This window comes from Aeromonas sp. FL131 (genome assembly GCF_049860615.1).
Classification (GTDB): Bacteria; Pseudomonadota; Gammaproteobacteria; order Enterobacterales; family Aeromonadaceae; genus Aeromonas; species Aeromonas hydrophila.
This window is the reverse complement of sequence record NZ_CP187595.1, coordinates 3630001-3685104: the sequence shown is the minus strand read 5'-3', so window position 1 is coordinate 3685104 and position 55104 is coordinate 3630001. Positions and strand designations below refer to the sequence as shown.

Annotated in this window: 52 protein-coding genes and 1 pseudogene (1 of these 53 only partly in view); 32 read left to right on the top strand and 21 right to left on the bottom strand. The window is 63.1% G+C overall.

Annotation, left to right across the window (positions count from 1 at the left end; genetic code table 11):
• The 4 genes from ACPW75_RS17035 to ACPW75_RS17020 all read left to right on the top strand — a co-directional run.
• Positions 1 to 366: the 3' portion of a Crp/Fnr family transcriptional regulator gene (locus tag ACPW75_RS17035; RefSeq protein WP_077095907.1), read on the top strand. Its footprint begins 201 nt before the window's first position; the window shows 366 of its 567 coding nt (coding positions 202–567); its start codon lies beyond the left edge, outside the window; its stop codon occupies positions 364 to 366.
• 57 nt (positions 367 to 423) lie between these two features.
• Positions 424 to 873 (top strand): GNAT family N-acetyltransferase, encoded by a 450-nt coding sequence (locus ACPW75_RS17030; protein ID WP_041217473.1) that lies wholly within the window; start codon positions 424 to 426, stop codon positions 871 to 873.
• Positions 874 to 1091: 218 nt separating this feature from the next.
• The gene (locus ACPW75_RS17025) at positions 1092 to 1952 is read left to right on the top strand and encodes a DMT family transporter (protein WP_041217472.1); all 861 of its coding nucleotides are present in this window, start codon (positions 1092 to 1094) and stop codon (positions 1950 to 1952) included.
• A 120-nt stretch (positions 1953 to 2072) separates the two neighbouring features.
• Complete coding sequence (locus ACPW75_RS17020) at positions 2073 to 2909, top strand: DMT family transporter (RefSeq protein ID WP_041217471.1); 837 nt, start codon at positions 2073 to 2075, stop codon at positions 2907 to 2909.
• A 33-nt stretch (positions 2910 to 2942) separates the two neighbouring features.
• Here the strand turns inward: ACPW75_RS17020 and ACPW75_RS17015 are convergent, their stop codons facing one another.
• Positions 2943 to 3833 carry a hypothetical protein gene (locus tag ACPW75_RS17015; protein WP_179101377.1) on the bottom strand — a complete coding sequence of 297 codons (891 nt, stop codon included), beginning with the start codon at positions 3831 to 3833 and terminating at the stop codon, positions 2943 to 2945.
• Between the two features lie 65 nt (positions 3834 to 3898).
• Positions 3899 to 5122 carry an Nramp family divalent metal transporter gene (locus tag ACPW75_RS17010; RefSeq protein ID WP_179101378.1) on the bottom strand — a complete coding sequence of 408 codons (1224 nt, stop codon included), beginning with the start codon at positions 5120 to 5122 and terminating at the stop codon, positions 3899 to 3901.
• Positions 5123 to 5359: 237 nt separating this feature from the next.
• Here ACPW75_RS17010 and rpsF point away from each other — a divergent pair, with 237 nt between their 5' ends.
• The 4 genes from rpsF to ACPW75_RS16990 all read left to right on the top strand — a co-directional run bounded on the left by rpsF (position 5360) and on the right by ACPW75_RS16990 (position 7348).
• Entirely contained in the window at positions 5360 to 5746 is a 387-nt protein-coding gene (gene rpsF, locus ACPW75_RS17005) for a 30S ribosomal protein S6 (protein WP_005308887.1), read from the top strand.
• 30 nt (positions 5747 to 5776) lie between these two features.
• Positions 5777 to 6007 (top strand): 30S ribosomal protein S18, encoded by a 231-nt coding sequence (gene rpsR, locus ACPW75_RS17000; protein ID WP_005308890.1) that lies wholly within the window; start codon positions 5777 to 5779, stop codon positions 6005 to 6007.
• Between the two features lie 52 nt (positions 6008 to 6059).
• Positions 6060 to 6506, top strand: a complete 447-nt coding sequence (gene rplI, locus ACPW75_RS16995; RefSeq protein WP_011704669.1) for a 50S ribosomal protein L9 — start codon at positions 6060 to 6062, stop codon at positions 6504 to 6506.
• A gap of 101 nt (positions 6507 to 6607) precedes the next feature.
• The gene (locus tag ACPW75_RS16990; protein ID WP_077095909.1) at positions 6608 to 7348 is read left to right on the top strand and encodes a ferredoxin--NADP reductase; all 741 of its coding nucleotides are present in this window, start codon (positions 6608 to 6610) and stop codon (positions 7346 to 7348) included.
• Between the two features lie 52 nt (positions 7349 to 7400).
• Here ACPW75_RS16990 and ACPW75_RS16985 read toward each other — a convergent pair whose 3' ends face one another.
• Complete coding sequence (locus ACPW75_RS16985; protein WP_077095910.1) at positions 7401 to 7736, bottom strand: hypothetical protein; 336 nt, start codon at positions 7734 to 7736, stop codon at positions 7401 to 7403.
• 302 nt (positions 7737 to 8038) lie between these two features.
• Between ACPW75_RS16985 and ACPW75_RS16980 the strand changes: the two genes are divergently transcribed.
• Positions 8039 to 9037 (top strand): Preprotein translocase subunit SecY, encoded by a 999-nt coding sequence (locus tag ACPW75_RS16980; RefSeq protein ID WP_065479583.1) that lies wholly within the window; start codon positions 8039 to 8041, stop codon positions 9035 to 9037.
• A 49-nt stretch (positions 9038 to 9086) separates the two neighbouring features.
• Here the strand turns inward: ACPW75_RS16980 and ACPW75_RS16975 are convergent, their stop codons facing one another.
• On the bottom strand, positions 9087 to 9254 hold the full coding sequence (locus tag ACPW75_RS16975) for a hypothetical protein (RefSeq protein WP_005308905.1): 168 nt from the start codon (positions 9252 to 9254) through the stop codon (positions 9087 to 9089).
• A 56-nt stretch (positions 9255 to 9310) separates the two neighbouring features.
• Between ACPW75_RS16975 and ACPW75_RS16970 the strand changes: the two genes are divergently transcribed.
• From ACPW75_RS16970 to ACPW75_RS16950, 5 genes are all read left to right on the top strand, one after another.
• The gene (locus ACPW75_RS16970; protein WP_179101379.1) at positions 9311 to 10276 is read left to right on the top strand and encodes an NADP-dependent oxidoreductase; all 966 of its coding nucleotides are present in this window, start codon (positions 9311 to 9313) and stop codon (positions 10274 to 10276) included.
• On the top strand, positions 10273 to 10710 hold the full coding sequence (locus ACPW75_RS16965; protein WP_029304641.1) for a YqaA family protein: 438 nt from the start codon (positions 10273 to 10275) through the stop codon (positions 10708 to 10710). The genes ACPW75_RS16970 and ACPW75_RS16965 overlap by 4 nt, the downstream gene beginning before the upstream one ends.
• Positions 10711 to 10729: 19 nt before the next feature.
• Positions 10730 to 13543, top strand: a complete 2814-nt coding sequence (locus tag ACPW75_RS16960; RefSeq protein WP_077095912.1) for a M16 family metallopeptidase — start codon at positions 10730 to 10732, stop codon at positions 13541 to 13543.
• A gap of 60 nt (positions 13544 to 13603) precedes the next feature.
• Complete coding sequence (gshA, locus tag ACPW75_RS16955) at positions 13604 to 15202, top strand: glutamate--cysteine ligase (protein ID WP_029301984.1); 1599 nt, start codon at positions 13604 to 13606, stop codon at positions 15200 to 15202.
• Between the two features lie 254 nt (positions 15203 to 15456).
• Complete coding sequence (locus ACPW75_RS16950) at positions 15457 to 16671, top strand: aldose 1-epimerase family protein (protein ID WP_077095913.1); 1215 nt, start codon at positions 15457 to 15459, stop codon at positions 16669 to 16671.
• Positions 16672 to 16753: 82 nt separating this feature from the next.
• Here the strand turns inward: ACPW75_RS16950 and ACPW75_RS16945 are convergent, their stop codons facing one another.
• The gene (locus tag ACPW75_RS16945; protein ID WP_077095914.1) at positions 16754 to 18544 is read right to left on the bottom strand and encodes an AMP-dependent synthetase/ligase; all 1791 of its coding nucleotides are present in this window, start codon (positions 18542 to 18544) and stop codon (positions 16754 to 16756) included.
• A 185-nt stretch (positions 18545 to 18729) separates the two neighbouring features.
• On the opposite strand from ACPW75_RS16945, the pseudogene ACPW75_RS16940 reads away from it, so the two are divergent.
• Positions 18730 to 19275: pseudogene (locus tag ACPW75_RS16940) on the top strand (hypothetical protein).
• A gap of 37 nt (positions 19276 to 19312) precedes the next feature.
• On the opposite strand, the gene rimI reads toward ACPW75_RS16940, so the two are convergent.
• Positions 19313 to 19762 (bottom strand): ribosomal protein S18-alanine N-acetyltransferase, encoded by a 450-nt coding sequence (gene rimI / locus ACPW75_RS16935; protein WP_029301988.1) that lies wholly within the window; start codon positions 19760 to 19762, stop codon positions 19313 to 19315.
• 50 nt (positions 19763 to 19812) lie between these two features.
• A complete protein-coding gene (locus ACPW75_RS16930; protein ID WP_077095915.1) occupies positions 19813 to 20292 on the bottom strand; it encodes a DNA polymerase III subunit psi in 480 nt (159 codons plus the stop codon).
• 238 nt (positions 20293 to 20530) lie between these two features.
• On the opposite strand from ACPW75_RS16930, the gene ACPW75_RS16925 reads away from it, so the two are divergent.
• Positions 20531 to 22138: an ATPase RavA domain-containing protein gene (locus ACPW75_RS16925; RefSeq protein ID WP_179101380.1), complete on the top strand. Its 1608-nt coding sequence runs from the start codon at positions 20531 to 20533 to the stop codon at positions 22136 to 22138.
• Between the two features lie 52 nt (positions 22139 to 22190).
• Positions 22191 to 23645, top strand: a complete 1455-nt coding sequence (gene viaA, locus ACPW75_RS16920; RefSeq protein WP_077095917.1) for an ATPase RavA stimulator ViaA — start codon at positions 22191 to 22193, stop codon at positions 23643 to 23645.
• 9 nt (positions 23646 to 23654) lie between these two features.
• Here the strand turns inward: viaA and ACPW75_RS16915 are convergent, their stop codons facing one another.
• Positions 23655 to 24659, bottom strand: coding sequence for a sensor domain-containing diguanylate cyclase (locus tag ACPW75_RS16915; protein ID WP_043127922.1), 1005 nt, complete (start codon positions 24657 to 24659; stop codon positions 23655 to 23657).
• 223 nt (positions 24660 to 24882) lie between these two features.
• Between ACPW75_RS16915 and ACPW75_RS16910 the strand changes: the two genes are divergently transcribed.
• From ACPW75_RS16910 to ACPW75_RS16900, 3 genes are all read left to right on the top strand, one after another.
• Positions 24883 to 26745 (top strand): GGDEF domain-containing protein, encoded by a 1863-nt coding sequence (locus ACPW75_RS16910; protein WP_077095918.1) that lies wholly within the window; start codon positions 24883 to 24885, stop codon positions 26743 to 26745.
• A gap of 254 nt (positions 26746 to 26999) precedes the next feature.
• Positions 27000 to 28589, top strand: a complete 1590-nt coding sequence (gene prfC / locus ACPW75_RS16905; protein WP_085946238.1) for a peptide chain release factor 3 — start codon at positions 27000 to 27002, stop codon at positions 28587 to 28589.
• Positions 28590 to 28757: 168 nt separating this feature from the next.
• Entirely contained in the window at positions 28758 to 29096 is a 339-nt protein-coding gene (locus ACPW75_RS16900) for a nuclear transport factor 2 family protein (RefSeq protein ID WP_045790638.1), read from the top strand.
• A gap of 66 nt (positions 29097 to 29162) precedes the next feature.
• Here the strand turns inward: ACPW75_RS16900 and ACPW75_RS16895 are convergent, their stop codons facing one another.
• The gene (locus ACPW75_RS16895) at positions 29163 to 29657 is read right to left on the bottom strand and encodes a MarR family winged helix-turn-helix transcriptional regulator (protein WP_135320598.1); all 495 of its coding nucleotides are present in this window, start codon (positions 29655 to 29657) and stop codon (positions 29163 to 29165) included.
• Between the two features lie 62 nt (positions 29658 to 29719).
• On the opposite strand from ACPW75_RS16895, the gene ACPW75_RS16890 reads away from it, so the two are divergent.
• Positions 29720 to 30178, top strand: a complete 459-nt coding sequence (locus ACPW75_RS16890) for a carboxymuconolactone decarboxylase family protein (RefSeq protein ID WP_011704690.1) — start codon at positions 29720 to 29722, stop codon at positions 30176 to 30178.
• 57 nt (positions 30179 to 30235) lie between these two features.
• On the opposite strand, the gene ACPW75_RS16885 is transcribed toward ACPW75_RS16890, so the two are convergent.
• Together ACPW75_RS16885 and ACPW75_RS16880 are read right to left on the bottom strand one after the other, a co-directional pair.
• Positions 30236 to 31174, bottom strand: coding sequence for a bifunctional helix-turn-helix transcriptional regulator/GNAT family N-acetyltransferase (locus ACPW75_RS16885; protein ID WP_077097973.1), 939 nt, complete (start codon positions 31172 to 31174; stop codon positions 30236 to 30238).
• Between the two features lie 207 nt (positions 31175 to 31381).
• Positions 31382 to 32419: an alkene reductase gene (locus ACPW75_RS16880; RefSeq protein ID WP_179101522.1), complete on the bottom strand. Its 1038-nt coding sequence runs from the start codon at positions 32417 to 32419 to the stop codon at positions 31382 to 31384.
• 188 nt (positions 32420 to 32607) lie between these two features.
• On the opposite strand from ACPW75_RS16880, the gene ACPW75_RS16875 reads away from it, so the two are divergent.
• A complete protein-coding gene (locus tag ACPW75_RS16875) occupies positions 32608 to 33174 on the top strand; it encodes a TetR/AcrR family transcriptional regulator (RefSeq protein WP_024944533.1) in 567 nt (188 codons plus the stop codon).
• A gap of 196 nt (positions 33175 to 33370) precedes the next feature.
• On the opposite strand, the gene ACPW75_RS16870 is transcribed toward ACPW75_RS16875, so the two are convergent.
• Positions 33371 to 33706: an endonuclease domain-containing protein gene (locus ACPW75_RS16870; RefSeq protein ID WP_044799187.1), complete on the bottom strand. Its 336-nt coding sequence runs from the start codon at positions 33704 to 33706 to the stop codon at positions 33371 to 33373.
• A gap of 324 nt (positions 33707 to 34030) precedes the next feature.
• Positions 34031 to 34984: a LysR family transcriptional regulator gene (locus tag ACPW75_RS16865; protein WP_425904331.1), complete on the bottom strand. Its 954-nt coding sequence runs from the start codon at positions 34982 to 34984 to the stop codon at positions 34031 to 34033.
• 154 nt (positions 34985 to 35138) lie between these two features.
• On the opposite strand from ACPW75_RS16865, the gene aguA reads away from it, so the two are divergent.
• Both aguA and ACPW75_RS16855 read left to right on the top strand, forming a co-directional pair.
• Positions 35139 to 36236 carry an agmatine deiminase gene (aguA, locus tag ACPW75_RS16860; protein WP_077097967.1) on the top strand — a complete coding sequence of 366 codons (1098 nt, stop codon included), beginning with the start codon at positions 35139 to 35141 and terminating at the stop codon, positions 36234 to 36236.
• A 126-nt stretch (positions 36237 to 36362) separates the two neighbouring features.
• Complete coding sequence (locus ACPW75_RS16855; RefSeq protein WP_077097966.1) at positions 36363 to 38066, top strand: amidase; 1704 nt, start codon at positions 36363 to 36365, stop codon at positions 38064 to 38066.
• 104 nt (positions 38067 to 38170) lie between these two features.
• Here the strand turns inward: ACPW75_RS16855 and ACPW75_RS16850 are convergent, their stop codons facing one another.
• The 3 genes from ACPW75_RS16850 to ACPW75_RS16840 all read right to left on the bottom strand — a co-directional run bounded on the left by ACPW75_RS16850 (position 38171) and on the right by ACPW75_RS16840 (position 40154).
• Positions 38171 to 38563, bottom strand: coding sequence for a hypothetical protein (locus ACPW75_RS16850; RefSeq protein ID WP_425904330.1), 393 nt, complete (start codon positions 38561 to 38563; stop codon positions 38171 to 38173).
• A 65-nt stretch (positions 38564 to 38628) separates the two neighbouring features.
• On the bottom strand, positions 38629 to 39579 hold the full coding sequence (locus ACPW75_RS16845) for an IS1595-like element ISAeca5 family transposase (protein WP_279962591.1): 951 nt from the start codon (positions 39577 to 39579) through the stop codon (positions 38629 to 38631).
• Positions 39580 to 39635: 56 nt separating this feature from the next.
• Positions 39636 to 40154 carry a DUF2971 domain-containing protein gene (locus tag ACPW75_RS16840; RefSeq protein WP_425904329.1) on the bottom strand — a complete coding sequence of 173 codons (519 nt, stop codon included), beginning with the start codon at positions 40152 to 40154 and terminating at the stop codon, positions 39636 to 39638.
• A 629-nt stretch (positions 40155 to 40783) separates the two neighbouring features.
• On the opposite strand from ACPW75_RS16840, the gene ACPW75_RS16835 reads away from it, so the two are divergent.
• Positions 40784 to 41545, top strand: a complete 762-nt coding sequence (locus ACPW75_RS16835; RefSeq protein ID WP_077097962.1) for a CphA family subclass B2 metallo-beta-lactamase — start codon at positions 40784 to 40786, stop codon at positions 41543 to 41545.
• A 163-nt stretch (positions 41546 to 41708) separates the two neighbouring features.
• The gene (locus ACPW75_RS16830; protein ID WP_077097960.1) at positions 41709 to 43001 is read left to right on the top strand and encodes a lipopolysaccharide biosynthesis protein; all 1293 of its coding nucleotides are present in this window, start codon (positions 41709 to 41711) and stop codon (positions 42999 to 43001) included.
• Between the two features lie 64 nt (positions 43002 to 43065).
• Here ACPW75_RS16830 and ACPW75_RS16825 read toward each other — a convergent pair whose 3' ends face one another.
• Both ACPW75_RS16825 and ACPW75_RS16820 read right to left on the bottom strand, forming a co-directional pair.
• On the bottom strand, positions 43066 to 44316 hold the full coding sequence (locus ACPW75_RS16825) for a DEAD/DEAH box helicase (RefSeq protein ID WP_077097958.1): 1251 nt from the start codon (positions 44314 to 44316) through the stop codon (positions 43066 to 43068).
• A 102-nt stretch (positions 44317 to 44418) separates the two neighbouring features.
• Positions 44419 to 45288 (bottom strand): LysR family transcriptional regulator, encoded by an 870-nt coding sequence (locus ACPW75_RS16820; protein WP_077097956.1) that lies wholly within the window; start codon positions 45286 to 45288, stop codon positions 44419 to 44421.
• A 219-nt stretch (positions 45289 to 45507) separates the two neighbouring features.
• Between ACPW75_RS16820 and ACPW75_RS16815 the strand changes: the two genes are divergently transcribed.
• A complete protein-coding gene (locus ACPW75_RS16815) occupies positions 45508 to 46740 on the top strand; it encodes an MFS transporter (RefSeq protein WP_190283852.1) in 1233 nt (410 codons plus the stop codon).
• A gap of 6 nt (positions 46741 to 46746) precedes the next feature.
• Here the strand turns inward: ACPW75_RS16815 and ACPW75_RS16810 are convergent, their stop codons facing one another.
• Positions 46747 to 47202: a hypothetical protein gene (locus tag ACPW75_RS16810; protein WP_103828945.1), complete on the bottom strand. Its 456-nt coding sequence runs from the start codon at positions 47200 to 47202 to the stop codon at positions 46747 to 46749.
• A 171-nt stretch (positions 47203 to 47373) separates the two neighbouring features.
• Between ACPW75_RS16810 and ACPW75_RS16805 the strand changes: the two genes are divergently transcribed.
• Both ACPW75_RS16805 and ACPW75_RS16800 read left to right on the top strand, forming a co-directional pair.
• The gene (locus ACPW75_RS16805) at positions 47374 to 48282 is read left to right on the top strand and encodes an SAM hydrolase/SAM-dependent halogenase family protein (protein ID WP_042051314.1); all 909 of its coding nucleotides are present in this window, start codon (positions 47374 to 47376) and stop codon (positions 48280 to 48282) included.
• A 193-nt stretch (positions 48283 to 48475) separates the two neighbouring features.
• The gene (locus ACPW75_RS16800) at positions 48476 to 51526 is read left to right on the top strand and encodes a cytochrome c peroxidase (RefSeq protein ID WP_077098267.1); all 3051 of its coding nucleotides are present in this window, start codon (positions 48476 to 48478) and stop codon (positions 51524 to 51526) included.
• Between the two features lie 68 nt (positions 51527 to 51594).
• Here the strand turns inward: ACPW75_RS16800 and ACPW75_RS16795 are convergent, their stop codons facing one another.
• Both ACPW75_RS16795 and ACPW75_RS16790 read right to left on the bottom strand, forming a co-directional pair.
• Complete coding sequence (locus ACPW75_RS16795; protein ID WP_077098265.1) at positions 51595 to 51888, bottom strand: hypothetical protein; 294 nt, start codon at positions 51886 to 51888, stop codon at positions 51595 to 51597.
• A 145-nt stretch (positions 51889 to 52033) separates the two neighbouring features.
• The gene (locus ACPW75_RS16790) at positions 52034 to 52594 is read right to left on the bottom strand and encodes a carbonic anhydrase (RefSeq protein WP_005309014.1); all 561 of its coding nucleotides are present in this window, start codon (positions 52592 to 52594) and stop codon (positions 52034 to 52036) included.
• 230 nt (positions 52595 to 52824) lie between these two features.
• Between ACPW75_RS16790 and ACPW75_RS16785 the strand changes: the two genes are divergently transcribed.
• From ACPW75_RS16785 to ACPW75_RS16775, 3 genes are all read left to right on the top strand, one after another.
• Positions 52825 to 53472: a ribonuclease T2 family protein gene (locus tag ACPW75_RS16785; RefSeq protein ID WP_162518031.1), complete on the top strand. Its 648-nt coding sequence runs from the start codon at positions 52825 to 52827 to the stop codon at positions 53470 to 53472.
• A gap of 68 nt (positions 53473 to 53540) precedes the next feature.
• Positions 53541 to 53825: a Pathogenicity locus gene (locus tag ACPW75_RS16780; protein WP_077098263.1), complete on the top strand. Its 285-nt coding sequence runs from the start codon at positions 53541 to 53543 to the stop codon at positions 53823 to 53825.
• On the top strand, positions 53822 to 54883 hold the full coding sequence (locus ACPW75_RS16775) for an NAD(P)H-dependent flavin oxidoreductase (RefSeq protein WP_077098261.1): 1062 nt from the start codon (positions 53822 to 53824) through the stop codon (positions 54881 to 54883). Before ACPW75_RS16780 ends, ACPW75_RS16775 begins: the two co-directional genes overlap by 4 nt.
• The last annotated feature ends 221 nt before the right edge of the window (positions 54884 to 55104 follow it).

Genomic DNA, 55104 nt, shown 5'->3' with positions numbered 1-55104 from the left:
GAGTTCTACTGGGAGGGTGACGAGTTCCTCGACTTCCACCACCTGCTCAGCGGCGAGCCGGCCCGCTACAGCGTGGAGGCGCTGGAGCCCTGTCGGCTCTTGCTGTTCAATCTGGCCGATCTGCGCACGCTCTCCTGCTGGCCCGCCTGGTATCAGCATCTGCTGGCGGTGCAGCTGCGCATCAAGGAGGAGAAGGAGCTGCTGCTCTTGACCGAGAGTCCGCAGGCACGCTATCAGCACTTTCTGCGCAGCTTCCCCGCGCTGGAGGCCAGGGTGCCCGATCACCAGATCGCCGCCTACCTCGGCATCACCCCCATCAGCCTGAGCCGCATTCGCAAACGGCTGAAGGATCTTAACAAAGGTTAATGCCGACCCGTGTGTGGCTGGCTATGCTGCCCTTCTCATCATGAGCAAGGAACCCCCATGAACTGGTCTCTCAAATCTTTCGAACAACTCGACGTCAACGAACTCTATGAACTGCTCACCCTGAGATCCCGGGTCTTCGTGGTGGAGCAGACCTGCGTTTTCCTCGATATGGACGGCGTCGACAAGCGCCCCGACGTGCTGCACCTGCTCGGCTGGCAGGATGGGGCACTGGTGGCTTATGCCAGGCTGATGGCACCTGGTGTGGCCAAGGCGCAGCAGGTGGTGATCGGTCGGGTGGTGACGGCGCCCGAGGCGAGAGGTGATGGCCTGGGTCACCGGCTGATGCAGCAGGCGCTGCAGGAGTGTGCCCGGCTGTGGCCCGGGGTCAGCATTTATCTCGGGGCCCAGGCACACCTGCAAGGTTTCTATGGTCGTCACGGCTTCACTGCCGTGGGTGAACCCTATCTGGAAGATGACATTCCCCACATCGGCATGAGCTCCTCTTAATACCTTTTAAGCATAACAATGAAATTATTATGTCTTGAGGTAGTAAAGAAAACGGGTGCTCGGCGCCATGTTAGTGGGTACCCTCTGAGTGATTAATCGGCAACAGTTGATGGATAGGTTTTAAAAATGGTCTTTTACCCCATTAATTCAGAACAAGATTCAGCGATTGAGCCGTTGAGCCATTTTATTAGCGTTCGCCACTCGAGCGGCTGTCGCTGATGGAGTTGTTGCGCAAGCGGTTCGCACTGGACCTGCAAACCTTCGCCATCATCACCCTGGTGCTGGGCAATCTGGCCCAGGCCTTCTCCGATGTGCTGGTCAAGCTGATCGGCCCCGGCTTCAGTCCCTTCCAATATATGTTCCTGCGCCAGCTGCTGACCCTGCTGGTGCTGCTGCCCTTCATGCTGCGGGTTCCGCGCTCGGCCTGGGGACTGGGTGCCTGGAAGTGGCACCTGCTGCGCGGCCACCTCTGCCTGCTCGGCGGGGGCGGCATGATGCTGGCCCTGACCCAGCTGCCGCTGGCCACGGCCAACGCCATCTTCTACGTCTCCCCGTTGCTGACGCTGCCGCTGGCGGCCTGGCTGCTCAAGGAGAAGATCAATTCCCGCGTCTGGTTGCTGGGAGGCATGGGGCTGCTCGGCGTGGTGTTCGTGCTGCGGCCGGGGGATTTCCATCTGGCCGGGCTGGGCGCCCTGGTTACTGCCTTCACCCTGGCGCTGTTCAACATTACGGGTCGCAAGTTGCCAGCCGGGATCTCGGTGGTGGCGACCCTGTTCTGGGCCAACCTGCTGGCTCTGCCGCTGACCGCCGGGCTGGCGGTACATCAATGGCAGCCGGTGGACTGGCAACTGCTGGTGCTGATCGGCGGCAGCGGCATCATGCAACTGCTCTATCATGCCAGCTGCTTCTACGCCTATCGCCAGGTTGAGGCCAACCGCATCGCGGCGACCGAGTATTCTGGCCTGATGTTCGTGGTGCTGCTGGGGGTCTGGCTGTTTGGCGAGATCCCGGCGTGGAACCTCTGGGTCGGGGTGAGTTTTATCCTGCTGGCCATTCACTGGCAGCGCCGAGTGCGCTGATGACATCCCCATCGGCAGCAGGCCGATGGGTGAGAAAAACAGGCATCTTATGAGGCCGCTCTCTGTCATGGCCGGGCAAACCGGCTATGCTGGGCGGCCTGTTGCTATCGGAACCCTGTCGTGACCCCTACCATCTTTGCTGCCATCCTGTTGGCCGCCCTGCTGCACGCGCTCTGGAATGCGCTGGCCAAGCGCCAGGCCGAGGGGCGCGTCAGCGTCTTGCTGGTTTCCCTCTGCTCCGGCCTGTTTGCCGCTCCCTTGCTGCCCTTGGTGGGCTGGCCTGTGGCGGCCGAATATCCCTGGCTGGCGCTCTCTATTCTGCTGCACTGCGGCTACTGTCTTTTTCTCGGTCGAGCCTACCGGCTGGGTGAGTTCGGCCAGGTCTATCCGCTGGCCCGGGGCAGTGCCCCTCTGGTGACCCTGCTGTTCGGGGCCCTGCTGCTGGGTGAAGTGCCGGGGATGGTGGCGGTGACGGGGGCCGTGGTGCTGGTGAGCGGCGTGCTGCTGATGGCGTGGCGCGGCGGTCTGCGGCTGGCGCCGGCCGCGCTGCAGGCGGTGCTCATCACGGCACTGTTTACCGCCTCCTACACCTTGTCCGATGGGGCGGGAGCCCGTTCGGCCGGTGAGCCGATACGTTACACCCTCTGGCTGTTCGCCCTCACCGCGTTGATGATGCCGCTGCTGATGCGCTGGCAGAGTCGCACCGCCTGGCGCGAGCTGGGGCCTGCGGCGTGGCGCAGCGGCGCCATCGGGGGCGCCCTGTCGTTGTTGGCCTACGGTATCGTCATCTGGGCCATGACCAAGGCGCCCATCGGCCTGGTGGCGGCCTTGCGCGAGAGCAGCGTGCTGTTTGCGGTGCTGCTCTCCTGGGGCTGGCTGGGGGAGACGCTGGGGCGGGTCCGGTTGCTGGCCGCCCTGGTGATCCTGGGCGGGATCCTGCTGATCCGTCTCGGCTAGGGGTAGGCGGATTAAGGCATCCGGGCCGGCCGGTCAGGGAGTGACCCGGGTCGTGAGGGTGAACCCCTCCTCACAGGAGGCCAGTTGCACCTGTACCAGCCCCAGTTCGGCCAGGCTGCCCACGTGGGTGCCGCCACAGGGGATGGTGACCTCCCGACCTTCCAGCGAGCAGTGCCAGTAACGGGAGTCGATGATCGCCTCGCCGGCCCGGCTGCGGCGGATCTCGCCACCGGCCGCCAGCCAGTCTGCCAACTGCTTGTTGATCATCTCTTCTATCTGCGCCAGGTCTGCCAGCAGTGCCTCGCTGTTGACTCCCTTCTTGCGCAGGCTCTTGCCGATCCGGTACTGCTCGCGCGAACCCATGGGCTCGACCCGCGAGGTCTGGATGGCGAGGCGATCGAAGTCCGGCTGATCCAGCGCGTCCTGCTCGTTGACCTCCTTGCGCCAGTAAGGCATCAGCGCCCGGTTGAGCGCCAGTGCCGCCAGATGACAGCCGCTGTGGCCCAGGCTCAGGGCGTGGCGGGCCTCGGCATCCACCCGCAGTGTCACCTGGCTGCCAACAGCCAGCACACAGTGGCCAGCCAGCGGGTGCACCACCACGAAGCGCCACCCTTCTGCGCCCCGCTTGACCGGGATCGCCTGGTCGACGAACAGCTCCCCATCCGGACTGATGGCCCCCATGCGGCAGGGGCCGACGGTCGCGTCACCGCCCTCCCAATGCACGGTACCCACGTCACCCGGCTGATCGGGCCAGAGGTGGCTCTGGGGATGAAAAGGGGTGAGGTCGGTGACCAGCAGGCTGGTGTCGCCGCTCTGGCAGCAGGTGACGCTGGCCTGCTCCTGATAGTGGCCCAGCACGAAGCTGGCTCGGGTATGTGGCATGGATGGCTCCCGCAAATCGAAGAGGAAGAGAGCCGCCAGCATACGCCAAAGCGCAAGCCGGCTCATTAACCTCGGTTAACGAGCCGGCCTTGGGAGGGGATGGCGGGCTAGATCATGGCGACCAGCAGGTAGGCGTTGAGCCCGATCACCAGGGCGACGATGAGGCGGCCGACTGCCTGGGTCACCGGGTGGTTGCGATATTGCCCCATCAGGGCGCGATCGCCGGTCAATATCAGCAGCGGAATGAGCGCCAGCGCGATGCCGAAGCTCAGCACCACCTGGCTCAGCACCAGGATTTCGGTGGTGTTGAGGCCCATGGCGATCACCACGAAGGCGGGGGCCATGGTGATGGCGCGGCGCAGCCAGAGCGGGATGGTGAAGCGCACGAAGCCCTGCATCACCACTTGGCCGGCCAGCGTGCCCACCACGGTAGAGCTGATACCGGAGGCGACCAGCGAGAGGCCGAACAGGGTGGCGGCCGCCTGCCCCAGCAGCGGGGTCAGGGTCTGGTAGGCCGACTCCAGCTCCGCTACCTGCTGGTTGCCGGAGCTGTGGAAGGCGGCCGCCGCCATGGCCATCATGGCCAGGTTGACGAAGCCGGCGATGGTCATGGCGATGGCCACGTCGACTCGGGTGGTGTGCAGCCGCTGGGGGACCGAGCCCTGATCCTGGGTGTGCTGGGTCAATGCCGAGTGCAGGTAGATGACGTGGGGCATCACGGTGGCACCGAGCACGCCGGCCGCCAGATAGACGGCGTCGCTGTTGGGCAGGCCGGGGAAAAGGGCGCCCTCCAGCAGGCTCGGCAGATGGGGGCGGGAGAACACCAGCTCGACGATGTAGGCCGCCGCCACGAACAGCAGCAGGCCGCCCACCACAAACTCCAGCGGTTTCTGGCCGCGGGACTGCAGCATCAGAATGCCCCAGGTGACCACGGCGGTGATGCCGGCCCCTTCCAGCAGGGTGACCCCGAACAGCAGCTTGAAGCCCACGGCCGCCCCGATGAATTCGGCCAGATCAGTGGCCATGGCGATGATCTCCGCCTGTACCCAGTAAGCCCAGACTGCTGGCTTGGGCAGCCGGTCGCGAATGTGTTCCGCCAGGTTCTTGCCGGTGACGATGCCGAGTTTGGCCGAGAGGGTCTGCACCAGCATGGCCATCAGGTTGGCCCACACCACTACCCACAGCAGCTGGTAGCCGAAGGTGGAACCTGCCTGAATGTTGGTGGCGAAGTTGCCCGGATCTATGTAGCCGATGGCGGCGATAAAGGCCGGCCCGAGCAGGGTCAGTTTGAATTTGCGGGCCGGGATGGCCGTGGTCAGCGCGGGTTGCATGGTATCAGCCTCCATAAGTGCATGGAGATAGAATAGATCTAAATGATAATTATTATCAATTGAAGTTTTGTATTGTTCTCATAGATAAAAACATCGGTGGCGGCTGGTTGCAGTGAGGGATGGGATTTTGTACAATACGCCGCCCTAGAAAAGCAGCGTCTAAACACCATTATGTTCCTTGCCTCCGAGGTCTGGCTGCACCTGGGCGGAGGCTGAATTAATCCGTAAGGAGCTAAAATGCGTCATTACGAAATCGTCTTCATGGTTCATCCGGACCAGAGCGAGCAAGTACCTGGCATGATCGAGCGTTACACCGGCGCCATCACCACCTCCGGTGGTACCATTCATCGCCTGGAAGATTGGGGCCGTCGTCAGCTGGCTTACCCGATCGACAAACTGCACAAAGCCCACTACGTTCTGATGAACGTAGAAGCAGAGCAAGCCGTTATCGATGAGCTGGAAACCAACTTCCGCTTCAACGATGCCGTTATCCGCAACATGATCATGCGCACCAAGCACGCCGTAACTGAAGTTTCTCCGATGGCCAAGGCCAAGGAAGAGCGCTTCACCCGTCGTGACGACGAGCGCCGTGAAGAAGCTACTGAAGCTGCTTCCGAAGAGTAATTCTGGATCACTGACTAGAGGATAAAGGCCATGGCACGTTATTTCCGTCGTCGTAAGTTCTGCCGCTTCACCGCCGAGAACGTTACCGAGATCGACTACAAAGATATCGTTACTCTGAAAAACTACATCACTGAATCTGGCAAGATCGTACCGAGCCGTATCACCGGTACCCGCGCCAAGTATCAGCGTCAGCTGGCACGCGCCATCAAGCGTGCTCGTTACCTGGCTCTGCTGCCGTACACCGATCTGCACAACAAGTAAGAATCGGTCCGGCGCTTAAGCCTAACTCAACGAAATTTATAGAGGAAAGGTAATGCAAGTTATCCTGCTCGACAAAATCGCCAAACTGGGCGGTCTGGGTGACCAAGTTTCCGTGAAAGCTGGTTATGCCCGTAACTACCTGATCCCGCAAGGCAAAGCTGTTATGGCTACCAAGGCCAACATCGAGACCTTCGATGCTCGCCGTGCTGAGCTGGAAGCCAAACTGGCTGCCGGTAAAGCTGCCGCTGAAGAGCGCGCTGCCAAGCTGGGTGAACTGGCTGCCGTTGTTATCGCCTCCAAGTCTGGCGACGAAGGCAAGCTGTTCGGTTCCATCGGTACCCGTGACGTGGCTGAAGCCATCACTGCTGCCGGCGTAGCCGTTGCCAAGAGCGAAGTCCGCATGGGCAACGTTCTGCGTAACACCGGTGACTACGAAGTTGTTGTTCAGCTGCACGCTGACGTCAAAGCAACCGTACAGATCCAGGTTGTTGCCCTGTAATAGCGATTCGCTTTTGCAGAAAAAACCCGCGCACTTGCGCGGGTTTTTTATTTTCAGGCCCAGGGTTAGAGTAAGGATCCGTTCTTCTGGAGGAGATCCCTATGGCCTGGGTCGAAGGTCGCGTCCTTGAGCGTATCGAGTGGACACCCACCCTGTTCTCCCTGCGTGTGGCGGCCGAGCTGGCCCCCTACAAGGCGGGGCAATTCACCAAACTGGCTCTCGAGCAGGGCGATCGCCGCGTCCAGCGGGCCTACTCCTTCGTCAATCCCCCGTCAGCCCCCTATCACGAGTTCTATTTCGTCGAGATCCCCGATGGGGAACTGACTCCGTCCCTCGGCTCCCTGCAAGCGGGCGACAGCCTGCTGGTGCAATCCCTAGCGACAGGTTTTCTGACCCTGGACGAGGTACCGGCCGGGCGCGATCTCTGGCTGCTCTCCACTGGCACCGCCATCGGCCCCTTCCTCTCCATGCTGGCCGACGGGGAAGCCTTCGCCCGTTTCGAGAATCTGGTGCTGGTGCACGGGGTGCGCAAGGGGGAAGAGCTGAGCTACCGGGAGCTTATCGCGGGTTTTGCCGCCCGCCACGGCGAGCGTTTTCGCTATGTGCCCTTCGTCAGCCGGGAGGAATGGCCCGAGGCGATGGCAGGGCGGATCCCGGCAGCCATCGCCGACGGCCGGCTGCAGGCGCGGGTCGGGCTGGAATTTGCTCCCGAGCTGAGTCAGGTGCTGATCTGCGGCAACCCGGCCATGGTGAAGGAGACCCAGCAGACCCTGCTGTCATTGGGGCTGACCAAGAACCTGCGGCGGGCGCCCGGCAACATCAGTGCGGAGAACTACTGGTAGAGAAATGGACACAGGGGCCTCGGCCCCTGTGTCAGGGTGACGGGGATGAGGATCAATTCTTCTTGCCGTTGCCGTTGCCGTTGCCGTTGCCGTTGCCTTTCTGCTTGTTGTGGCCCTGGCCCGGGTTGTTGCCGCTGTGGATGCTGCGGTTGTAGTGGTCCCGGTACTTGCCGTCCATCTTGTCGCAGTTGAGCTGGATGCGGCTGTCGCCGATGCCGAGATCCAGGCAGTTGCTCTGCCACCAGTCGTACTCTTTCTGATCCCAGTTGATGTCCAGCTTGATGTCGTCGGTGGAGAGTTTGACGCCATCGTTGTTCTTGGAGGGGGGCGCCGCCATGGCCACGCCTTGGACGAGCAGCAGGGAGAGCAGCAGGATGGATTTGTGCATGATGACCTCAAGTGCGGAAGGATTGGTCTCAGTGTAGAAGCTGGCGCCTTAACCGGGCCGGAACCGGGCACGACATCAGTTGGCGGGCATGTCATGCCGACTTGCCGCGGGCGGGCAGGCGATCAGGCTAGCGGGGTTTGCCGCGGCGGACAACGGGGAGGCGCCGACAATTTGCCCAATCTGGTCGCAGCCTGTCCGTTTGTGAAGGTATCTGAGTCAATTCAAATGATTAGCCTTCATTCTGTGGCTCGGCTGACTATAATCGGCAGCCAACTTTTCCTGCATATCGCACCCCCTTCATCATGACTACACAGGCTTCTACCGTGCTGCGCTACCCCAAGGGGTGGTTCGCCTTGACCACGGTGTACAGTTTTACCGGGCTGGCCATTCTGGCCTCCATCGTCTTCTCCCTGCTGCTGTTTCTCTCCATCGACGAGAACCCTCTGATGAAGTGGCTGTTCGGCGGCCTGGCCATCATCTTCGAGCTGGGCAAGTTCTACGTCTGGTACGAGTACGGCGAGTGCAAGGCGCGGCGGGAGCTGAGCGGGGCCTTCTGGTCGCTGCTGTTTTACAGCGTGCTGGCCGCCATCTCCATCGGTGGCAGCATCGGCGGCATCAACAGCGCCACCAACACTATCCTCAACCAACAGGCGCGCCATGAACGGGAGATCGCCCGCTTCGACGAGCAGATCGCCAGCATAGAGCGACAGATCCAGCTCAACGAGGAGGCGGCCCGCAAGTACATCGAGATGGCGCGTATCTCCAGCGGCGTCAGCGGGCTGCAGCAGGCCAACACCAAGCTCAGGCTGCGCCAGGACGAGCTGCGTCAGGAGCGCGACGCCAAGCCCATCAACGAGCAATCCTCCATGCTGGGGCTGATGAGCAGCCTGGCGGACGGGGTGGGGATGAGTATCAGCCAGGTGCAGTTTCTGCTGGTCTGCTTCCTCTCCGTGCTGCTCGACGTGTTCGGCGCCTTCTTCGTCAGCTTGATCGGCGAGGAGAACCGCTTTCGCCGCAGCTGGCTGTGGCAGCAGGCCAGGGAGCAGACCCTGGCCCGCCAGGCTGAGGTGGCGGCCATGGTGCCCGCCGTGATGGCCAGACCGGAGCCCGAGCCGGAAGTGGTGGCTCAGGTGCGCAGCGCGCTGGAGAGCGGCGAGCTCAAGTGCAGCAAGCGGCGGGTCGCAGAGGCGCTGTCGCTGTCGCTGGAGGAGGTGGATCGGGTGTTCCAGCATCTGCTGGCCCAGGGGGTGCTGGGGCAGGGCAGCAACCGCCACTACCATCTCAGCTCGCAGGGGAGTTGATCATCAGGCCACCGCAGGGTGGCCTTTTTATTGCCGCGCGGGGGCTGTGCTAGTGGGTCAGCACCATCATCAGGCTGAGGAAGGCGGCCAGCCCGCCGCCGATGCCGATGATCCAGTAAAAGCCCTTGGCCCCCTGTTTGAGCGGGATGCGGAAGTAGAGCAGAAACGCCCACCACCCCAGGGCCAGCAACAGAGGAATAAGAAACATTCGAGCCATGGTGTCCTCGCTGTTATTCTGTTGACCCTTGATCAATCAACAGGATGGATTGTGCAATGACGCAGCTACAGATTACCGCATTCGGCGACCCCTCGGTACTTCGGCTCAACCCTTCCCTAGACAAGGTGCCAGCCGACGGCGAAGTGCGGGTGCGCATCTGTTTTGCGGGGGTCAACCCCATCGATGCCAAGACCCGGGCCGGCCTCGGCTGGGCGGCGGCCCAGAACAAGGACAAGCTGCCCTGGACGCCGGGTTATGACGTGGCCGGGGTGGTGGAGAAGATAGGCCCCGGCGTCACCGCGCTGGCCGAGGGGGATCGAGTGTGCGGCCTGGTGGGCTTTCCCCTCGCGGCCGGCGGCTACGGCGAGTCCGTGGTGGCACGCGAGGAGGAGCTGGTCAGGCTGGAGCAGATTGGCCTCAGGCAAGGGGCGGCGCTGCCGCTGGCGGGCCTCACCGCTTGGCAGGGGCTGTTTGAACACGGCGCCCTCAAGGCAGGGCAGCGGGTGCTGATCCTGGCCGGTGCCGGCGGTGTCGGCCACCTGGCGGTGCAGTTTGCCAGCGCCTATGGCGCCGAGGTAGTGGCGACGGCGAGTCGCGACAACCACAGCTTCCTGCACGGGCTGGGGGCCAGTGGGATGGTGGATTACCATGACGCAGACTGGGTAGCCCAAGTGGGCCAGGTCGATCTGGTGCTGGATCTGGTGGGTGGCGAGAGCGGCAAGGCGGCGCTCGCCTGCGTCAAGCCGGGTGGCCGGCTGGTGACGGTGCCCACCATCAGTGCCCAGCAGATCAAGGATGCCGCGGCCGGCAGCGCCATCGAGGTGCTCGGCATGCTGGTACACCCCGACCGCCAGCAGCTGAGCCAGATGCTGACCCTGCTGCGTCAGGGTGAGGTTCAGGTCACGGTCGCCGGGGAGTATACCCTGGCCGAGGGGGCGCTGGCCCATCAGGCCATCGAGCAGGGCCACGTGCGTGGCAAGCTGTTGCTGCGCATGCCCGCCGCGGACGACCTGGCCGGATGAATGGCATCACCGAACTGGGGCTCGGCTGGCTGTTTCTGAGCGCCTTCACCTCCGCCACCCTGCTGCCCGGCAGCTCGGAAGTGCTGCTGGGGGCCATGGCGACCAAGGGGGAGTGGAGCATGGCCAGCCTGCTGCTGTGGGCGACGCTGGGCAATACCCTCGGCTCCATGACCACCTGGTGGCTCGGCTGGCTCGCCACCTTCAAGAAAAAACCGGAAGATTTTCAAGGCCGTGGGGAACAAAAAGCCCTCGGCTGGCTCAAACAACATGGCCACTGGTGTCTGCTGCTGGCCTGGACGCCGGTGATCGGCGATGGTCTCTGTCTGCTGGCCGGCTGGCTGCGCCTCTCCTTCTGGCGCTCTCTCATTCTCATCGGGCTCGGCAAATTGTTGCGTTATGCCTTGGTCTTTCTGCTGGCCAGGCAGATCTTCTAGCTTCACTCACGAGGTAACCGTGAACAAACTCATTCCATTAAGCATGCTTCTGGGCTTCTCCCTGCCCGTGCTGGCGGCACCCACCCTGGTGTCGGAACAGGTCAAGGAAGAGGGCAAACTCGGCATTCCCTATCAGATGTACAAGCTGGACAACGGCCTGACCGTCATTCTGGCGCCCGACAAATCCGATCCCCTGGTGCACCTGGACGTCACCTACCACGTGGGCTCGGCCCGCGAGCAGGTGGGCAAGTCCGGTTTCGCCCACTTCTTCGAGCACATGATGTTCCAGGGCTCCAAGCATGTGGGGGATCAGGAGCACATGCGGATCATCAACGAAGCTGGCGGTGACATGAACGGCACCACCAACAAGGACCGCACCAACTACTACGAGACCGTGCCGGCCAACCAGCTGGAGAAGGTGCTGTGGCTGGAGGCCGACCGCATGGGCTTCTTGCTCGACGCGGTGAGCCAGAAGAAGTTCGAGATCCAGCGCGCCACCGTCAAGAACGAGCGGGCCCAGCGCATCGACAATCAGCCCTACGGTCTGGTGAGCGAGAAGGTGGGGGAGGCGCTCTACCCGCGCACCCACCCCTACTCCTGGCAGCCCATCGGCTACGTGGAGGATCTCGACCGGGTCGACGTCAACGACCTCAAGCAGTTTTTCCTGCGCTGGTATGGCCCCAACAATGCCACCCTGACCCTGGGCGGCGACTTCGATACCAAGCAGGCGCTGGCCTGGATTGAGCAGTATTTCGGCTCCATCCCGCGTGGCCCGGACGTGGCCGAGCCGACCCCCCAGCCCGTCACCCTGCCCGAGACCCGTTATGTGACGCTTGAGGACAAGGTGCATCTGCCGCTGCTCTACATCAGCTACCCGACCGTGTCGCTCGGCGATCCGCAGGAGCCGGCGCTCGACATGTTTGCCGATGTGCTGGGCGGCAGCGCCAGCTCCATGCTCTACCAGTCGCTGGTCAAGAGCGGCAAGGCGATTGATGCGGGCGCCTCCCACTACTGCGAGGAGCTGGCCTGTACTCTGACCGTCTACGCCTATCCCAACCCGGCGGTGGACGGCAGCCTGAAGACCCTCAAGAGCGAGGTGGACAAGGTGATCGGCGAGTTCGCCGGTCGCGGCCTCAAGCCTGAGGATCTGGAGAAGGCGATCAACAGCTATCGCGCCTCGGCCATCTGGGGTCTGGACAGCGTCTCCGGCAAGGTGAGCCAGCTCGCCATGGGCCAGGTGTTCGCCCAGGATCCCAACTATGTCTTCAAGAGCCTGGATGCCATCGGCAAGGTGACCCCGGAGCAGGTCAAGACCGCCTACGACAAGTTCATCCTGAACAAGCCGGCGGTGGTGCTGAGCGTGGTGCCCAAGGGCAAGAGCGACTGGCAGGCCGCCAAACCGAACTTCACCCCGGCCAAGCGCGAGCTGCCGGACTATGCCAAGCATGATCAGGTGCTGGCCGAGCGACCGGTGAAAGACGATTTTGATCGCAGCGTGCAGCCCAAGGCGGCCGATGCGGTGAGCGTCAAGGTGCCCGCCATCTGGCACGGCAAGCTCGACAAGGGGATCGAGATCATCGGCACCCAGAGCGACGAAATTCCCGCCGTTTCCATCATGGTCGCCCTGCCGGGTGGCATGCGGGCCGAGGGCAAGGGCGAACTGGGGCTGGCCAGCCTCACCGCCAGCATGATGGGGCAGGGCTCGGTGCGTTTGACCGAGGCCCAGCTCAGCGACGAGCTGCAAAAGCTCGGCTCCAGCGTCAGCGTCTCCAGCGCCCAGTACAACAACCTGGTCACCATCAGCAGCCTGACCGACAAGCTGCCGCAGACCCTGGCGCTGGTACGCGAGGTGTTCGAGCGGCCCGGCATGCGCGAAGCCGACTTCGAGCGGGTCAAGGCGCAGATGCTGCAAGGGATGAAGCAGAGCGAGCAGCAGCCGGAGTGGCTGGCCGGTCAGGCATTCCGCGAACTGGTCTACGGCAAGCAGAACCGCCTCGGTCAACCGGGTGACGGCGTGCTGGCCGATGTCGAGAAGCTGACCCTGGCGGACGTGAAGCGCTTCTATCAGAACTACTACAACCCGACCAACGCCAAGGTGGTGGTGGTGGGTGACGTGACCCAGGCCCAGGTGGAGGATCAACTCGCCTTCCTGACCCAGTGGAAGGGGGCCGAGCCCTCTCTGGGCAGCCTCAAGCCGGCGGGTGAGCAGGCAAAGCCGGGCATCTATCTGGTGGACAAGCCGGGGGCGCCCCAGTCGGTGATCCGTATCGGCCGCCGCGCCATGCCGTTCGATACCACGGGTGACTACTTCACCGCCGGGCTGATGAACTTCAACCTGGGCGGCAACTTCAACAGCCGCATCAATCTCAACCTGCGCGAAGACAAGGGCTACACCTATGGTGCCAGCTCGGGCTTCTCCGCCAACCGCGAGGCGGGTACCTTCGCCACCGGTGCCAATGTGCGGGCCGATGCGACTGCGGATGCCATCCGCCAGTTCCTCAAGGAGATGGACAACTACCGCAAGAACGGCCCGACTCCGGTGGAGCTCGCCTACATGCGCAGCGCCGTCTCCCAGCAGGATGCCCTCTCCTACGAGACCTTGGGCCAGAAGGCGGGCTTCCTGCTGCAGATGATCATGTACGACCTGAAGCCGGACTATGTGCAGGCCCAGAACAACCTGATCAAGACGGTGTCGGCCGAGACGCTCAAGGCCAGTGCGGCACGCTGGCTTGACCCGGCCGAGATGGTGATTGTGGTGGTGGGGGACAAGCAAAAGCTTGAAAAACCCTTGAAGGAGCTTCATCTTCCCATCTATCCGCTGCAGCTGCCCTGAGGGCGCTACATAATAAAGAGCGCCGCCCCCCTGTGGGGCGGCCACACATGAGCCGTGAATATGACTACGACAAGCTTGTCACTCACCGAGTTGTTGACCGCCCTGGGTTCGCCGGAACGGCTGACCGCCCTCAAGGGGATCCGGCGCGGGATCGAACGTGAATGTCTGCGCATCACCCCGGAAGGAACCCTGGCCCAGACCGATCACCCCCGCAGTCTGGGCTCGGCGCTGACCCATGCCAACATCACCACCGACTACTCGGAGAGCCTGCTGGAGTTCATCACGCCGGCCACCGACTCCATCGACAGCCTGATGGAACAGCTTGGCGACATCCACCGTCACACCATCCACCATCTCGGTGATGAACGGATCTGGCCGCTGTCCATGCCCTGCTTCGTCGGCGACGAGGAGAACATCCGGCTGGCCCAGTACGGCAGCTCCAACATCGGCCGGATGAAGACCCTCTACCGGCAGGGGCTGAAGAACCGCTACGGCAGCCTGATGCAGGTGATCGCCGGGGTGCACTTCAACTTCTCCATGCCGGACAGCTTCTGGTGCGAGTGGCAGGAGCTGGTGTGCGAGGGGTGCTGCAGCCAGCGCTTCATCTCCGACAAGTACATGGGGCTGATCCGCAACGTCTACCGCTTCGGCTGGCTGGTGCCCTATCTGTTCGGCGCCTCGCCAGCCATCTGCGACTCCTTCCTGAAGGGGCGCAAGAGCAATCTGCCGTTCCAGAAGACCGGCAAGGGCACCCTCTATCTGCCTTATGCCACCGCGCTGCGGCTGTCGGATCTGGGCTACACCAACAGCGCCCAGGCGGGGCTCAAGATCAGTCACGACAGCCTGCCGGCCTATGTCAGCAGCCTGCGTCGTGCCATCAACACCCATGATCCCGACTTCGCCAAGATCGGCGTCAAGGTGAACGGCGAGTACCGTCAGCTCAACGACAACGTGCTGCAGCTGGAGAACGAGCTGTACGCTCCGATCCGGCCCAAGCGCACCCCGCGCAGCGGCGAGAAGCCGTCGGACGCGCTGGAGCAGCGCGGCATCGAATACATCGAGCTGCGCACCGTGGATGTGAACCCCTTCACCCCGTACGGCATCGAGGTTGATCAGATCCGCTTCTTCGACCTGTTCCTGGTCTGGTGCCTGCTGCGCCCGTCCCCGGTGCTGGGCGACGAGGAGATTGCCCGCAATCGCCGCAACCAGACCAAGGTGGTGCTGGAGGGGCGTCGTCCCGGCCTCGAGCTGGAAGACGAGCAGGGTCATGCCATCGGCCTGAAGGAGTACGGTCTCAAGCTGTTCGACGAGCTGGCCGAGGTCGCCGCGCTGCTGGATCGCTGCTGCGGTCGCAACCGCTACCGCGAGACCCTGGCGATGCACCGCGAGAAGCTGCTCAACCCCGAGCTCACCTACTCAGCCCGCCTGCTCAAGCAGTTGCTGGAGAGCGGCCAGGACAATGGCTGCTTCGGCGACGAGCTGGCCAACCGCTACCGGGAAGAGATGCTGGCCGGTGAGCTGCAGTACTGGGACGAGGCCTACTTTGCCGGCGAGGCCCGCGACTCGCTGGCCAAGCAGCGGGAACGCGAGCGCAGCGACAGCCTGTCGTTCGACGACTTCCTGGCCGATTACTTCGGGACCAGCAAGACCCCGGCCTGACGGGATCCACTTCTGCTGCAAGCCGCTCTTCGGAGCGGCTTTTTTATTCTCGCTCTCCAGTGGGCGGTTGGCCGTCACGGGCCCGAAAATAACTGTGAGTCAGCCTTCACTTCAGCAGCGCGATGGGCGGTTTTATTGTCAATCGGCTCACATTTTCCTCTTTTGCAGCTTGAGTCTGATGGGCTTGCCGCCTAATTTCTCGATAACTGAAACGATTCAGCTTTCACAAAAACAAGAGACACGAGGATAAATCCATGTTGAAGAGACTTTCCATTGCCGTACTGTTCGCGCTGGGCGCCAGCTCGAGCCAGGCTGCCGAATTCCTGCTGACCGACTCCCAGCAGGGGCTGGATGTGGGGGACTGGAAAATCACCAGCGACAAGCTGGGGATCAAGAGTCCGGCACCGTTCAGCATCGAGAAGAAACGGCTGCATGGCGGGCGTCAGGAGGGGGTAGACCTGCTGATTGTCGACAACGGGGTGATGAAGATAACCCTGATCCCGACCCGTGGCATGGGGATCAAGGAGGTCAGAGCCGCCGACTTGCGTCTCGGCTGGGATTCGCCGGTCAAGGAGGTGGTCAATCCGGCCTTCATCGATCTGGAGAGCCGCGCCGGGCTCGGCTGGCTCGATGGCTTCAACGAGATGCTGGTGCGCTGTGGCTACGAGTGGACCGGTCACCCGGGAGTAGATGACGACGGCCGCCTCAAGAGTCTGCATGGCCGGGTGCAGAACATTCCGGCCTCCGTGGTCAGCGTGACCATAGACGAGGAGCCACCCTACGCCATTCACGTGCTGGGCCGGGTGGACGAGCGCACCTTCAAGATGAGCGAGCTGGTCACCTGGACCCAGCTCAGCATCGTGCCCGGTCAGGCGGAGTTTGCCCTGCAAGACAAGCTGACCAACCACGCCGACTACGAGAACGAGTACCAGATCATCTACCACGGCAACTTCGGGGCCCCCATCCTGGAGGAGGGCGCGCGCGTCAGCTCCCCGGTGAAGCAGATCTCCCCGTTCAACGACTACGCCAAGGGGGGGCTGAAGAGCTGGCAAACCTATCTGGGGCCGACCAAGGGCTTCGATGAGATGGTGTTCAATCTGGTGCCCTACAGCGACGCCGAGGGCAACACCCTGGCGGTGCTGAACAACCGGGCAGGCAGTGCCGGGGTGGCGGTGGGCTACAACACCAGGCAGTTGCCGGTGCTGACCCTGTGGAAGAACACCGACACCCGGGCTCAGGGCTATGTGACCGGCATCGAACCCGGCACCAGCTATGCCTACAGCACCAAGTACCAGCGCCCGCTGGGGCTGGTCCCCAAAATCCAGCCGGGAGAGACCAAGACCTTCGATCTGACCTACCGCCTGCTGCAGAACGCCGACGAGGTGAAACAGGCTCTGGCCAGAGTGGAGCAGATCCAGGCTGGTCGCCCTACCGAACTGCGCGAGCAACCCTTGGTCAAGCTGCCGTAAGTGACGGACAAACAGCAAAAAGCCGCTCTTGAAGCGGCTTTTTTATTTCCTTGAACCCGAGCGGTATCAGACGTGGTTGTACTCAGACATGGTTATACATGGCCTCGATCTCGCTCTGGTACTTGGACTCGATGATCTTGCGGCGCAGCTTCATGGTGGGAGTCAGTTCGCCCAGCTCCATGGAGAAGGCGCTCGGCAGCAGGGTGAACTTCTTCACCTGCTCGAACTTGGCCAGCTCTTTTTGCAGATCCTGGATGCGTGCCTCGAAGAACTCCACCACCTTGGAGTGGCGCAGCAGTTCGGTCTTGCACTGGTACTGCAGGTTGATGGAGCGGGCGTACTCTTCCAGCGACTCGAAGCAGGGCACGATCAGCGCCGACACGAAGTGGCGGGCATCGGCGACGATGGCGATCTGCTCGATGAAGCGATCCTTGCCGATGGTGCCTTCCACCAGTTGCGGGGCCACGTACTTGCCGTTGGAGGTCTTCATCAGCTCCTTGAGGCGCTCGGTGAAGTAGATGTTGCCTTCGCTGTCGAGTTCGCCAGCATCACCGGTACGCAGGAAACCATCCTCGGTCATCACCTCGGCGGTCGCTTCCGGCTTGTTGTAGTAGCCGCGCATCACGGTGGGGGAGCGCACCAGCAACTCGTTGTTCTCACCCAGTTTCACCTCGATGCCGCAGAGCGCCGTGCCGATGGAGCCCAGCTTGAACTGGCTGTCTTCGTAGCAGCAGACGGTGGCGGTGGTCTCAGTCATGCCGTAGCCGTACTTGAGGTTGAGCCCCATGGCCTGGAAGAAGAAGTTAACCTCGTCGGCGAGGCGGGCGCCGGCCACCGGCAAGAAGCGGGTACGGCCGCCGAAGCGGGCGCGCAGCTTGCGAAACACCAGTCGCTCGGCGAGCCAGAGCTGGCCGTAGAGCAGCGGCGAGGCGGTCTTGCCCGCCTGGCGGGTAGCGACCATCTGCTTGCCCACTTTGGTGGCCCAGCCGAACAGGGCCTGGCGCAGACGCGGCGCCTGGGCCACCCTGGCCTGGATCATGGCGTAGGCCTTCTCGTAGAGACGTGGCACGGCGCACATCACGGTCGGCTGCACCTCGCCGATGACATCCATCACCTTCTGCGGATCGCGGATGTAGACGTTCTCGGCGCCGCAATAGAGCACGTAGTAGCTCCAGGCCCGCTCGAACACGTGGCTGAGCGGCAGCATGCAGAGCGACACATCCTGCTCGTTCAGATCGAGGCGGCTGTTGTGCATCTCGAAGCAGGCGGCGATGTTGGCGAAATCGAGCATCACCCCTTTGGGCTCGCCGGTGGTGCCGGAGGTGTAGATCAGGGTCAGCAGGTCATCCATGCGGTACTGGCTCTCGCGCTCGCGCAGCACCTGCTCGCTGGGCTGGTGGTTGCCGGAGACCAGGAACGTCTGGAAGTGGCTTGCCTGCGGGCAGCCGCGCAGGTTGACGCTGCCGTCGAGGGCGACCAGCTGGCGGATCTCGCCGCTTTCAATCAGTTGCAGCGCCTGGTCGTACTGAGGCTGTTCGCCGACGAACAGCACCTTGATGCCGGCATCTTTGACGATGTAGCGCAGCTGATCGAGCGTGCTGGTGGGGTAGATGGGGACGCTGACGCCGCGGGCGGCCAGGATGCCGAGATCGGCCTGGGTCCACTCCGGCATGTTGCGGGCATAGATGCCGACCATCTCGGTGGGCTGGTGGCCGGCGCGGATCAGCGCCTGGGCACAGTAGTCCATGGCCTGTCCCAGAGTACGCCAGCCGATGGCACGCCACTGGCCATCCTGTTGTACGCGCAGAGCGGCCTTGTTGCCAAGCCGGGCGATACGCTCCCGCATCAGTCGAACCAGGTGGTGTTTCGGCATCAGTCAGACATCCTCAAGTAACAGTTGTACGCCCTAAGGGGCACTGAAAATCGCGCTGGAGTTTAAACTCTAAGATTACAGCTTACAAGTGTTCGCCATTTGTCTTGGATCACAAAGTCGTCAATTAGGGTGAGCTTGAGGCATGATGGGGTCTGACATGCGGAGCCATTCAGGGAGGGTGAACAATGAGTGTCGGCATCAAGGGGGTGGTGACCGGGGTATTGCTGTTATTGGCGGGGGCCGGCGGCCTCTGGTTTACGCTGGGAGGCACGGGGAGCTAGGAGGACAACCCCTGGCTGAGCGGCGCCGAGGGCTACGCGCAGGCGCAGCAGCTGGCCTTGCAAAAGGGCTATCCGCTGCTCTACGTGATCGAGCGCGCCAAATGCCGGCGCTGCAAGCTGCTGGATACTACCCTGTGGCAGTCAGCGGAGATGGCGCCGGTGCTGGCCCGGCTGGTCAAGGTGCGCCTCAACCCGGATGCGGGGGATGGCAGCGAGCACATTCTGCGCCGCTTCCCGCAGGTGGCAACGCCGCCAGGCATCTATGTGCAGCAGCCGGGCGAGCCGCTCAAGCCCATCAAGATAGTGGTGGATATCCAGCAGATCTGGATGCCCGGGGTGACTTGGCAGCGCGGCTTCTTCATGCCGCTCTCTGCCGCCGGGTTCGAGGCGGTGCTGCACACCACTCAGAGCCTGCAGGATCCGGCCCTCGACAACGCACCGCTGCTGTAGTGCTGCAGATGTAGTGCCGCAGATGTAGCGCGGCGGCTTAGCCGAAGTCGAACAGGCGGGACATCAGCACGGCATCTTCCCGATCCTGGCCGGTGCCGTAGTAGTCGGCGCGCCGGCAGTACTCGGCAAACCCTTCGCTTTCGTAGAGGCTGATGGCGGTGCTGTTGCCGGCCCGCACCTCGAGGAACCAGGCCTCGGCCTTGTTGGCCTTGCTGCGGGTGAGGTACTCCTTGAGCAGCACCCGCCCCAGCCCCTTGCCCTGAAAGTCGGGGTGCACGCAGATGTTCATCAGCGAGCTGTCGCCCGCCACCAGATCCGAGATGTAGAAACCGGCCGGCTGGCCGTCGACCAGCAGCAGGCCGTTGAGGTAGCGCGGCCCGAAGCAGGAGAGCAGGTTGGCCTGGCTCCAGGGCTCCTTGTGGGCAGCCTGTTCGATGGGGTAGATGAGCTCGAAGTCGGTCTCGAGCAGGGGACGAAATTGCACCATGATGGCTCCGGGTCGGGGCGGCTGAACGAAGAGAGGGTGGGGCGCGGCGCTCAGCCGAGGCGCCCCTTGAGCTGCTGCCACAGCGCCCGTTTCTGGGCCGGGCTGGGCGCGAGCGGACAGATCAGGGCCTCTGGCCAGGCGGGATCGGCCGCCTCCAGCCAGAGCAGGGGCGGAGTGTGGCCAACGGGCAGGCTGCTCAACAGGTTGACCTCGTCGCTGCCGATGCCGAGCAGCTGGCAGAGATCCGCCAGCAGGCCGGGGGCGGGCAGCCGGCTCGCCAGGATCCAGAGCTTGCCGCTTGGTGGCTCGCTCGGCACGGCCGAGGCGGGGGCTGCCTCCTGCTCACTTGCCGGGATCTCATTGGCCGGCGCGGGCGCAATCTGATGGCCCGCCAGCAGGGCTGGCCGGCGCAGTTGCCAGCTTGGGATGCCCATCCGGGCCAGCAGGTGTTGCCGCAGGCGATCGGATGCCTGGTCAGGTTGCTTGGGGGCGGGCTCCCGCGCTGTGGTCAGCTGCACTGGATCTTGCATGGACGATGACTCAGTCTTGATCTGCATTGATGAAAAAAGCTCTGCGCAGGGTACACTCGAACGCGTTTTGCTGCATCTTTTGCGGTATGTTTTAGCCAGGTGAGGCGGCCCGGCGCTCGGCAACCGGCCGGAGCGAGCCACAGGCGGCCTCCCGACAATCCAACAAGCAGGACAGGGAACCTTCGATCGCGTCGCGGGTGTGCCGGTTCCAGACAACCCCAGTATCGGAAGTGTGCCTATGCCACCTTTAGCATCACAGAATCTTCGTCTCGCCCCCATTCACGAGCGCCTGCCACGCCTGCTGTCGGCCCTCGGCGAGGGGCTCTACGAGCGCCAGGATGCCCTGCGGCTCGGCCTGCTGGCGGCCCTGTGCGGCGAGAGCGTGTTTCTGCTGGGCCCGCCCGGCATCGCCAAGAGCCTGATCGCGCGGCGCCTCAAGCTGGCCTTCTTCGATGCCCGCCACTTCGAATACCTGATGACCCGCTTCAGCACGCCGGAGGAGGTGTTCGGCCCCCTCTCCATTCAGGCGCTGAAGGAGGATGGCAAGTATCTGCGGCTCACCGCCGGCTACCTGCCTGAGGCCGAGGTGGTGTTCCTCGACGAGATCTGGAAGGCAGGCCCCGCCATCCTCAACACCCTGCTGACCGCCATCAACGAGCGGCAGTTTCGCAACGGCGACAGCCAGCACCCCATCCCCATGCGGCTGCTGGTGACCGCCTCCAACGAGCTGCCGGCCCCCGACAGCGGGCTGGAGGCGCTCTACGACCGCATGCTGGTGCGGATCTGGATGGACCGGGTGCAGGAGAAGGCCAACTTCCAGGCCATGCTGGCCAGCGACGGCCAATCCCACCAGAATCTGCCGCCCTCGGTGCAGATCCACGGCGAGGAGTACCTGGAGTGGCAGGAGCAGATCGACCGGATCCGGTTGCCGGACGACTGCTTCGAGCTCATCTATCAACTGCGCCAGCAGCTCGACAGCCAGCTGGCCCACAGCTGCTACGTGTCGGATCGGCGCTGGAAGAAGGCCGTCAGGCTCATCAAGGCGAGCGCCTTTTTCAACGGCCGCGACGAGGTGGCCCCGCTCGATCTGCTGCTGTTCAAGGATTGCCTCTGGCATGACGAGGCCTCGCGCACCGCCCTGCTGGAGATGATGACCGAGTTCTCCCGTCTCTACGGCTATCAGCAGCTGGCCATGACCCGTCAACTGATGGGGCTGCGGGAGCAGTTCAAGCTGCTCAAACAGAGCGTGGCCCAGCGCCTGTGCTGCAAGGCCAGAAAGCGCCAGCAGTGGTTCGGGCGCCGCGCCCGCGGCATCCAGATCCCGCTGGCCAACGCCCGCCCGTTCGGCAAACTGGCGCACTTCCACCTGCTCACCCCGGCGGCGCTGGATGGCGACGATCCGGAGCGGCTGGTTGAGACGCTGGTGTTCGACCGCACCCTGCTCTCCCACTGGCATCCCACCGGCGAGGCACTGGTGGGCTGGCCGCTCGGCAACCCCAAGGAGGGCCACTACGAGCTGGTGCTGGACGACGAACTGCGGCTGCACGTGCTGGACTTGCAGCGCCAGCAAATCCCCCTGGTGCTGGTGGAGCGCAACCCCATCCCCGAGGTGGTGATCGCCCCCTGGCAGGCCGCCCTGACCGGGCTGCTGGCAGAGGCTGGCGTGCTGGCGCAGGAGCTCAAGCGCCAGCGCAACCTGTTCGAGCGCCATCAGCAGCACCTCTTCATCGGCCGCCACTGGCTGCAGCAGGTGGAGGACAGCTTCTTCGTGCTGAACCGGGATCTGGACCAGCTGCGCACCGACCTCAGCCACTGGCACGACCGGCTGCCGCAGCTGGACGCCTGAACCATGGCGAGCGCGAAAGGGACTGTGGTGAGCCCGGTCGGCGGAGGTCGCCATGCTTGAGATCGGCATGATGGATCTGGGGCTGCTTATCGGCGAGGGGGAGCTGGCGGGCGAGATGGCACTGCTGTTGGCCTCTACCCCCAAGATCTCCGAGTTCATCAAGCGTTCTCCGCTGCAGGGCAAATTGTTGAAAAAGCGCATCCGCCGCTGGAGCGAACAGCTGGGGGAGGAGATGCGCCACAAGCCGGTGCCGGTGGCGCTGGAGCAGGAGTATCGCCTCTATCAGGCCCACAAGGGGTTGCCGCTGGCCGAGCTGATGGGACGCTTGCCGGCCCTGCTGGATGGGCTGGAGCAGTACAGTCCCTTCGCTGGCGAGGCGCGGAGCCTGGTGCGCCAGCTGATGGCCCACCCCACCGACAGCCAGCGCCAGCTGCTGATCGAGAAGTGGCGCACCAGCCTGGTGGGCAGTCTGCTGCAGTTGCAGCAGCAGATCGCCGAGGCGGAGCGGGAGAAGCAGCGCCAGGAGATCGAAGATCAGCTGCTGGCGAGCCGCACTCTGGCCGATGCGCTGGACCCCAACCAGATCTCCGCCGGCGGGCTGTGGGACCTGGCGCAGGGCAGTTGGCACAAGCGCAGCCTGGTGCTGGTCAAGCAGTACGCCCGCATGTTGCAGCGCGAGCCGCTGCTGGCGGAGATCGCCAACCTGCTGGGGCGCAGCCAGCAGGACAACCGGGCCAACGACTCGCCGGTGCCGCCGGTGCAGGTGCACGAGCTGGAAGAGGTGCAGACCGACGACGTGCCGGACGATCTGGTGGGCATTCACCCCGCCAGCGATCTGATGCGACTGTTGCCGAGCGAGGCGGTGATGCTGGCGCTGCCTGAGCTGGAACTGGAGTTCTACCGCCGCTATCTGGAGCGGCGCCTGCTCAGCTACCAGTCGCGCGGCACCCTGCCGCGCCAGCGCATCATGCTGCGCACCCCGGAACTCGGTGGGCGGCAGTTGCAGCAGCGGGGGCCCTTCATCGTCTGCATCGACACTTCGGGCTCCATGGGGGGATACCCGGAGGAGTGCGCCAAGGCGCTGTTTCTGGCGCTGCTCAAGGTGGCGATGGACGAGAAGCGGGGCTGCTACCTGATGCTCTTCTCCACCGAGGTGGCGACCCTGGAGATCACCGCCGACACCGGGCTCGACAAGGCGGAGCGCTTCCTCTCCATGAGTTTTCACGGTGGCACCGATCTGGTGCCCTGCCTCGAGAAGGCCCTGATCAAGCTGGATGACCCCGCCTTTGCCAAGGCGGACGTGCTGGTGGTCTCCGACTTCATCGCCCAGAGCCTGCCCCACAGCCTGCTGGAGCGGATGAACCGCCAGCGCAAGCAGCAGACCCGCTTTCACGCGGTGGCCATGTCCCGCCACGCCAAGCCGGCGCTGCTGCGGGTGTTCGACAACAGCTGGCTGCTCGATTGCGGCCTGCGCGGGCGCCTGCTGCGGCGCTGGCAGCGCAGCTGAGCCGGGCCGTCAGCAGCGAGGCTGGTGGCCGAGCCCCCGTTCGTTGACCTGCTCCTGATCCAGCAGCGGCTGGCCGCTTGGCTGGGAGACGTAGAAGCCCCGCTTGCCGCTGCGCTTGACCCGATACATGGCCTGATCGGCGCGAGCCAGCGCCGTGCTGAAATCATCCTGCGGCCGGATCGCCGCAATCCCCATGCTCAATCCCACCGAGGCGTCGCCGTTGGGCAGCTCGAACGGGGTGGAGATGGCGTTGATGCACTGGCGGGCCAGGTGGCTGGTACGGGGATCGTCGCTGGTCCAGGGCAGCAGCAGCACGAATTCGTCGCCGCCGAGCCGGCCTATCTTCACCCCCTCCTCGCAGCAGTCGCGCAGCCGGCGAGTGAGGGCGATCAGCAGCTCGTCGCCGGCGCGATGGCCCAGGTTGTCGTTGACCTGCTTGAAGTCGTCGAGATCGATGAAGCAGATCGCCTGGTACTCCTGCGGGAACTGGCGCTGCAACGCGGTGCGGTTGAGCAGGCCGGTGAGGGGATCCCGGTGGGCCAGCTGGGCCAGCTGCTGCTCGTACTCTTTCTCGTGGGTGATGTCGATGTGGGTACCCATCACCCGGATGGGGTTGCCCTGTGCGTCCCGCTCCACCACCCGGCCCCGATCCAGCACCCAGGTGGTCTTGCCATCCTTGGCGATCATCCGGTGCATCACCTGATAAAACGGGCTCTTGCCGCTCAGGTGATCGAAGAAAGCCTGTAGCACCCGCTCCCTGTCTTCCGGATGCAGGTGCTCGCGCCAGACGTCGAAGTGGGCCGACAGCTCCTTGGGCTGGTAGCCGAGCATGGCGCCCCAGCGGCGGTTGAAGATGATGAGCTTGCCGGTGGGCACATGGTTCTGCCAGATGCACAGGCCGGTGCCGTCCATGGCGGCTTCCAGCTTCTCCCGCGCATCCTCGGCGACCCGCTTGAGCCGTTCGTTCTCCTGCAGCAGCTTGTCGTAGGCCGCCTGCAGCTCCTGGTATGTCATCAACCCGCGCTTCCCTGTAGTGGATGGCGCTTATAGTCGATGCTGATTTTCCATCTGTAAAGAGGCACGAGGGGTCAGTGTGAGAGCCCGCCAGATCTGGCTGATTTTCTCTCTTTCTCCCTGGTGGCTGTGTGCTTGAACAAGGCAGGATATGATGGTCATAGTGAACACACCTGCCTAGCTGCACCACCAGAGGGGAAACCGAACCGGCATGAAACGCATCATGACCCTGATCCTGCTGACGGGATTGTGCACGCCCCTCGCCTGGGCGGCCCGGGCGCCGCTGACCGAACCCCAGCTCTCCCGCGAGCTGCAACTGCTGGAAGAGGGCTTCCAGCCCGACCGCATATTCCGGCTGCGCATCGCCGCGCTGGTGGCGAGCAAGGATGAATATCCCCTCGACGTGCAGGGGCGCATCGTGCGCCTGCAGTGCTGGGCCATGCCCGCCGAGTGGGACAGCGAGTATCGCGCCGTGGTGGCCTTTGCCGATCAGCAGCTGGCTATCGCCCGGGCCCGCAAGGACAGGATCACCGAAACCGGCCTGCTCACCTGTCGCGGCTTTCACCAGCAGCTGCTCGGCAACATGGACCAGGCCAAGGCCGACTATCAGCAGGCGCTGGTACTGGCCCGCCGACTCGGCGATCGGCTGCAGGAGGCCGACATCCTCAGCTTTCGCGGCGACATGTACGCCTATCAGGGGGAGCTGGCGGAGGGGCTGATGGAGCTTATCGAGGCGCACAAGCGCTTCGAGTCGCTCGGGCAGGATGGCAAGGCGCGGGAGGTGCTGGCCCAGATCGCCAACGCCTACCGGCGGATGGGGCTCTACGAGCGGGCCGAGGGCTATTTCAAGGAGCTGGAGCACGACTACGGCACCCTGGGGGATCAGGAGCGGCTGGTGGACATCCGCTCCCAGCAGGGGCTGCTCTATGCCGAGATGGGGGAGTATGAACGGGCCCTGCCGTTGATGATCCAGGCCGAGCAGCTCTACCGCTCCCAGCAGAAGGAGGGGCTGCTGGCCTGGATCCAGATCGAGATCGCCACCATCCTGCTCAACCAGAACAAGGTGGTTGAGGCGGTGAGCAAGCTGCAGCAGGCGGATGCCATCCTGCGCGGTGGCGAGAGCTCCGACAGCGTGACTTTGGGCCACTGGCAACTGGTGATGGGCATGGCGGAGGCGGCGCAGAGCAACCCGACCAAGGCGCTCTACTACCTGGCCCAGGCCGAGCCCATCTTCGTCAAGGAGAAGAACCAGCGCTTCCTGGCACGGGTCTACGAGGTGCGGGCCCGGATCCTGGAGCAGCAGGGGCAGATCAACGGGGCACTGGCCAGCCTCAAAAAGTACGTCGAGACCAAGCACTCTCTGGAGCGGGTACTCAGGGAGCAGCGTTCGTTGCAGATGCGCTTCGAGTTCGATCTGGCCCGCAAGGAGCTGGAGAACCAGGCCCTCAAGACCAAGCAGCTGCTGCAGGAGGCCAAGCTCAAGCAATTGCAGGAGCGGCGCCATTGGCAATATGCAGTGGTCATTCTGTTGCTGCTGGTGATGGGCATGCTGGCGCTGCATCAGTTCAACCGCTCCCGCAAGATGCGCCGGCTCGCCATGACCGACGACCTGACCGGGCTGCACAACCGCCGCCAGATCCAGGCCAAGGGGCAGGCCTGGTTCAAGCAGGCGCGAGAGCATGGCAAGACCTTGTCGGTGCTGCAGCTCGACATCGATCACTTCAAGCAGGTCAACGACACCCTGGGCCACCACATGGGGGACAAGGTGCTGGCCGAGGTGGCCAGCTGCGTCGCCGCCCAACTGCGCTCCCTCGATCGGGTCGGGCGCAACGGTGGTGAGGAGTTTCTGGTGCTGCTGCCCGACACCAGCCTCGACGAGGCGGTCGAGGTGGCGGAGCGGATCCGCCATCGGGTCGCCCAGCTGCGCATCGACGGGATGCCGGAGGGGCAGCCGGTGCACGTCAGCATCGGCTGTGCCCAGTACAGCCCCCTCGACGAGAGCTTCGGCGATCTGGTGCAGCGGGCCGACGAGGCCATGTACCGGGCCAAGCAGGCGGGCCGCAACCAGGTGATGCGGGCCGAGTAGGGCGCGCAGGCCACCCTGCTCGTCTGCAAAGCCGGGCTGGGTATTTTTCACTCGCGCGGGTATAATGTCGCGCAATTTTGCTTTGGCTCAGGTGAGAAGACCCATGTAACGCAACCCTCTTCCTCTCTCCACCGGTTGGTCTGATGCCAGCTTGGTGTGGCTCGTTGCGTATCCATGCCGGACCGTGAGTCAATGCGGCACTCCGGAATTATCCCACGGTGGCTTAAGGCCACCGCCCAATAGAAGAACGTTGAATTATGTCAGCTGAATTTCTGAGTGAAGTCTCCAAGAGACGCACTTTTGCGATCATCTCGCACCCGGATGCGGGTAAAACCACCATCACCGAAAAAGTCCTGCTGTTCGGACAGGCCATTCAGCGCGCCGGTACCGTCAAGGGCCGTGGCTCAGGCCAGCACGCCAAATCCGACTGGATGGAGATGGAGAAGCAGCGTGGTATCTCCATCACCACCTCGGTGATGCAGTTCCCCTATGCCGATTGTCTGGTCAACCTGCTCGACACCCCGGGTCACGAGGACTTCTCCGAAGATACCTACCGTACCCTGACGGCGGTCGACTGCTGCCTGATGGTCATTGACGCCGCCAAGGGTGTTGAAGACCGGACCCGCAAGCTGATGGAAGTGACCCGGCTGCGTGACACCCCCATCCTCACCTTCATGAACAAGCTGGACCGTGAAGTGCGCGATCCGATGGAGGTAATGGACGAGGTGGAGCGCGAGCTCAACATCATGTGTGCCCCCATCACCTGGCCCATCGGCTGCGGCAAATCCTTCAAGGGGGTGTACCACCTCTACAAGGACGAGACCTATCTGTATCAGAGCGGTCAGGGCCACACCATCCAGGAGAAGCGGGTGGTCAAGGGGTTGAACAACCCGGAGCTGGACGCGGCCATCGGCGAAGATCTGGCGGCCCAATTGCGCGGCGAGCTGGAGCTGGTGCAGGGCGCCTCCCCCGAGTTCGATCACGATGCCTTCATCGCCGGCGAGATGACCCCGGTCTTCTTCGGTACTGCGCTCGGCAACTTCGGTGTCGACCACATGCTGGACGGCCTGACCGACTGGGCACCGTCGCCCATGCCGCGCAAGGCCGAGAGCCGTGAAGTGGCCGCCACCGAGGAGAAGTTCTCCGGCTTCGTGTTCAAGATCCAGGCGAACATGGATCCGAAACACCGCGACCGCATCGCCTTTATGCGCATCGTGTCAGGTACTTACAGCAAGGGCATGAAGATGCGCCACGTGCGCATCGGCAAGGACGTGAACATCTCCGACGCCGTGACCTTCATGGCCGGTGACCGTGAGCAGGCGGAAGACGCCTTTGCCGGCGACATCATCGGTCTGCACAACCACGGCACCATCCAGATCGGCGACACCTTCACCCAGGGTGAAGATCTCAAGTTCACCGGCATCCCGAACTTTGCGCCGGAACTGTTCCGCCGCATCCGCCTGCGCGACCCGCTCAAGCAGAAACAGCTACTCAAGGGGCTGGTGCAGCTCTCCGAAGAGGGCGCCGTGCAGGTGTTCCGCCCGCTCATCAGCAACGATCTCATCGTGGGTGCGGTCGGTGTGCTGCAGTTCGACGTAGTGGTATCGCGCCTCAAGAGCGAATACAACGTTGAAGCGCTGTACGAGGCGGTCAACGTCTCCACCGCCCGCTGGGTGGAAGGGACCGACGTCAAGAAGTTCGAGGAGTTCAAGCGCAAGAACGAGGTCAACCTGGCCCTCGATGGCGGTGACAACCTCACCTACATCGCGCCGACCATGGTCAACCTGCGCCTGGCCCAGGAGCGTCACCCGGACGTCCAGTTCCGCCAGACCCGCGAGCACTGACAAGTGCTTGCCCGCTAGGCAGACAAGATAAAAAAAGACCCCGCCCAGGCGGGGTCTTTTTTTGCATGGCGATCAAGGTGCAAATGGGGGCTGAGCTGCCGTCATCCGTCGACAAGGGGGGCGATGCCCCCTATAAAGGAGGCTGTTACATGATTCAGGGAGTGATGCATGTCGGTCGAACTGCCCGTCGAGGCACAATTTAACGCTTACAACGCCCACGATCTCGAGGCCTTCCTGGCCTGCTTCGCCGAGGCGTTCAAGGGATACCGGATGCCGACGGAGAGCCCGAGCACAGTGGGCAAGGGGGCGCTCAGAGCCTTCTATGCCGAGCATCGTTTCAACAACCCGGCCCTGCGGGCAGAGCTGCTGTCGAGAACCGTCATCGGCAACAAGGTGTTTGATCACGAGTTGATCTATGGCCTCTCCCCCGAGCCGCTGGAGAGCATGGCGGTCTTCGAAGTAGAGGCGGGCCTTATCAAGACGGCCTGGTTCTACTTCCCCACCTGAAAGGCGCCCAGCGCCCCTGTCTGCCTTGGCCTGACTGCAAACACCGCCCGCTAACACCGGCTGGCGTCAGGCCTCGCCCTCCATGCCGCTGGCGAGGCTCGCCAGCCAGCGTTTGACCAGTAGCAACTCCTCCTCGGCCAGCGGGGCGGCCAGCTCCTGCTCCAGCCGGGCGACCCTGGCCTTGGCCTCGGCCAGCAGCGCGGCGCCCGCCGGGCTCAGGCTGAGCTGCTGGATGCGGCCATGCTGGAGGTGAGGAGTGCGGGCCAGCAGGCCGCTGCGCTCCAGGCTGGTCACCATGGGGCTCACCGTCTGGGGGGTGAGCAGGGTGAGGCGGGCGAGCTCGGCGTTGGAGCTGCCGGGATAGGCATCCAGCATGGTGAGCAGGGCAAACTGGGGCGCCGTGATGGGCAGGTCCGCCAGCGCCCGCTCCATGCGCAGGCGCTGGGCGGCCGCGGCCTGGCGCAGCAGATAGCCGAGGTGGCCCGCTTCGCCGCGCTTGCCCTCGCCGGGGGCGGGCAGGGGGATGGGCAGCTCTGTACTCAAGGGGGGCTTGTTTATCATGTCAGGGTGCTGATATGTTGTTCGTGCCCTGATATTAAATCATGCCCAAGGAGAACACCAGAATGAGCACCCGCATCGATTACCCCGACTTTCGCCAGCTGCTGCCGGCGGCTCACGACGCCCTGATCGCCGCCGGCAAGGCGGTGGACGAGGCTGGCCTCGACAAGAGCCTGAGCGAGCTGGTGAAGCTGCGTGCCTCCCAGCTCAATGGCTGCAGCTTCTGCCTGCAATATCACCTGAACATCGCCCGTCGCAGCGGGGTGGGGCAGGCCAAGCTGGATCAGCTGGCGGCCTGGCGCGATGCCACCGTGTTCAGCGCCCCGGAGCGGGCGGCTCTGGCCTGGACCGAGAGCCTGACCCGGCTGCCGCCGGACGGTGTACCCGACGCCCTCTATGGCGAGCTGCGCGAGCACTTCAGCGAGGCCCAGATAGTGCAGCTGTCGGTGACGGTGGCCACCATCAACAGCTGGAACCGGCTCGGGGTGGCGCTGCGTTTCGTGCCGCCCGCCGCCCAGCTCTGAGCGGCAGCCAAACAAAAGGGCGGCATCGCTGCCGCCCTTTTGTCCTTAGCTGATCACTCAGGCCGGTCGTTGGCCATCCTCGGCGCCAAGCGCCAGCACCATGCAGATCTCGCAGGCATCGTGGCCGGTGCAGCCAAGCGGGCCCGGCAGGTGCTCGAAGCCCAGGGATTCGTAGAGCGCGGTGGCCTCGCGCAGCACGGCGGTGGTCTCCAGGTAGCAGCGCTGATAACCGAGCGCGCGCGCCTCGTCCAGCGCCTGCAGCATCAGCCGGCGTCCCAGCCCCAGCCCGCGCAGGGAGGGCATGAAGTACATCTTCTGCAGCTCGCAGACTTGCCCCTCTTCCCCCGCCAGCGGCGCTATGCCACCCCCGCCAAGAATGGTGCCGTCCGGCCCCTCGATCACCCAGTAGCGGCTCTGCGCGCCCTGATAGGTCTCATGCAGCCGATCCAGATTGGGGTCGGCCACCCCGTAACCCTTGTCGGCGGTGAGGCCGTATTCGGCGGAGACGGCACGGATCACGGCGGCGATATGGGGGTTGTCGGCGGCTGTGATGGGACGGATGCGGTAACCCTGCTGGCGACGGGCGCGGGAGAGGGCGCTGCGATAGAGGCGCAGACCGGTCCACAGCTGCTCGCGCTCGGCGAGGGTGAGCTGGGCCAGGGTCTCCTCCATGGCGCTGTCCATCTCCTGATGCAGATCCAGCAGCTGGGCCTGGCCGGCGATGGTGAGGCGCGCCTCCTTGCTGCGACCATCGGACGGATGGGGGTGCCAGCTGATGAGCTCGCGCTCGGCCAGGCGGGCCAGCGGGCGGCTGGCGTTGGACTTGTCGATGCGCAGCCGTTCGGCCAGTTGCTGGTTGGTGGCGGGACCGCTCTCCAGCTCGATCAGCAGATGGGCTTCGAGCGGGCTGAGCGCCAGTTCGCCGCACTGCTGGGAGAGCATGCCGAGTTCGCGTACCAGATCGCGCGACAGGGCGCGCAGGGGGCGGGGATCCATATCAGGGCTTCCTATTTGGTTGTCATAAACAACCAATATAGCCAACTAGTTGTTACTAGCAACTTTTTTTATTGCGCTGGCGAGGGATCGTGAAATCGGCGGGCATAACGAGCGGACACAAAAAAGGGCCCGGGAGGGGGCCCAAACATTGGAAACCCGCGCGAGGGCGCGGATCCCATCCTTGGTCAGGCAAGGTGCCGGCGAGCGTTAGACCAGCTCGGCCAGCATGGTGTCGGCATAGGGAACCAGGGCGTCGCCCTGTTTCACTTTGGCGAGGTAGTCCGGGTTGGCGATAAGCGGGCGACCGATGGCGACGAGGTCGAAGCGGTCGGCCTTGATGGCCTCGGCTGCGGTCTCGGCGCTGTAGTTGCCCACCCCCACCAGATGACCCTCGTAGCGGGCGCGCAGGTAGTCGGAGGCGCGGCCGTCCAGGTAGTCGAAGGTGAGGCTGTCATCGAAGATGCCCAGATGCACATAGGCCAGGTTGCGCTGGTTCAGCTCGGCCAGCAGGTGGTCGAACACGGCGCGATCCCGCGCATCCCCTTCGAGGTGCACGTAGGCGCCGGGAGAGAGGCGCAGGCCCACCCGATCCCCGCCGATGCGGGCATTGATGGCATCCACCACCTCCAGCGCGAAGCGGCTCATATTTTCCGGACTGCCACCGTAGTTGTCGGTGCGCAGGTTGCTGGCGTGGTGCAAGAACTGATCGATGAGGTAGCCGTTGGCACCGTGGATCTCCACCCCGTCAAAGCCTGCTTCGATGGCGTTGGCGGCGGCCTGGGCGTAATCCTCGACCAGCTGGGCGATTTCGCTCTCGGTCAGGGCGCGCGGCACCTGATAGACCAGCTCGCGCATGCGGGGCACAGTGCCCTCGTGGGCGACGGCGGAGGGGGCCAGCACTTCGGCGTGGTGGAAGAAGGGGTGGGATAGACGACCCACGTGCCACAGCTGGGCGAAGATCTTGCCGCCGTTGGCATGCACGGCGCCGGTCACTTTCTTCCAGCCGGCTATCTGCTCGGCGCTGTAGATCCCCGGGGTATTGGGGTAGCCCTGCCCGTCCGGCCGGATAATGGTGGCTTCGGAGATGATGAGGCCGATGTCGGCGCGGCGCGCGTAATAGGCGGCCATCTGCTCGGTGGGCACCAGGCCCGGGCCTGCCATGCAGCGGGTGAGGGGAGCCATCATGAAACGGTTGGCGAGGGTGAGGGTGTCGTTGAGGCGATAGGGCTGAAACAGGGTCTTCATGATCGTCTGTCCTGAGGGAGTGATTCTTGAACGTGCATTCAAGACGTTTTTTGTTTTGTGTGCAAGTCTTTTTTGAACGAGCATTCAACATGGGTTGGTGTTGCCGGCCCGCTGGGGTAAACTTGCCGCCCTCTTATTTCCCCTCGCCGGCCCCTGGTCGGTGAATCCGCTTTTTCAACGGAGAAACCATGCGCAGCGCCGAGTTCAACCGGGACGACGTCTTGCGAAATGCCATGGAGGCATTTCGGGCCAAGGGTTACGCCAAGACCACCATGCAGGAGCTGGTGGCGGCGACCGGGTTGCATCCGGGCAGTCTCTACGCGGCGTTTGGCAACAAGCGCGGCCTGCTGCTGGCGGCAGTCGATCACTATGTACAGGAGAAGAGCGCCCTGCGGCGCAGTTTCTTCGCCGCCGCTAGCCCGCTGGCGGGGGTGCAGGCCTATCTCGAGCAGGTGGTGAACGACGCCCTCTGCGGCACCTGTCTGGTGACCCGCACCCTGATGGAGCTGGCGGAGCAGGACGAAGAGCTGCACCTGAAGCTCAAGGCCATCTATGGCGAGCTGGATGCCGATCTGGCGGCGGTGCTGAGCCTGGCCCTCGAGCGCGGCGAGCTGGCGGCCGGGCGCGATATCCCGACCCTGACCGCCTTCCTGCTCATCAACATCCAGGGCCTGGTCACCTTTGCCCAGTGCCGCCCCGATCCCGCCCTGCTGGGCGGCGTGGTCACCCAGTTGATGACGGCCCTGCGGGCGTAATGCGCCGCCCAGAAACAACCATGGCTCCCGCGGGAGCCATGGTTGTTTCTGGGGATGTCACACGCCGCCAAGTTGTTTGCTCCCTTCTCCCCTTGCGGGAGCCATGGTTGTTTCTGGGGATGCCACACGCCGCCGGGTTGTTTGCTCCCTTCTCCCCTTGCGGGAGAAGGGTTGGGGATGAGGGGGAGGGCTCTGCTCAGTGCAATGAGAGCAAAAGAAGTTCCAGTACGGCCTCCATCCGGTTCAACACATCGTTATTCCACACCCTGATCACCCGAAAGCCCTGCTGATTGAGGTAGGCCGTTCTTGCGCCATCATATTGCCGCCCTGCCGGTTCGTTGTGCTGTGACCCGTCTACCTCGATGATCAGCCTCTGCTCAAGAGAGATGAAATCGACAATGTAGGGCCCGATGGGCATCTGGCGACGGAATTTCACCCCGGCCAGACGGCGGTCGCGCAATTGCAGCCACAGCTTCTGTTCGGCAAGGGTGGCTTCTCGCCTCATTCGCTTGGCAAACGGATGGGTTCTCATGGTGCCTATCCAGAGCTATTTGACCCTATTAGATATAGCCATTCCCCGGTCTGGTGACTGAGTGGGTGGCGTCCCCTCACCCTGCCCCTCTCCCAGAGGGAGAGGGGACAGATCGAGTGACAGTTGTCATTTTGTTGGTCATCTCGGGGCCATCGTGGCGTGATGTGACAATGAGCTGATGAATCGATAGGTCGATGTGCTGGTGGGATGTATTTCGCCCCGGCAGACAGGTTGTCAGCCATGTTGCCAGTGGCGCAGGCTCAGCTCCCTTCTCCCCTTGTGGGAGAAGGGTTGGGGATGAGGGGGCGGTCACATCCAGCCGGGTTACTCCGGATTCACCAGCTCCTTCATCAAATCCTTCAGCCACACCAGCGCGGGTTGCTGTGCATGCACCGGATGCCAGACGCAGTTGAGGTGATAATCCGGCACATCTTCGGGCAGCGGCAGGCTTTTCAGCGGCCAGTGGCTGGCGAGCAGCTCGGCCACCATGCTGGGCAGCACCAGCAGGTGATCGCTCTGGCTGACGATGGCGGCGGCGGACATATAGCTCTGGCTGTTGACCGAGATGGTGCGACTGAAGCCCAGCGTCTTCAGATAGCGATCCAGGCTCGCCTCCGAGGTGCCAAGGGGCGAGTGGAACACATGGGGCATCTCGATCAGTTGCGCTAAGCTGACGCGCTCGGCCTGCAGCGTTGGGTCATCCCCACTCTCTGCGAGTGCCGGGGCGGCCATCGGCAGATCGGCGCGCACCAGCCCGGCCAGCGGCTCGGTGAGCCAGGTCTCCTTGCCGAGATACCCCGGCACCTGCATGTATTCGTCAAAGCCCAGCACCAGGTCTATCTCGCCGCTCGCCAGCTCGGCTTCGGGCAGGGTGTCGCGCAAGATGCGGATCTCGATGGTGAGTCCGGGCGCCAGCCGTTTGAGGCGCTGGATGAGCGGCGGGATCAGCACGCACTCCACGTAATCCGTGGTGCAGAGCACGAAGCGGCGCTTCGACTGGCTCGGTTCGAACACCTCCTCATCGCTGAGTTGCTGCTCCAGCAGTCGCAGCGCCTGCTGTACCCCCAGATGTAGCCGCTGGGCGCGCGGTGTCGGCAGCATCCCCTGCGGGGTGCGCACCAAGAGCGGATCGCCAAAGAAGGTACGCAGCCGGTTGAGCGCATGGCTCATGGCGGGCTGGCTGATAAAGAGCATTTCGGCGGCGCGGGTGACACTGCCCTGCGCCATCAGGGCGTCAAAGGCGAGCAGCAGGTTGAGGTCGAGCTGGTGCAGTTTCATCAAGATTATTTGCCAAGCTTATGGGACAATCCATCCTATTCATTTGATGGATGTGAGCGCAACTTCTTACACTGCGACCACTGTTATTTTTCCAGGATCCCCGCGCGGCGTTTCGGTGCCAACTGGGGTCTCAATCCATGCAAGGAGCCTTGCGATGAGCATCAAGACCATGAACACCACGCCGGCCGCTGACGGCTTCACCATGCCCGCCGAGTGGGCACACCAGCAGGCCGTCTGGATGATCTGGCCGTTTCGCCCGGACAACTGGCGTGAGGCCGGTCGCTTCGCGCAAGCCACCTTCGCCAAGGTGGCGGATGCCATTGGGCAAGCCACCCCGGTCTTTATGGGGGTGCCGGCCCAGTTTATGGCGCAGGCTCGCGCCATCATGCCTGCCCATGTCACCCTGGTCGAAATGAACAGCGATGACTGCTGGGCCCGCGACAGCGGCCCCACCATCGTCACCAACGCGGCCGGCGAGTGCCGTGGGGTGGATTGGGGCTTCAACGCCTGGGGCGGCCACAAGGGCGGTCTCTACTACCCCTGGGATCAAGACGAGCAAGTGGCGGCCCAGATGCTGGCACAGCACGGCATGGCCCGTTACGATGCGCCGCTCATTCTGGAAGGGGGCTCCATCCACGTCGACGGCGAAGGCACCTGCCTGACCACCGCCGAGTGCCTGCTCAACGAAAACCGCAACCCGCACCTGAGCAAAGAGCAGATCGAAGCTCACCTGCGCGACTATCTGGGTGTGCAGAGCTTTATCTGGCTGGACGAAGGCGTCTACATGGACGAGACCGACGGCCACATCGACAACATGTGCTGCTTCGTGCGTCCGGGTGAAGTGGCCCTGCACTGGACTGACGACCAGAACGATCCCCAGTACGAGCGCTCCCTGGCCGCCCTCAAGGTGCTGGAAGCGGCGGTCGACGCCAAGGGTCGCAAGCTGAAAGTGTGGAAGCTGCCCCAGCCGGGCCCGCTCTACTGCACTCAGGAAGAGTCTGCCGGTGTCGAGAGCGGCACCGGTGTGCCGCGCGAGGCAGAAGGCCGTCTGGCCGGCTCCTATGTGAACTTCCTCATCACCAACGATCGCATCGTCTACCCGCTGCTGGATGCCGCCACCGACGGCGAAGCCCAGCGTATTCTGGAAGAGATCTTCCCGGAGCATAAGGTCGTCGGCGTGCCGGCCCGCGAGATCCTGCTGGGCGGTGGCAATATCCACTGCATTACTCAGCAGATCCCTTCAGGTCAGTAAGCTGGTCGAAGAGTGTAGAAATTCAAAACCCCACGCCGTGGGGTTTTCTCTCTTGATGACATGATGGTCGCAGGCGCTGATGCGGCGATCATCATTTCAAACAGTCACCCTTTACAGGAGATCCCCATGATCGAAGTGACAGAGGTTTCCATTGCCGAGCTGCGCGGTGCGCTCGAAGCAGGCCGCACCACAGCGGTCGAACTGGTCAAGGCCTATCTGGCCCGGATCGAGGCTTACAACGGCCCCGAGACCGACACCAAGCTCAACGCTTTGGTAGTGTCCAATCCTGATGCGCTGAAAGAGGCGCAAGCGTCCGATGAGCGCCGCGCCCGTGGCGAGACCCTGAGCCCGCTCGACGGCATCCCCTACACCGCCAAAGACAGCTATCTGGTCAAGGGGCTGACCGCCGCCTCCGGCAGCCCGGCTTTCAAGGATCTGGTGGCCCAGCGCGATGCCTTTACCGTCGAGCGGCTGCGCGCCGCCGGTGCCATCTGCCTTGGCAAAACCAATATGCCGCCGATGGCCAATGGCGGCATGCAGCGCGGCGTCTATGGCCGTGCCGAGAGCCCCTACAACGCCGACTACCTGACCGCGCCCTTTGCCTCCGGCTCCTCCAACGGTGCCGGCACCGCCACCGCCGCCAGCTTCTCCGCCTTTGGTCTGGCCGAAGAGACCTGGTCGAGCGGCCGTGGCCCGGCTTCCAACAACGGTCTGTGTGCCTACACCCCGTCCCGTGGCGTCATCTCGGTACGCGGCAACTGGCCGCTGACCCCGACCATGGATGTGGTGGTACCTTATGCTCGCACCATGGCCGATCTCTTGGAAGTGCTCGACGTAGTGGTCGCCGACGATGCCGACACCCGCGGCGATCTATGGCGCTTGCAGCCCTGGGTCAAGATTCCCAAAGCGTCCGAGGTGCGTCCTGCTTCCTACCTTGAGCTGGCTGCCAAGCCCGATGCCCTCAAGGGCAAGCGCCTCGGCGTGCCGCGCATGTTTATCAACAAGGATGAACTAGCCGGCACCAGCGAAAACCCCGGTATCGGCGGCCCGACCGGCCAGCGCATCCATACCCGCGAGGCCGTGATTGCCCTGTGGGAGCAGGCCCGTCAGGCGCTGGAAGCCGCGGGCGCCGAAGTCATCGAAGTGAACTTCCCGCTGGTCTCCAACTGCGAAGGGGACCGACCCGGCGCGCCGACCGTGTTCAATCGCGGCATCGTGAGCCCGGAGTTTCTCAACGACGAGCTGTGGGAGCTCTCCGGCTGGGCGTTCGACGACTTCCTGCGTGCCAACGGCGATCCCAAGTTGAACAAGCTGGCCGATGTCGATGGGCCGAAGATCTTCCCCCACGATCCGGGCACCCTGCCGAACCGCGAGGGCGATCTGGCGGCGGGCATGGACGAGTACGTCAATATGGCCAAACGCGGCCTCAAGCGCTTTGACGAGATTGCTTCGGTGCCGGATGGCCTGCGTGGGCTGGAGAAGACCCGCAAGCTGGACCTGGAGGACTGGATGGACGGGCTCAAGCTCGACGCCGTGCTGTTCCCCACCGTCGCCGACGTCGCCCCGGCTGATGCGGATGTGAATCCAGCTTCCGCCGATATCGCCTGGAGCAACGGCATCTGGGTTGCCAACGGCAACCTCGCCATTCGCCATCTCGGCGTGCCGACCGTCACCGTCCCCATGGGGGTGATGGCCGATATCGGCATGCCGGTGGGCCTGACCTTCGCCGGTCGCGCCTATGACGACAACAAGCTGCTGCGCTTTGCCTCGGCCTTCGAGTCTACCGGCAGCAAGCGGATGGTGCCGCCACGCACGCCGCCGTTGGGGTGATTATTGGCAGAGTTTAAATAGCCAGTGTTAGTCTGGTGATAACAAAAATAAAGCCTACCAATAATGCTGGTGGGCTTTACTCTTTTTAAGAGCACCCTAATAGATTAACAATCTATATCAGTTTCACCGAAAATTTCCACGGCTGAACGTGCCACTTGGGGGAAATTAATAGACCATTCGCTATTTCCATTATAAGGGCTTTTGATTAGGTTGGCGCTTTTGTGTGTTAACACCATTTCATAGTATTTTATTTCTTGTCGTCTACCCTCCATCATTTTAATTATTGTATGCCTTACTTCATCTGGGCAGCGGAGGCCGAAAGTTATCTCTTCTAACTTTAGAGGGGAGTCTTGAAGACCTGTGCTGCTTATCAGGCGATATTCTTTTTCATATCTCCATGCACTGCTTTTCTTTAAAAGAATTTCATTCTCAATGGTTGTTTGTTCATCTTTATCATTTTTAACGAATGCCTTATAAAGAGATGATGTTTTTATCACCCCATACTTGCCATATATAACTGGCCTTATATTAGGTGTAGGCTTTCTATCATTGCTATACCTGATTACCCATGACCCTCAGCCAGCTTCAAGAGCCGATATGGCATCGGAGGGCTTGCCACGACTGCATGCCCCAATTCAACCAACATGCTCTTGAGGTCAAAACGATGATTAAACCGGAAGCAGTATTCCGCAAGATGCCTTGGTAAATGCTTCGCTCCGAGCGTATGGCAACTGCCCCGCAGCGAGTTCTTCACATTCCCTATCATCGTGTTTACCCAGTTGAATGCCGGATGATCCAGCAAATCAAGGTTGCCCCCGGTGACAACACCCAGGTGCTCACAATTGGCCTCCTTGACCGCTTTGAAACAGGCCAATCCATCGGATATCACCGCGCTACCACTAGCAAGATGCCGTTTTGCCCAATCAGCAATGACGTTGGTTTTGAAACCATCGACCACCGTCATCCGCATCTTGATTGGATGCCCTTCCTTGTTCAGGGCTACTGCTGCCACAAACGGCGTCTTGCCTGCCGCGCCGCGACCTCGTTTGCCACCACGGCGCTCTCCACCCCAGTAGACATCATCGAGCTGAATGATGCCGCTGATGGGCTGCTTGTCATCGGACTCTTTCATGGCTTGCAGCAGCTTGTGCTTGAGCATCCAGGCGGTGTCATATTTGACGTCCAACTGGCGCTTTAGCTCCATCGCTGACAAGCCAGTTTTGGTCTGTGACAGCAGCTGCATCGCCAGAAACCACTTGGTCAGTGGGAGTTTGGTGTTTGCAAAAATCGTGTTTCCAGTCAATGACATCTGGTGACGGCAGTTATTGCATTGCAGCACGCGTGGCCGACTTTTCAGGCGACAGCAGGTCTTGTTGGCGCACTCAGGACAGATGAAACCGTTCGGAAAACGCCAAGCAAGCAGCGCGTTTTCGCACTGCGCTTCAGTGCCATAGTCCTTGAAAAAATCAAACAGGCTGTAGCCTTTCTGGAATTGGACTTTGCTTTTGGCCATGATCTCGCACCTCGATAACTGTACGTAAGATCAGTATAGTTCGTGGTAACTGACTGCTAATCATGGGTAATCAGGTTGCTATATCCAATACAGATACCTTTATGTTCATCACCATAATGGCTCCACATTAGCATATTTTTCCCATCTTTCGAAAAACAGAAAACACCTCTACTGTAATGTTCCCTTAACTCTGAAAGTATATTTGAAGTTAATATTCCAGTTTCAGCATCCTCCGGTGTACAGGTATACTCTGGATCGGTTGAGTTATAACTCATTCTATTTAAGTTATCTATTACTATAGATTTTGCCATTTCTTCTAGTAAGGGTTTTATTTTTGCTTCAATGTCTTTACCTCTAATGTTCTTTTCTGCATTTTTAAGTGTTCTAGGAAACTTTAGCCTAGCATATATCTTTCTTAGCTCTTCAATTGAAGAATTATTCTCAATGGAGAACATTTTGCAGTCAAGTGGGTCATTAAAGGTTGCGGGTGAGGCATAAAATATTTTATCCCAACAAAGAGATTCTATTAGGTTAGTATTCATTGCCCTGTATTTGTAGAAAATTTCTTTCTTCATCACCGTGCCTGCACGTTTTAGTGAGTAATTTCATGCATCATAATATGATTTCATATTTGTTTTCTAATCTATTGTCAGGATAGATTGAGCATTGTTTAGCTTGCATGATTGTCTTCACAGTTAGTGCCATGGGTTCGAATAGTGAATCGTATTCAGACGATCGCGGATAGGAGGTCGCCGAGAGGCCGCTGATATCCAGAGTTTCTTGCCTGTCTTGCCATGACTCGGTGCGTGGCGGTATGTGGCTTATTGTTACCTCCCCCTCATCCCCAGCCCTTCTCCCGCAAGGGGGAGAAGGGAGCAAATATGCTCCGCTGATTGTGTGTTGGCTTCGGTGGTGCGGGTGAATATGAGTGGCTTGGAATTGGCATGGACCATCCCCTCTCCCTCGGGAGAGGGTTAGGGTGAGGGGCCGTTATCTGTGTTGCAGGTTCGAATAGCGCAGCGTATTCGGACGATCGCGAATAGGAGGTTGCAGCCGATTTCTCCGGACTTTCCTCAGACTTCACCTTCTCTTCACACAAGCCCATTTTCCCTTCACACATCCCCCGTATTTTCTGCCCACTGATAAATGGGTCCGGCTTGTCACAGGGGTGACGAGGGGCCGGTTGGAGCGAGGGAGCAAGATGATGAAGGGTTGGATAAAGTGCGGGCTGGCCGGGGCTGTGGTGCTGATGGCGAGTTTCTGGGGTGGCAGCGTGCGGGCGGCGGGGATGTCGCTGACGCAGGTGAGCGGCCCTGTCTATGTGGTGGAGGACAACTACTACGTCAAAGAGAACTCCATGGTCTATTTCGGGGCCAAGGGAGTGACTGTTGTAGGGGCGACCTGGACGCCGGATACCGCCCGCGAGCTGCACAAGCTGATCAAACGAGTCAGCCGCCAGCCGGTGCTGGAGGTGATCAACACCAACTACCACACCGACCGGGCTGGCGGTAACGCCTACTGGAAGTCCATCGGTGCCAAGGTGGTATCGACCCGCCAGACCCGGGATCTGATGAAGAGCGACTGGGCCGAGATCGTTGCCTTTACCCGCAAGGGGTTGCCGGAGTACCCGGATCTGCCCCTGGTGCTGCCCAACGTGGTGCACGATGGCGACTTCACCCTGCAAGAGGGCAAGCTGCGCGCCTTCTACGCGGGCCCGGCCCACACGCCGGACGGCATCTTTGTCTACTTCCCCGACCAGCTGGTGCTCTATGGCAACTGCATCCTCAAGGAGAAGCTGGGCAACCTGAGCTTTGCCGATGTGAAGGCCTATCCGCAGACACTTGAGCGGCTGAAAGCGATGAAGCTGCCGATCAAGACGGTGGTGGGCGGTCACGACTCGCCACTGCACGGCCCCGAGCTTATCGATCACTACGAGGCGCTGATCAAGGCAGTACCCCAGTCATAAGTCGCCCGGCGGCAGCACGAATGACGTGCTGGACGCACTAAAAGAGACGCCCGGCCGGGCGTTTCTGGCAGGGGGACGCCCTTGCCCCCTGTTTCGGGCTGTTCAAGGGCGGCCCCCTTTCATAAGATGGGCCTCTCTTCACGCAGTTAGCGGGCCTTTCGTGATGCACGCAATTCAAGACGAACAACCCGATTCACTTGGCCGCCTCAAGCAGGCTTTCATCACCGGCATGTGGGCGTCGCTGGCCAGCATCATCATCGGCTTCGCCTTCAAGGTGTGGCTGGCGCAGTGGGTGGCCAAGGGGGAACTGGCGCTGTTCAACAGCGTGGTGGATTTGATCTCCCTCTCCTTGATCCTGATGACCGGCTTTCGCTCTTCCATGGTGGTGAGCTACTCCCAGACCAAAAACGATCGGGACATCATCAATATCTTCCGCTACTTCCTCATCGGCATGGTGCTGCTCACCTGGGGGCTGGTGATCCCCTACATCAAGCACGGGCTCCATATCCGGGCCGAATATCTGCAACTGGTAGGGGTCATCTTCGGGCTGGGGCTCAAGGTCTACTTCACCAATCTGGTGGCCATGTACCGGATGTACGGGATCTCCAACCGGGTCACCTGGCTGGAGCCGCTGGCCAATGGCCTGCTGTTTATGGCCTGCTATTTCGCCCTTGGCCTGGATGCGCTCCCTTCGCTCTTCTACGGGCTGACCTTCTCCTCGCTCGCCATCGCCGGCTACATGTATCTGCACCGCCGTCGGGCCATCGCCACCCGACCGCTGGCCAAGGTCGAGCTTGGCCCCGAGATGCGCAGCTATGTGAAGAAGAGCTTTACCGCCTCCCTCGAGGCGGGGGCCAGCATCCTGATGATCTACATCACGGTCCTGCTCACCATCCGCCACTTCAGCCTCGACGAGCTGGGGGATTTTCAGGTGGTGGTGCGCCCCATCTTCACCTACATGACCACCCTGTTCGTCTTCCCCATCTACCGCTTCGTGCTGCCTGAGCTGGCGGTCAATCTGCGCAGCGGCGATCACCGCCAGATCCGGCTGATCCGGTGCTGGATCTTCCGCCTCAGCGCCATCGTCAGCCTGGTGTTCTTTCTGGTGATGCTGCTGGCGGGCAAGCCGCTGGTGTCGCTGCTGTTCCCGGCTGACTATCTGGGTGCCGTGCCGGTGCTGCTGCACTTCTCCCTCTTCTTCATCTTTATGATGCTCAACGGCTACCAGCTTGCCTACATCAAGGCCCACGGCCACTTTACCCAGAGTCTGCTGATCCGGGCGGTGGGCATAGTGGCGCTGGTGGCGGCCTACTACCTGGTGGCCCGCTTCACCACCAACGTGGTGGCCATTATCGTGGCGCTCGGCCTCGGTTATCTGGTGATGTTCGTGCTCTCCACCCTGGCCGAGCAGCGCATCCTGCGGGCCCTGCCGCCCATGCTGGCCAGTAACGGGTAGCCGCCGGCCGGCAAATAAAAAAACGCCCGGTCGGGCGTTTTTTTATCGGCGGTGCAGTGGCGGCTTAGCGTTTGCCCTTGCCACCCTTGTTGCCAGCCAGCGCCTGCTTTCGGGCGCGCTGCTTCTGGGCTGCCTTGCTGCTGCGACGTGGCTCGGGCTCGAAGCGGGTCAGATCTGGCTCAAAGCCCGGGAACCACTGCTGGGGCAAACGGGTGTCGAGCACAGCCTCTACCTTCTCCAACAGTGGCGCATCTTCCGGGCTGAACAAGGTGATGGCGAGCCCCTTGTTGCCGGCGCGACCAGTGCGCCCGATGCGGTGCACGTAATCCTCCGCCACAAACGGGAATTCCATATTGATCACATAGTTGAGATCCGTGATATCTAGGCCGCGGGCCGCCACGTCGGTGGCAACCAGCGCCTGCAGGGTGCCGGCGCGAAACTCCAGCAGCACCTTCTCCCGCGCGCTCTGAGATAGATCGCCGTGGAAGGCCAGCGCATTGATGCCCGCCTTGCCGAGCTGCTGGGCCAGCTTGTCGGCCCCCTGGCGGGTGCGGCTGAAGATCAGGGTCGGCGCCCAGCCCTTCACCTTGAGCATGTGTTCGACCAGCGCCAGCTTGCGATCGCCATCCACCGTATAGACCCGCTGCTCCACCTCGGCCGCCGTGGTGTTGCGCGGGGCTACTTCGATAAGTGCCGGGTCACGCAACAACACTTTGCTCAAGGCAAACAGGTTGTCATCGCAGGTGGCCGAAAACAGCAGGGTCTGGCGATCCGCCGGGATCTGTTTCAGCAGCGCCTTGATCTCGTCCATAAAGCCCATGTCGAGCATCCGGTCCGCCTCGTCAAACACCAGATGGCGCAGCGCCGCCAGACTCAGCGCCCCCTGCCGCAGATGATCGAGCAGCCGGCCCGGGGTGGCGATCAGGATATCCACCCCGGCTTTCAGCGCCTCCACCTGCGCCGCGATACTCACCCCGCCGTAGACCAGCGTGCTGGTGAGGTCGGTGCCCTTGGCGTAGCGCGTGACGCTCTCATGCACCTGCACCGCCAGCTCGCGGGTCGGTACCAGCACTAGTGCACGGATGGGGCTAGGGGCATCGTTCGTCGGGTTTTGCAGCAACTGCTCCAGCAGCGGCAGCACGAAGGCGGCGGTCTTGCCGGTGCCGGTCTGGGCGCCCGCCATCAGATCGCGTCCCGCCAGAATGACCGGGATGGCGCTGGCCTGCACCAGGGTCGGCGCGGCGTAGCCAAGCTCGGCCAGGGTCTGCTGCAAGTGGGGGGAGAGTGCCAGGTCGGCGAAGGAGGCAATGGACATAAGGGTACCCGTCGGGATGGGCGCGGCCACGCCGCGCTGGAAACAGTCTTGATGGCCGGCATGGTAACAGATGCGGGGCCGCGGGCAGAAGGCGCCGCCGGCTCAGCGGCAGTGAAACACTTCTTCCAGCGCATCCACCACGGCGCGCACCCGGCTGGCTTTTTGCAAGTCGGGGTGGAGCACCAGCCAGATGTCGACCGGATCGCACAGGGTGGGCAGCACGCGCACCAGTTCCGGCTCCTTGTCTGCCAGAAAGGTGGAGAGCAGGGCGATGCCGAGCCCCTGGCGAGCCGCCGCCAGCAACAGCAGCTGGGCGTTGCACTGCAGCACCACGTTGGGCTCGTGCAGCGGCTCCCCGCACAGGCTGTGCCAGTGGCGGGAGACAAGCTCCCTGGCAAACAGCAGCAGGGCGTGCTGGCTGAGAGCGTGGCCGCTCTTGGGCGTGCCGTGGCGGGCCAGATAGTCGCGGGAGGCATAGAGCCCCATCTCTATGGTGGTGAGGCGCTTGATCACCAGCTCGTCGTTGTCCGGGCGCAGCCCGCGGATGGCGAGATCGGCCTCCCGGTAGGCGATGTCGCTGACGCTGACCGCGGTCTGCAGGCTGAGCCGGATGCCGGGGTGGCGCTCGCGCAGCAGGGTGAGAGCGGGCAGCACGAAGGCCTGAGCCAGGGTGTCGGTGGTGGCGATGCGCACCTCGCCGCACAGGCTCTGATCGCCGGCGCTCGCCTTGCGTTCGATGGCCTTGATGGCTTGCTCCATGGCGCTGGCATCCGCCAGCATGGCCTCGCCGAGGGAGCTGAGATCATAGAGCTTGGGGGTACGGATAAAGAGCTTGGAGCCGAGGTTCTGCTCCAGCGCCGTGATGCGGCGCCCCACGGTGGCCTGATCGACCCCCAGTACGCCGGCGGCGCCGCGCAGGGTGCCCTGCCGTGCCAATGCCAGAAAAAACCGCGCGTCGTCCCAGTTGATCATCGAGCCTCCCACTCAAAGTGCCCCGGCGGGGCGTGCCCATTAGAAGCCAGTGCCGGCGGGATCACAAGGCGAGAGTGCCCTTCTCGACATGCAGATAGATGTCACTGACATGCATTATTGAAGCAGACTGATGCATTCGTGTCGCTGTCGAGGGGCCTTGATGGGCGCTATCATGGCGCCTCTCGTCAGCGGCCTTGCCCGCCCTCATCGGAGCCTTGCATGTCATCATCTCTTTGCGCCGCCGCCCCCTCTGCGGCGGCCACCTCCCATCGCGCCATCCTGCTGTTTCTGCCGCTGGCGCTGATGTCGGCGCTGCTCAACAGCAGCGTGCCCACCCCCCTCTATCCCCACTATCAGCAGGTGCTGGCCCTGAGCGATGTCAGCCTCACCCTCATCTATGGCGGCTATGCGGGCGGGGTGCTGATCTCCCTGTTCGGGGTGGGCAATCTGGCGGGCAGGGTGAGCGATCTGCGCGCCATGATCCTGCCGGCCCTGCTGGCGGTACTGGGGGGCGCCCTGCTGTTCTCTCTGGCGGACTCCTTCTGGTCGCTCTTGCTGGCGCGGGTGCTGGCCGGGATCGGCACCGGCGCCCTGACCGGCGCCGCCAACGTGGCCCTGCTGCGCTTTGGCCCGCGCGATGGCGGCAAGCGGGCCGCCCTCAGCGCGACCCTCTCCTTCACCACCGGGCTGGCGCTCGGGCCGGTGTTCAGCGGGTTGGCGCTGCAGCTGGAGTGCTATCCGACCCAACTGCCCTTCCTGCTCATCATGGGGCTGGCGGCCTGCGCCATGGCGGGGGTGGCATTGAGCTGGCCGGCCAGCGCGCAAGGGGCGCCGGCTGCGGCAACGCAGCAGGGCAGGGGATCGCTGGGGGAGGGGCTCAAGGCCACCGGGGCGGCTTTCTTTATTTGTGCACTGGCGCTGTTTACCGCCTGGGCGGTGGCGGCCAGCCTGCTGGCCATCGGTCCCAAGGTGGCGAGCCAGCTGCTGGGGCTGCGGGATCTGGGCCTGTTCGGCTATCTCATCGCAGCCTACATGGTGCTCTCCGGCCTGTGCCAGCTCTGGGCCCGCAGGCTCGATGCCCGTCACACCCTGCAAAGCGGTGCCCTGGCGCTGGCGCTCTGCATGTTGCTGTTTGCCGGCGCCGTGCATGCCCAGTCGTGGTGGCTGGCGGTGCTCGGCTTGCTGGTGGCCGGTTATGCCCAGGGCGCGGTGTTCGTCGGCAGTGCGACCCTGGTCAACCGCATCGCGCCGGCTGCCAGCCACGCCCGGCTGGTGTCGCTCTTCTACGTGATCGCCTATGTGGCGAACTGGGTGCCGGTGCTGCTGGGCTGGGTCAGCGATGGTGCCGGTGTGCAGGCGGCGGTGGATCTGCTCACCGTCGGCAGCGTGCTGATCAGCCTGGGGCTGGCCTGGGCGGCCTGGCGCACCCGCTTCGAGCCGGCTGCCGGCTAGCGTGACTCAGTCGGCCAGCACCACCCGCTCGGCCGACAGATGGTGCATCCATTCGCGCAGGATCAAGAGGGCTGCGGCAAAGCGCCGGGTCTTGGGCAGGTTGGCTGCGGCCAGCGGGTCACCCTCCACCATGGCGGCAAACTGGCCGAACAGCTGCTCCAGGCTCTCCCGGCTCAGTTCACGACTGCCGAGCACCTCGGCCAGCGGCAGCGGCGCCTGCAGGGTCACCACCTCATGGGGCGGTACCTCGGCGGCCAGCGGCATCAGCACGTCCTCCACCACCATGATGGCCTGCTCCAGCTCCAGCGCGCTCGGCGGATCCCGGCGAAACGGGCCCGGTGTCATGGCTTCGAGGCCGAAGCCCAGGTCGCGGGTAAAGCGGGTTCCGTCGGCCCGGGTCAGCTGCAGCTGGCTGCTGTGCTCCCCCAGGCTGAGAAGGATGGCGGTCTGGTGGCGGGTCATGGGGTCTCCTTAGTGGCGGTCGCGACTCAGCCTTATCCATACACCCGCCGCGACCTGCTGGCGAGGGCTTTCGGCGCCCCCCATCCGGGGAATACGGCTTGCAATATATGGAAGTAATGGCATTCTGGATGTCTAGATGGTTGTCTTGTCGTTACCTTCAGGAGTTCAGATATGGATATTCGTACCGCCCCCCGTGCGCTTGCGCTCGCCCTGTTGCTGGCCAGCAGCCTTGCCACCGCCAACGAAGCGCTGGTGATCCAGACCGACTTCGGTCTCAAGGATGGCGCCGTCTCGGCCATGAAGGGAGTCGCCTTCGGGGTGGATCGCACCCTGCCGCTCTATGACCTGACCCACGAGATCCCGGCCTACAACATCTGGGAAGCCTCCTACCGCCTCTATCAGACCCTGCAGTACTGGCCCAAGGGGACCGTGTTCGTCAGCGTGGTGGATCCGGGGGTCGGCACCGATCGCAAGTCGGTGGTGCTCAAGACCAAGAGCGGCCACTACATCGTCAGCCCGGACAACGGCACCCTGACCCTGGTGGCCGAACACTTCGGCATCGACACCGTGCGCCAGATCGACGAGAAGACCAACCGTCTCAAGGGCTCCGAGAAGTCCTACACCTTCCACGGTCGCGACGTCTATGCCTACACCGGCGCCCGGCTCGCCTCCGGTGCCATCAGCTATGAGCAGGTAGGGCCCAAGCTGCCGGCCGAGGTGGTGAAGATCCCCTATCAGCCGGCAGTGGCCGAGCAGGATGGCACCCTCAAGGGCACCATTCCGATCCTGGACGTGCAGTACGGCAACGTTTGGACCAACATCGACGACAGCCTGCTGACCAAGGCGGGGATCAACAAGGGTGACAACGCCTGCATCAAGATCAGCGAAGGGGATGCACTGAAGTACGAGGGCAAGGCCCCCTATGTCAGCAGCTTTGGCGACGTGCCGGAAGGCCAGCCGCTGGTCTACCTCAACAGCCTGTTGCAGGTGTCGGTGGCGCTGAACATGGACAGCTTCGCCGCCCAACATCAGGTGCAATCCGGCGCCAACTGGCATATCAGCCTGAAGAAGTGCTCCTGATAGCGAGCCGAGGTTGCCGGCTGACCGGTACACGGAGATAAAGAGGGCAGGCATCGACGGATGCCTGCCCTCTTGTCATGGTGCCCGCGACAGCGTGGTTGTTGTCAAAACACATATTTGCAAGGTGATATTGATAATGATTGTCATTTGACTGGATAATCGCCGACTCCTCAGACCACTCACCCTTTGCACGATGAAAACCAGCCTCTTACTGGTCAGCCTGCTGATCCTGACCGCCTGCAATGACAACCATAGCCAGGCGCCCGTTCCCTCTGTGCCGGTGGTGACACCGCCCGTGGTAGAGCCGCCGGTGGAACCTCCGGTGGTGACGCCACCCACAGAGCCGCCGATTGAACCGGTACCGACCCATACCCGCAGCGAGTTGACCGTGCGGCTCGATGTGACGGCCCGCCTGGGTCAGGGGGCCACCCTGCTGCTGCGCCAGGCCGCTACTGGCATCGCGGTGAGCGGAGAGGTGGGGGAGGAGCGCCCCTTGATCATGACGCTGCCGGCCGGTTTGCTGCTGGATCAGCCGCTGGAGCTGGTGGGGAGCGACGGCAGCTATATTCTGCGCGCCGCGACGGCCCGGGTGGCCGATCTGGGCGCCACGACCCTGTCGGCCCGGCGCGCTGACGTGCCTTCCTTGCGACTGGATGAAGAGGAGACGGCGCTGTTCCTGCTGGCCGACCGCAATGGGGACGGCACTCTCGATCAGGGCGAGTGGGGGCAACTGGCACAGATCCGTCTGCAACAGCAACCTCTCATTCAGGACTATGCGACCCTGTTGCTGGCCCAGCGCCAGCCGGGAGCCGAGCTCAACTATCCGGACAGCTGGCAGATGCTGCTGGCCCTGCGTGCCGATCAGGGGGAACGCAGCTGGTATCGGCGCAGCAACAGCGGCCCCATCGAGGCGGCAAGGCTGCTGTTCTATCCCGCCCAACCCCGCCAGCCCGACGAGCCGGAGACGGCCGACCTGCTGCGCCTTGATGAGCAGGGTCGGCTGACGAGCGGCACTGACTGGCGTTGCCTGCACGATGTGCGCAGCACCGCCGGGGTCAAGGGCAGCCAGTATTGGCTGCACGCCAGCGGCAGCAGTGCGTTGCCGCAGGCCAGCCGTGCCGGGCTGGGGGTGGTGCCAACCGGCTGCGGACGCAGGGACTGGCGACTGCCTGGCCTGGCCGAATTCGAACGGTTGCTGGCGGCGGACAAGCAGAGTTGGCGCTACCCCCACACCTTTGCCCTGGCTGTGCCAACCCGGATCTGGCTGCAGGACGGCGCCGGCCACCCCGCTCTTTACCAGCCCGCCACGGGCAGCTGGCTCGAGGAGGGGGAGGGCAGCGTGCTCTGGTATGTGCTGGCGCCCTATCCGGTACGCCCTTCGGTCATCCGTGACGACAGCATGCCCGACATGGCCGCCCTGCGCGCCCGGTATGCCGGCCCTGCCGCCCAATGGCCGGCGGCCAGGGTTGATGAGGGGGTCGAGTGGCAGGAGCTGGGGCCGCTGCCGGCGGTGCCCTTCCCGGCCGACAACCCTTACAGCCGGGCCAAGGTGGTGCTGGGTCAGCAACTGTTCTTCGACAAGCGGCTCTCCCGGGCGCAAGACATCAGCTGTGCCAGCTGCCACGATCCGCAAAAAGGGTGGAGCGACGGGCTGAGCGTCTCGGTGGGCCACCAGGGGCAGAAGGGGACCCGCAACGCCCCCTCGATTATCAACAGTGCCTTTAGCAGCAGCCAGTTCTGGGATGGCCGGGTCGGCTCCCTTGAGGAGCAGTCTTTGCACCCCATCCAGAACCCGGTGGAGATGGCGCTGGATCACGACGAACTGCTGGCGCGTCTGCAAGCCAGCCACGACTACCCGGCGGCCTTTGCCACGGCGTTCGGTGACGAGGGGATCAGCCTGGAGCGGATTGCCAAGGCGATCGCCACCTTCGAGCGCACCATCATCAGCCGCGACAGCGACTTCGAGCGCTTCGTCCAAGGCGACGGGCAGGCCCTGAGCGACAAGGCGCTGTGGGGGATGCACCTCTATCGCACCGATGGCCGCTGCATGAACTGCCACTCCGGGCCGCTGCTGAGCCAGTACCGGTTCGAGAGCGTGGGGCTGGCCTACTATGGCCGCAATCTGGAAGACCGCGGCCGCTTCCTGCACACCCGCCAAAAGGCAGACATGGGGCGCTTCAAGACCCCCAGCCTGCGGGACGTGGCGTTTACCGCACCTTATATGCACAACGGGGTCTTCCCCATCCTGGCGCAGCGCATCGGCAGTTCCGTGCAGGGGGTGGTGGCCATGTACAACTTCGGGGTGACCAAGTGGAGCAGCGGGGTGGGCTTCCCGACCGGGGTGGCGCAGTACGATCCCTTCTTCCCGCAAGCCTCCGATCACCTGCATGCGCTCGGTCTCTCCAACGACGAGCTGGATGCCATCGGCGAGTTCCTGCGCAGCGTGTCTGCCGAGCCGAGGCGCACCCCGGCCACGGTCGCCGAACTCGGATTGAGCGGGGTGGCTGACGAGGCGCCGGTGCCTGCCATCGTGATCGATCTGCAGGTGACGCCGGCAGCGCCCCGGCTGGAAGTGGGCCAGGCGCTGGCTCTGCAGGCCGGACTGCGGCTCAGCGATGGCATGCTCAGTCCGGCGCAGGGCCCAATGCAGTGGCGCAGCATGACGCCGGAGCGGGTCAGCGTCGACGGCGATGGGGTGCTCCACGCTCTGGCGGTGGGGCCTGCCCGGGTGCAGGTGAGCACGAGTGAGCGGATGCTGGAAGTGGCGGTGCAGGTGGTGGATGCCCAGCCTGACTTCAACCAGGGCTGCCGTCATCCCGAACTGGCGGCGGGCGAGTTGATCTTCGTCTGCCCCCTGACTCGCGCGGAAGCGGACCGGCTGGCGCTGGCCTACGACGGCAGCGCCAGGGATGAAGATGGGGATTACAACCCCTTCCCCCACGACTATGTGGTGATGAGCCAGGAACGGGCTCGCGACTACTGCCAGCAGCTGGTGGCACGTGGCCACGATGATTGGCGCCTGCCGGCGGCCAGGGAGCTGACGGCACTGTTTGCCGCCTATCATCAAGTCGGTGAGGAGATGAAGCTGCTGACGGAGCAGGGCTGGCCGCTCTACAGCCGGCTCTGGAGCAGTGATGCCCCCAACGACGACGGGGAGGCTCCCCTGCTCGATCCGGGCAGCGGCGAGCTCATCACGGATCTGCCACAAGAGGCTCACGGCGTCGCCTGCGTGCGGGCACGTTAAGGAATTCGAGTCATGATCTCGACAAGGGCGCTGCGGCGCCCTTTTCATGGCCGGTCCAGCGGTGAGCCTTACTGCCCCTTGAGTGGGGCGGCGGCAGGTTGGATCCTAATGGGCTGGGGCGGCAGCTCGCGGACGCTTACTACCACCTCATAGCGTTTGTCGGCTTCGGCCGGCGGAATGTTCTTGAACAGCGCCTGGGCCGTGGCCTGAGGATCCTGGCCCAGCTTGCTGGCGTGATAGAGGGGGGCGGGCAACGCCGGCGGGCGCGCATCGGGACGACCGGCTGGGGAAGGTGGTAGCTCGCAGGCCTGGGCCGACAGGCTGGCAAGCAGCAGAGTGAGCGCGAGGGGGTAACGTGACATGGGGATGACTCCATTCAGGGAAGATGGTCCATCAAACGCCAGGCGGACCGCTAGCTCAACGGCTTTTACGCTCCCTTTTCACCCTCTTTACAGTCATGACAACGGGCGCCTCGGCGCCCGTTGTGGATCCTGGCAACCGCGGGACTCAGAACTCGTTGGAGAGCGCCTTGTACCCCTTGACCAGATCGATGTTGGTGTGGGCCACATCCTCGGAGAACTCGGCGGCATCCACCGACACCCGCGGGATATGGTCCAGATCGCTCTGCTGGTTGATGCGGGTGGTGGAGGGGACGTAGAACTCCGGCGGCAGATCGCAGCCGTCCACCACCGAGTTGTGGCGCACCACGGCGCCGTCACCGATGTGGCAGTTGAACAGCACGCTGTTGAAGCCGATGAACACCCGGTTACCCACTTCGCACGGGCCGTGGACTATGCTGCGGTGGGCGATGGAGGTGTACTCGCCGATGGTGACCGCAGCGCCGGACTTGGAGTGGATGACGACCCCGTCCTGAATGTTGGAGTTGGCGCCGATGACGATGGGCTCCATGTCGCCGCTGGCATCCACCTCGTCGGCGCGGATCACCGCATAGGGGCCGACAAACACGTTCTCCTTGATGATCACCTTGCCACAGATGATGGCTGTCTTGTCGATATAGGCTGACTCGTCGATGACCGGCAGATGGCCGGAGGGATTCTTGCGGATCATGTTACATCCTGTTGAAGAGGAAAGCGGACGGGAAGCAGGCCGGACGTGCGGGCCCGCCGGAGAGTCAGCTTACGCCTCGGTGCCGGGAGGGGAAACCCTTTACTGGTCTGACCCCGACATGGGCCGGCGCCCCGGCAGGGTGTTCCCTCTGGGCAAAATATGGGAGCATGGCCGTTCTCGAGGGCAAAACGGCCCGCTCGACATTATGTGTATAACCCTGGATACCCAAGATGAAGAAGATTGTTGTGCTGCTCGGCATGCTGCTGGCCCCCTGGTTCTCCTCCGCCGTGCAGGCCAAAGGGGAGGCTGGTGAATTTGACTATTACGCCATGGCGCTCTCCTGGTCACCGGAGCATTGCGCCATCAAGCCGGCCGACCGGGACCAATGTTCCCGCCAGTTGGGATTCGTGCTGCACGGGCTCTGGCCCCAGTATCAGCGCGGCTACCCGAGCAGCTGTACCCGCGAGCGGCTGGATCCGGCGATGGAGCAGCAGTTTGCCGGGCTCTATCCCAGCCGTTTTCTCTATCGCCATGAGTGGGAGAAGCACGGTACTTGCTCCGGCTTGAGCCAGCGCGGCTTTCATCAGCTGGCCAGCGACCTGCGCCAGAAAGTGAAGATCCCGGCTGCCTATCAGTCTCCCGCCGAGCCGCTGCGCAAGAGCCGTTTCCAGCTCAAGGCGGATCTGGCCAGTGCCAACGACTGGCTGGCCCCGGACAACATCACGGTGGCCTGTGCCGACGGTGGCCGCTTCCTGCGGGAGGTCTATATCTGCATCAACAAGGAGGGGACGGCAGCCGTCACCTGTTCCGACGAGATGCAAAAGCGCGAGTTGCGCTCCTGCGGTCAGCCGGACTTCCTGCTGCGCAGCGTACGTTGACCGCTTATCTTCATCAGGCCCCTCGCGGGCCTGATGTGCAATGAGGGTATGGGAAAGGAGTCTGATCAATGAAGAGCAAGCAAGGATTTTCGGGCGAGGAGCGGGCGCTGCTGCTCGGCGTGAAAGGGGTGGGGCCCACCGTCATCGGGCGGCTTGAACAGCTTGGTTACCACAATCTGGTGCAATTGGCCGAGGCCGATACCGGCCATATCGTGCAATTGGTGGCCAGCATGCTGGGCTCGACCTGCTGGCAGAACAGCCCGCAGGCCCGGGCGGCCATCGATGGGGCCATCGCCCTGGCGCGCAGCCAGGTCGGAGGTGTCTCTACGGAGCAGCGAGAGGCGACATCATGACGCTGTTTGCCGAACTGGGGTTGCGCTACCCCATCATTCAGGCCCCCATGGCCGGTGTGCAGGACAGCGCGCTGGCACTGGCTGTGACTCGGGCCGGCGCGCTGGGCTCATTGCCTGCGGCCATGCTGAGCCTCGCTACCTTGCGCGAAGAGCTGACCCGGCTGGCGGCGAGCGCTGAGGGGCCATTTAACATCAACTTCTTCTGTCACCGGCAGGAGGCGCCGGATCCCGCCGTCCAGGCCCGCTGGTTGCAGCGGCTGGCGCCTTACTATGACGAATACGGCGTGCGTGATGCTGCCGGCACGGCGGCCCCCAGTCGGGCCCCCTTCAATGCCGAGCATGCCGCCATGGTGGCCGAGTTCACACCGGCCGTGGTCAGTTTTCATTTCGGACTGCCCGAGCCCGAGTTGCTGGCCAGGGTGAAGGCCAGCGGGGCCAAGGTATTTGCCAGCGCCACCACGGTCGCTGAAGCCCGCTGGCTCGCCGACCATGGCGCCGATGCCATCATCGCCCAGGGGCTGGAGGCCGGCGGCCATCGCGGCCATTTCCTCGAGGACGATCTCAGTCTGCAGCAGGGCACCTTTAGTTTGTTGCCACAGATAGTCGAGGCGGTGAGGCTGCCGGTCATCGCCGCCGGCGGCATTGTCGATGGCCGCGGCATTCGCGCCGCATTGGAGTTGGGCGCCAGCGCCGTGCAGATGGGCACCGCTTTTCTCTGTTGCCATGAAGCGACCACCTCGGCCCTGCACCGGGCGGCACTGCTCTCGCCAGCAGGGCGACACACGGCGCTGACCAACCTGTTCAGTGGTCGCCCGGCCCGCGGCATCGTCAATCGCCTGATGCGAGAGCTGGGCCCGCTGTCTGAAGATGTGCCTGGGTTTCCTCATGCCAGTGGCGCGCTGGCACCGCTGCGCAGTGCAGCCGAACAGCGGGGAGACACTGGGTGTTCGCCGCTCTGGGCCGGCCAGAATGTCTCTGGTTGCCGTGACTGGCCGGCTGCCGAGCTGATCTCGCGTTGGGTAAAAGAAGCCGGGTTGGCTGAAGTGATGCATATATAGGAAGTCAACGTGAGCGCTGGCTCAAGCGGGGGGATGGAAAACAGGGTAAACGAAGACTCGGATCTCCCTGTTTTACTCGTTATCTGTGGGTAAGTCTGTACAAAAGCTGTGCTTGGATATGAATAACTAAAAAAGTGCGCTTTTTTGCAATTTTATTGCATTCACCCCCTTGCCAGCGTGATCAATCTCTCTATAATGCGCCCCATCGACACGGCAAGCGG

Coding starts and splice junctions, on each gene's coding strand:
- ACPW75_RS17030 (WP_041217473.1), top strand. CDS start 424: ATGAACTGGTCTCTCAAATCTTTCGAACAACTCGACGTCAACGAACTC.
- ACPW75_RS17025 (WP_041217472.1), top strand. CDS start 1,092: ATGGAGTTGTTGCGCAAGCGGTTCGCACTGGACCTGCAAACCTTCGCC.
- ACPW75_RS17015 (WP_179101377.1), bottom strand. CDS start 3,833: ATGCTGGCGGCTCTCTTCCTCTTCGATTTGCGGGAGCCATCCATGCCA.
- ACPW75_RS17010 (WP_179101378.1), bottom strand. CDS start 5,122: ATGCAACCCGCGCTGACCACGGCCATCCCGGCCCGCAAATTCAAACTG.
- rpsF (WP_005308887.1), top strand. CDS start 5,360: ATGCGTCATTACGAAATCGTCTTCATGGTTCATCCGGACCAGAGCGAG.
- rpsR (WP_005308890.1), top strand. CDS start 5,777: ATGGCACGTTATTTCCGTCGTCGTAAGTTCTGCCGCTTCACCGCCGAG.
- rplI (WP_011704669.1), top strand. CDS start 6,060: ATGCAAGTTATCCTGCTCGACAAAATCGCCAAACTGGGCGGTCTGGGT.
- ACPW75_RS16990 (WP_077095909.1), top strand. CDS start 6,608: ATGGCCTGGGTCGAAGGTCGCGTCCTTGAGCGTATCGAGTGGACACCC.
- ACPW75_RS16985 (WP_077095910.1), bottom strand. CDS start 7,736: ATGCACAAATCCATCCTGCTGCTCTCCCTGCTGCTCGTCCAAGGCGTG.
- ACPW75_RS16980 (WP_065479583.1), top strand. CDS start 8,039: ATGACTACACAGGCTTCTACCGTGCTGCGCTACCCCAAGGGGTGGTTC.
- ACPW75_RS16975 (WP_005308905.1), bottom strand. CDS start 9,254: ATGGCTCGAATGTTTCTTATTCCTCTGTTGCTGGCCCTGGGGTGGTGG.
- ACPW75_RS16970 (WP_179101379.1), top strand. CDS start 9,311: ATGACGCAGCTACAGATTACCGCATTCGGCGACCCCTCGGTACTTCGG.
- ACPW75_RS16965 (WP_029304641.1), top strand. CDS start 10,273: ATGAATGGCATCACCGAACTGGGGCTCGGCTGGCTGTTTCTGAGCGCC.
- gshA (WP_029301984.1), top strand. CDS start 13,604: ATGACTACGACAAGCTTGTCACTCACCGAGTTGTTGACCGCCCTGGGT.
- ACPW75_RS16950 (WP_077095913.1), top strand. CDS start 15,457: ATGTTGAAGAGACTTTCCATTGCCGTACTGTTCGCGCTGGGCGCCAGC.
- ACPW75_RS16945 (WP_077095914.1), bottom strand. CDS start 18,544: ATGCCGAAACACCACCTGGTTCGACTGATGCGGGAGCGTATCGCCCGG.
- rimI (WP_029301988.1), bottom strand. CDS start 19,762: ATGGTGCAATTTCGTCCCCTGCTCGAGACCGACTTCGAGCTCATCTAC.
- ACPW75_RS16930 (WP_077095915.1), bottom strand. CDS start 20,292: ATGCAAGATCCAGTGCAGCTGACCACAGCGCGGGAGCCCGCCCCCAAG.
- ACPW75_RS16925 (WP_179101380.1), top strand. CDS start 20,531: ATGCCACCTTTAGCATCACAGAATCTTCGTCTCGCCCCCATTCACGAG.
- viaA (WP_077095917.1), top strand. CDS start 22,191: ATGCTTGAGATCGGCATGATGGATCTGGGGCTGCTTATCGGCGAGGGG.
- ACPW75_RS16915 (WP_043127922.1), bottom strand. CDS start 24,659: ATGACATACCAGGAGCTGCAGGCGGCCTACGACAAGCTGCTGCAGGAG.
- ACPW75_RS16910 (WP_077095918.1), top strand. CDS start 24,883: ATGACCCTGATCCTGCTGACGGGATTGTGCACGCCCCTCGCCTGGGCG.
- ACPW75_RS16900 (WP_045790638.1), top strand. CDS start 28,758: ATGTCGGTCGAACTGCCCGTCGAGGCACAATTTAACGCTTACAACGCC.
- ACPW75_RS16895 (WP_135320598.1), bottom strand. CDS start 29,657: ATGATAAACAAGCCCCCCTTGAGTACAGAGCTGCCCATCCCCCTGCCC.
- ACPW75_RS16890 (WP_011704690.1), top strand. CDS start 29,720: ATGAGCACCCGCATCGATTACCCCGACTTTCGCCAGCTGCTGCCGGCG.
- ACPW75_RS16885 (WP_077097973.1), bottom strand. CDS start 31,174: ATGGATCCCCGCCCCCTGCGCGCCCTGTCGCGCGATCTGGTACGCGAA.
- ACPW75_RS16880 (WP_179101522.1), bottom strand. CDS start 32,419: ATGAAGACCCTGTTTCAGCCCTATCGCCTCAACGACACCCTCACCCTC.
- ACPW75_RS16875 (WP_024944533.1), top strand. CDS start 32,608: ATGCGCAGCGCCGAGTTCAACCGGGACGACGTCTTGCGAAATGCCATG.
- ACPW75_RS16870 (WP_044799187.1), bottom strand. CDS start 33,706: ATGAGAACCCATCCGTTTGCCAAGCGAATGAGGCGAGAAGCCACCCTT.
- ACPW75_RS16865 (WP_425904331.1), bottom strand. CDS start 34,984: ATGAAACTGCACCAGCTCGACCTCAACCTGCTGCTCGCCTTTGACGCC.
- aguA (WP_077097967.1), top strand. CDS start 35,139: ATGAGCATCAAGACCATGAACACCACGCCGGCCGCTGACGGCTTCACC.
- ACPW75_RS16855 (WP_077097966.1), top strand. CDS start 36,363: ATGATCGAAGTGACAGAGGTTTCCATTGCCGAGCTGCGCGGTGCGCTC.
- ACPW75_RS16845 (WP_279962591.1), bottom strand. CDS start 39,579: ATGGCCAAAAGCAAAGTCCAATTCCAGAAAGGCTACAGCCTGTTTGAT.
- ACPW75_RS16840 (WP_425904329.1), bottom strand. CDS start 40,154: ATGAAGAAAGAAATTTTCTACAAATACAGGGCAATGAATACTAACCTA.
- ACPW75_RS16835 (WP_077097962.1), top strand. CDS start 40,784: ATGAAGGGTTGGATAAAGTGCGGGCTGGCCGGGGCTGTGGTGCTGATG.
- ACPW75_RS16830 (WP_077097960.1), top strand. CDS start 41,709: ATGCACGCAATTCAAGACGAACAACCCGATTCACTTGGCCGCCTCAAG.
- ACPW75_RS16825 (WP_077097958.1), bottom strand. CDS start 44,316: ATGTCCATTGCCTCCTTCGCCGACCTGGCACTCTCCCCCCACTTGCAG.
- ACPW75_RS16820 (WP_077097956.1), bottom strand. CDS start 45,288: ATGATCAACTGGGACGACGCGCGGTTTTTTCTGGCATTGGCACGGCAG.
- ACPW75_RS16815 (WP_190283852.1), top strand. CDS start 45,508: ATGTCATCATCTCTTTGCGCCGCCGCCCCCTCTGCGGCGGCCACCTCC.
- ACPW75_RS16810 (WP_103828945.1), bottom strand. CDS start 47,202: ATGACCCGCCACCAGACCGCCATCCTTCTCAGCCTGGGGGAGCACAGC.
- ACPW75_RS16805 (WP_042051314.1), top strand. CDS start 47,374: ATGGATATTCGTACCGCCCCCCGTGCGCTTGCGCTCGCCCTGTTGCTG.
- ACPW75_RS16800 (WP_077098267.1), top strand. CDS start 48,476: ATGAAAACCAGCCTCTTACTGGTCAGCCTGCTGATCCTGACCGCCTGC.
- ACPW75_RS16795 (WP_077098265.1), bottom strand. CDS start 51,888: ATGTCACGTTACCCCCTCGCGCTCACTCTGCTGCTTGCCAGCCTGTCG.
- ACPW75_RS16790 (WP_005309014.1), bottom strand. CDS start 52,594: ATGATCCGCAAGAATCCCTCCGGCCATCTGCCGGTCATCGACGAGTCA.
- ACPW75_RS16785 (WP_162518031.1), top strand. CDS start 52,825: ATGAAGAAGATTGTTGTGCTGCTCGGCATGCTGCTGGCCCCCTGGTTC.
- ACPW75_RS16780 (WP_077098263.1), top strand. CDS start 53,541: ATGAAGAGCAAGCAAGGATTTTCGGGCGAGGAGCGGGCGCTGCTGCTC.
- ACPW75_RS16775 (WP_077098261.1), top strand. CDS start 53,822: ATGACGCTGTTTGCCGAACTGGGGTTGCGCTACCCCATCATTCAGGCC.